The following is a 56,826-nucleotide window of genomic DNA, read 5'->3' as shown; positions in this document are numbered from 1 at the left end:
AAGGGGGGAACCTCAGGGCGAGACTGCGCATGCTGGTTCGCCTGCGAAGGTCCAGTGCCCGGCCGATGTGGGTCACGGCAACGGCCGTATGTTGACCGCTATGGCGCGACAGCTCCAGGTAACGGCCTCCAATGACACCGGCTAGCTCGGCCGCGTCGAAGTAGGTGATCCAGTCGGGATCGGGATCCCCTACGCAGATCGTGCCGAATGCGTCCTCGGCGGCGGTGGTTGTCCATCGGCGACTATGTTGCGACCTTGGTGGACAGAACTTCACGGAACTCGCCGACGGCCGGGCGGTCCTGCTGGTCGAGCGGGATGGCGCGCAGCAGCATTCGTCCGGTCTCGATGATGTGGTTGCTGCGGTAGGCGACAGGAAGAGGGTCTATCACCGTCGCTGCTCGGCGGACCCCCTCGTCGATCGCGCCCTGGACGACCGTGCAGAGCGCCTCGTGCAGAGCGACGTTGGCCTGGTACTGGTAGTCGCCGGTCAACCTGAGCACGTTCTCCCGGGCTGTGCCCGCTCTGGCCTCATCGCCCGCACCGGCATGGACCCAGCTCTGTGTGAAGTAGATCTGGTTCTCTTTCCAGAAGCCGAGCGAATCCCCGCGATCCCCCTTCTCCGTCAGCTCGACAACGGCGTCCAACGTCTCACGCGCCTCGGCATGTCTGCCGAGCAGCGAGAGGGCCTTCGCCCGGGTGGTCAGCAAGTCGACGGAGAGGCCGCCGGCGACCTGCTCCGCGTTGCCGACGAGGCGCATGACCGTCTCCGGGGCGCGCTGCCCATAGAGCCCGTGCCCGGCCTCCTCTGAGCGGACCAGGAGACGCACCTCCCGGTCCCCGGAGACATCGGCCGCGCTCCGTCCGGTACGCCACCAACGGACAGCGGCTCCATGGTCGCCCAGTCGGGTCAGCGCGTTGGCGTGAATGCTGGACAGCACGGCCAGGGTCCGCTGCAGCTCGGTCACCTCGGCGGGAGATGACACCTCCATCTGCCGCCGTACCGTGAGCAGGTCGATGATGAGATCGGCCGCCACCTGTGCGGGCGGCCTGGTGCGGAGCGCGTGCAGGTGGTCGGCGGCGGATATCTCCCACTCCTCGCCGCTTCGGAAACCATGGTCGAGGGACAGTTCGAGGAGTTGGCGAACCGGCTCACCGGAGACGCCAAATATCCCAATTCCGGCACTGGCCGCGGCAATCTGTAAAAGCCTTCGACGTTCCATGTCGTCTCCATCTGGTGCCTTCCGGATGAAAATACCCTCGGATGGCATCACCAATTCATCGGCATTCGGTGGATTTGCGAACAACTCCCTCTCGGGAACCTCGAAGATCTGAGCGAGCAGCGCAGGATAGGGCTCGTTCGGCCGATGCTTACCGGCTTCCCAGGCGCGGACCATGCGGGTCAATGATTCTTGAGTCGGCAGGTGTTCCCTGGTACGGCCGCCGGCGGCGTCGATCAACCGCCGAGCCATGTCCTTCAAGGACCATTCACGCGACTGCCGCTCTTCGCGCAATCGAACGGCCCACACAGGAAGATCGTTCATGTGCGCACCTCAAAGGCACAGGGGATGAGGGGGGGATATCCCCCCCTCATCCAAAGTATCCTCTGTTGCGGAGTGGTCACGGAGCGTTTTCATGGAGCCCCCATGAAAAGGCGGAGCCCGCCCATGGCATCGCGCTCCAGGACGGGCTCCTTGATCAGGAAATGAGTCCTGACCCGTGAACAACTTTAATGCTCCGGTTCTCGACCGGACTGCGGCGAACGACTGCCGCTGCTTCGCCGACGTGCCGCCGCTGCCGATGGGCTGCGCCGAGTGCGGACACGCCCCCTACGCCCACGGCTGCCCCGGCCGACCCAGCGATCACGAGTACGCGCAGCCGACCGGTGCGCTGATGGCGATGCGCCTGGAGGCGCGCCGCACCGGCACGCGCCCCTTCCCTCTCGTCGAGCGGCCCGTCACCACGGCGCCCGCCGAGGTCATCCCCCTGGTGCCCGCGCCCCGCCACTCCACCTCACCCGCCTCCATCCCGGACGTTCCCGCCGCGCCCGCGCCACCGCCCATTCGGACACCACACCCCACCCCTCGCCCAACCGCGCGGCCCGCTGCCGCACCACCCCGCCGCGACGACGCCCGTGTCGCCCGGCGTCCCGCACCCCGGCCGGTCGAGTCCGGACAGGACCGCGCGACCCGCCTCGCGCTCGCCCGCGACCCCCTCGCCCGCCGCCGAGCCCGCATCGCGGCCCGCGCCCACGAGCACAGCACTCCACCCCCGACCATGAGCCAACCGCCCACCCGGCCGCCGCTCACCCTGCTGCCGGCCCCTCCCGACCACCAACACCAAACCTCCTGGCCCAACCCCGCCCTCACTTCCGGCCAAGTCCGCTACTTCCCAAACGCCCCCGCACCCAGCCCTCACGAGCCCAGTTGTCACGAGCCCAGTTGTCACGAGCGCCGACAGCAGGTCGCGGCATGAACACCACCCCACGCGACCCCATGAGCAGGCGCGGTGGCGCGGCTCCTTCCCACATCCCCGCCGCCGCGCCACCACCCCACACCCAGGCCGTAGCACGAGCCCAAGACCTCGCCACCATCCTCAACGAGGTGCACGACGTCTCAGCCGACATCCACCACCTGCGCTCCGGCAACGCCATCGTCTCCGTCTTCCTCGGCCTGCTCGCCTACAGCGACGGCGAGAGATTCTGGTGGACCAGCCCCGTACTCGACCGATTCGGCGACCACCTGCTCAGCGCCGCCTCAGCCCCGGCCACAGCCGCCGAACGCCTCGCCGCGCACTACCGGATCCTGCGCGTCCGCCCCGCCGCCAGCCTCCTGGAGAGCGAACTACCACTACTCACCGACACGACCCCGGCAGAGCATGTTGTCCCGCGCTGACGCCGACGCCGCACGCGCCGCCCGGCAAGTACAGGATCACGCCCCCACCTGGTGCGTCATCTGGAGCCTGCGCTTTCGCCGGTTCGAAGCCTGGGAGTGCACCGACCCGGCCCAGTGCCGCACGGTCCACGCCACCAGCGCCGCCGAACTGTGGGACCGGATGCAACAGATAGACCTCGACCTGTGGCGTACCCGGCCCCGAGGTGACCGGACCGAGCCGACCACGGCTCCATGAACGGCGCGGCGGCACGGCGACCAGCCTCCCGTGCCGTCGCGCTCCCCACCTCCTGCGGGCGGTGGCGCACAACCAGGGGTCGCCCGCAGGGTCGGACACGACCAGGCGGCTCATCAGGGCGCGGATGGTCTTTCTCAACGAGGGGAGACGAGGGAAACGCGGGGAAGGGGAAAAGTGCTCAACCGCGAGGTGCGCGGGAGTCGAGGTCGGGGGCGGGGGTGGCGAGGTGGATCCAGGGGTCGGCGATGACCCGGTGGATGACCTGGCCCGCGGCGCCCAGGGTGGCGGCGTCGCCGCCGAGGCGGGAGACGGTCAGCTCGGGGACGGTGCGGCGCATCACGCCCAGTCGCGAGGTCATCGTCTCGTGCGTGGTGCCTCGGATCCATGGGAACAGGGGGGCGAACACCCCGCCCAGCACGATGGTCCCCGGGTCCATCAGGTGCACGGCGGAGGTGAGGGCGACGCCGAGCGCCTGGCCGGCGCGTTCGCAGGCCTCCAGCGAGGCGGGCTCGCCCGCTTGGAGGCGCCCCAGCAGGGTGGTCACCCCGTCGGGGACCCCGGCGAGTCCGGCGGCCCTCAGCAGCGCGTCCTGTCCGGCGTACTGCTCCAGGCATCCCCGGCCGCCGCAACGGCAGGCGGGGCCTTCGGGGGAGACGACCACGTGGCCCAGTTCCCCGGCGAGGCCGCTGGCGCCGCGGAACAGGGTCCCGCCGACCACCAGGCCCGCGCCGATGCCGATCTCCCCCGACACGTGCAGGAAGTCGCCGGGGACGGAGCCGAACCAGCGCTCGCCCAGGGCGGCGAGGTTGGCCTCGTTGTCCAGCGTGACGGGGAAGTTCAGCAGTTCGGAGACGCGGACGTCGTGCCAGCCGAGGTTGGGGGCCGTGTGGACGAGCCCGTCCTCCACAGGGCCGGGGACCGCGAGGGTCGATCCGGCGATGGTGAGGCCCTCCGCGCGAGCTTCGTCCACAGCCCTGTGGGCAAGTTGTTCCAGGTGGGACAGGGTTTCCACAGGCGAGACACTGCGGTTGTCCACAGCCTGTGTATATCTGAGCCGCACCGCGAGGGTGAGATCGACCACACAGGCGGACAGATAGTCGACGTTGATCTCCAGGCCGAGCGCGGCGACCCGCTGCCCGCTGAGCGCGACGGCCGTGCCGGGCCGTCCCCGCTCGCCGTCCCTGAGCGCGCCGGACTCGGCGACCATGCCCGCCTCGATCAGGTCGCCGACCATCTTCGACACCGTGGTCTTGGTCAGCCCGGTGATCTCGGCCAGTGCGGCCCGGCTGATCGGACCGCTCCTGCGTACCTCGCTGAGGACCACACCCAGGTTGCGGGCGCGCATCGAATTGTGGCGTACAGCCTGTGTCATGGAGCATCCACCTCTTGACGATCCCACCACCTCGATCCATATTAAGTCCATAAAGTGGATTAAATCGGAGGAACGCAGATGAGCGCCTACACCCCCAAGCCCGAAGACCGCTTCACTTTCGGGCTGTGGACCGTCGGCTGGCAGGCCCGCGACCCCTTCGGGGACGCGTCCAGGGCCCCGTTGGACCCGGTGGAGAGCGTCCACCGGCTCGCCGAGCTCGGCGCGTACGGCGTCACCTTCCACGACGACGACCTCCTCGCCGTCGAGCCCGACCGTGACAGGGCCATCGCGAACTTCAAGAAGGCGCTGGCCGAGACCGGGCTCAAGGTTCCGATGGCCACCACGAACCTGTTCACCCACCCCGTCTTCAAGGACGGCGGATTCACCAGCAACGACCGCGACGTCCGCCGCTACGCGCTGCGCAAGGTCATCCGCAACGTCGACCTCGCCGCCGAGCTCGGCGCGACCACCTACGTCTGCTGGGGCGGGCGCGAGGGCGCCGAGTCCGGGGCCGCCAAGGACATCAAGGCCGCGCTCAGCCGCTACAAGGAGGGCATGGACCTGCTCACCTCGTACGTGATCGAGCAGGGCTACGACATCAGGTTCGCCATCGAGCCCAAGCCGAACGAGCCCCGGGGCGACATCCTGCTCCCGACCATCGGCCACGCCCTCGCGTTCATCAACGAGCTTGAGCACTCCGAGCGCGTCGGCCTCAACCCCGAGGTGGGCCACGAGGAGATGGCCGGGCTCAACTTCGCGCACGGCATCGCGCAGGCGCTCTGGCACGGCAAGCTCTTCCACATCGACCTGAACGGCCAGCACGGTCCCCGCTACGACCAGGACCTGATCTTCGGCCACGGCGACGTGAAGAACGCCTTCTTCCTGGTCGACCTGCTGGAGAACGGCGGCTACGACGGCCCCAGGCACTTCGACTACAAGCCGCTGCGCACCGAGGACTCCGAGGACGTCTGGGTCTCCGCCGCGGCCAACATGCGCACGTACCTGATCCTGAAGGAGAAGGTGGCGGCGTTCCGCGCCGACCCCGAGGTCGCCGAGGCGCTCGCCGCGAGCAAGGTCGCCGAGCTCTCCGAGCCGACGCTCGCCCCCGGCGAGACGATCGCCGACCTGAACCGCGACGAGTTCGACCTCGACGCGGTGGCGGCGCGCGGCTTCCACTTCACGCGCCTCAACCAGCTCGCGATGGACTACCTCCTCGGAGTCCGCGGATGACACTGGTGGCCGGGGTCGACTCGTCGACCCAGAGCTGCAAGGTGGTGATCAGGGACGCCCGCACGGGCGCCCTGGTCCGCCAGGGACGCGCGACCCACCCCGAGGGCACCGAGGTCGACCCCGAGGCGTGGTGGCAGGCGCTCCAGGAGGCGCTGGCACAGGCGGGCGGGCTGGACGGCGTCGAGGCGATGAGCATCGGCGCGCAGCAGCACGGCATGGTCTGCCTGGACGAGTCCGGCGAGGTCGTCAGGAAGGCGCTGCTGTGGAACGACACCCGTTCCGCCGGAGCCGCCGCCGACCTGGTGAAGGAGCTGGGCGGCCCCGAGGTCTGGGCCGAGGCGGTCGGCAGCGTGCCGGTCGCGTCGTTCACGGTGACCAAGCTCCGCTGGCTGGCCGAGCACGAGCCGGAGTCCGCCCACCGTACGGCGAGGGTGTGCCTGCCGCACGACTGGCTCACCTGGCGGCTGGGCGGGGAGTTCGTCACCGACAGAGGTGACGCGTCGGGCACCGGCTACTGGTCGCCCGCGACCGGCGCCTACCGGACCGACCTCCTCCAGGGGGCCTTCGGCACCCTACCGGGCCTGCCCGAGGTGCTGGGTCCCCGCGACTCCGCGGGCGAGGTACGGCCCGCGGCCGGTGTCCCCGGTGCGAACGCGGTGCGGCTCGCGCCGGGTACGGGCGACAACATGGCGGCGGCCCTCGGGGTCGGCGCCCTGCCCGGGGACGTGGTGGTGTCGATCGGGACGTCCGGGACGGCCTTCGCGGTCGCCGAGAGCCCGATCGCCGACCCGACCGGTTCCGTGGCCGGGTTCGCCGACGCCACGGGGCGGTTCCTCCCGCTGGTGGCCACGCTCAACGCCGCCAGGGTGCTCGACGCCGCCGCGCGGGTGCTCGGAGTCGGTCTGGACGAGCTCGGCAGGCTGGCGCTCGAAGCGCCCTCGGGGGCCGGAGGACTTGTCCACGTCCCCTACCTGGAGGGCGAGCGCACCCCGAACCTGCCCACCGCCACGGGCTCGCTGCACGGGCTGACGCTGGCCACCTCCACCCCGGCGCACCTCGCCAGGGCGGCGGTGGAGGGCATGCTCTGCCATCTCGCCGACGCCTTCGACGCCCTCGGGCTCGACCCGGCCAGGGTGCTGCTCATCGGCGGAGGCGCGAAGTCCGAGGCCGTACGGCGGATCGCCCCCGCGGTCTTCGGGCGGCCGGTGGTCGTCCCCGAGCCGGGGGAGTACGTCGCCGACGGTGCGGCGAGGCAGGCCGCCTGGCTGCTCGGCGGCGACGAGCCGCCGGCCTGGGAGGCGGGCAAGGTCGAGCACTACGAGGCCGATCCCGCGCCCGAGGTCAGGGCACGCTACGCCGAGGTCCGCGGCCTCGGCTGAGACACGGACACGGCGACCACACGGTCGTGGCCCCCACCACACGACCGTGACTGCTCCCACCGCGCGGATCCGCGGTGGAGCAGCCGATACGGGTACGCGGTTCGCGCCGCGTACCGCGAGGATCCACGGCCGCGTAGCCGGACACGGGGCACGCGGCCGTGGTTCACACCGCGAGGATCCGCGAGGATCCGCGACAGTGCGGCCGGATGCGGGCGCACCGACGCGGTTCGCACGGGACGGTTCGCCGCCTCCGAACAGGAGGCGGCGAACCGCGTACCGGGACCGCGTACCGGGACCGCGTACCGGGACCGCGTACCGGGACCGCGTACCGGGACCGCGTACCGGGACCGTTTCGGGGCGAGGGCTCTCAGGGGCGCCTCAGGGTCGGATCAGGGATGCCGCCGGATGTCTGAAACATCCTCTGGCGGACAGTCTTAGCGCATGCTCGCGTCGAAGAGGCTCTACCCCCTGATCGCATGTGCCGCGATCGTCGTCGCCGTCGTGGCCGCCGTCACGGGACTGACCGAACCGGTCCTCTCCCCGAACCCGCTCGATCTGACGATCGGTGAGTACGCCGCCCTGGACCGCACCGGAGCCGCCGGGCTCGCGATGGCGGCGCTGGGGATCGCGGCCTTCGCGGTGGTCGCCGGGCTGCGGGCCGTGGGGGCGCCGGTGGACGCCTTGGCCGAGCGGCTGATGCTGGCCTGGGGTGCGGGGCTCGTCGTCCTCGCGGTGCTGCCCGCCGCGCTTCCCGCCACGGGGACGGACCTGATCGCCCAGACGTACCGCTACCTGTCGGTCGCCGTGCTGGCGGCGGTGCCCGCGGCGAGTGGCCTGACGGTGGCGCGGTTCGCCGAGGACGAGCGGTGGCGGCCGACGGCCAGGCCGGTGGAGTGGCTCACGCTGGCCGGGGGTTTCGGGCTGCTGGCGCTCGTCTACGTGATGCTTCCCGGGCAGGGGATGTTCGTCGGTCTCGTCGAGTGGTCGCTGCTCGGCGCCGAGGTCGCGCTGGTCGGAGTGCTCGCCGTCCGGCTCGCGCGGCTGACGTGGGCGCGGGGCGCCGCTCACGCCTCACGCGCCGCCCTCGGCTGACTCATTCACTTCTGGAAACTCTTTCATCACATGTCACGAATAGGCTACAAATAGGGGGAGCCGCCAGTGCTATTGTCGTCGGCGATCTAGAGATTGCCCGGTCTCCCCGGGCGCTCCGAGAGCAAGCCGTTGAGGTGACATGGCAGCGAGCAGGTCCATCCGGTTCAAGGTCTCGGTGCTGTTGGTCATCCCCCTCGTCTCACTGGTCGGGGTGTGGGGCTTCGCGGCGGCCGTGACGGTCGGCGACTCGATGAGCCTGCTCTCCCTCAGCACGCTGTACGACTCCGTGGGCAAGCCCGCCGGAGAGCTCGGCGCAGCGGTCCAGCGTGAGCACCTCCTGTCGGCCGACTACCTGGCCACCCGCTCCGCCGCGGACCGCGACACCCTCGCGAGCCAGCGCCTCGTCACCGACCAGGCCCGTGACCGCCTGCGCCGGCAGACGACCGTCGGGGTGGCGCAGACGGCGATGTCCGACGAGATGAAGGCGCGTCACGCCGAGCTGATGCGCCAGGTGGACGGGCTCGACGCGATCCGCGCCAGGATCGACACCGGGCGGATCGGCCCGGTGGGCCTCACCGAGGAGTTCGGCCGGGTGCCCGACGCCCTGCGCCGGCTCTTCAACACCCTGAGCCTCAGCAACGACCTCCCGCTCTACCGCCAGTCGCGGGGCATCACGATGATCAACCAGGCCGTGGACGTGCTCAACCGCGAGCGGGCGCTCGTCGCGGGCCCGCTCGTGCTCGGAACCCCGATGACGGCGAGCGAGACGAGGCTGTTCGCCAAGCTCGCCGGAAACCGGGCCTTCCTCATGGAGCAGGCGCTCCCCGACCTCTCCCCCGAGCTGCGCGCCCCCTTCTCCGAGCTGATCGCCTCCTCGGCGTACGCCCGCTTCACCGACCTGGAGAACCGCCTGCTCTCCGGCGTCTCCGAGGTGTCGTCCGCCGCCTGGCGCTCCGTCGGGGACGAGGTGGACGCCTCCTACCGGCGCTCCCTCGCGGCGGCCGTCCCCCTGCTGGTCGAGCAGGCCACGCCCGTGGCCGTCGGCGTCTTCGTCCGAGCCGGCGTCGTCGGGGTGCTCGGCCTCATCGCGGTCATCGCGTCGGTGCTGGTCTCGTACCGGATCGGCAGCGGGATCACCAGGGAGCTCGCCGACGTGCGGCGGGCCGCCGCCGACCTGGCGCAGGTGCGGCTCCCGAGGGTGATGGAGAAGCTGCGCCGCGGCGACAGGGTGGACGTGGAGGCGGAGGCGCCCGCGCTGAAGCCGTCGGGCAGCACGACGGAGGTCCACGACGTCGCCGCCGCCTTCAACAGCGTCCAGCGCAGCGCCCTGGACGCCGCGGTGGAGCAGGCCAGGCTGCGCGAGGGCGTCTCGCAGGCGTTCCGCAACCTCGCCCGCCGGAGCCAGTCGCTGCTGCAGCGCCAGCTCAAGCTGCTCGACGGCATGCAGAAGCAGGCCGAGGATCCCATCGCGCTGGACAACCTCTTCAGGCTCGACCACCTCACCACCCGCATGCGCCGCCACGCCGAGGGTCTGGTGATCCTGTCCGGCGGGGCGGCGGGCCGCAAGTGGCGCTCGGCGGTGCCGATGGAGGACGTGCTGCGCGGGGCGGCCGCCCAGGTCGAGGACTACACCCGGGTGCTGATCTACCCGACGGGCGGCACCACCCTGATCGGCAACGCCGCCGCGGACATGATGCACCTGTTCGCCGAGATCCTGGAGAACGCCACCGTCTTCTCCCCGCCGGCCAGCCCGGTCTCGGTACGGGGCGAGCTCGTCGCGCGAGGCTTCGCGGTCGAGATCGAGGACAGGGGACTCGGGCTGACCGACGAGAAGCTCGCCGCGATCAACGAGCGCCTGGCCAGCCCGCCGGAGTTCGACCCCGCCGACACCGACCGGCTGGGCTTCGCGGTGGTCGGCCTGCTGGCCGCCAGGTACGGGGTCGAGGTGACGCTGCGCGCCTCGCCGTACGGCGGCACGGGGGTGGTCGTCCTCATTCCCGAGAATCTGCTCGGCGACCCCGAGCCCGTCGAGGAGCCGCCGGTTCTCACCGTCATCGGCGCCCGGCCCGAGTCGGCGGAGCGGCGCTCGGAGATCGTCGTGGAGCGGGTGGACCGGACCGGTGACTCCGGCGAGGTCCCGATCCCCGCGGACCTGTGGCAGCCGGGGCGGCGCGGTGCCGACGGCCTGCCCCGCCGGGTGCGGCAGGCGAACATGCCGCCGCGCCAGGTGCGGGAGTCCCGCCCGTCGGAGAGCGCGCCCGGCTCGGCGTCCGGCTCGGAGGTCGAGGAACGGTCGCCCGAGGAGGCGAGGGCGCTGATGAGCGCCCTGCAGTCCGGCTGGCAGCGCGGACGCGCCGACGACGAGGACGGCGGTGCCGATCGATGAGGCGGGAGCGCGGGAGCGGAGCCGCGGGATCGGGTTCGCGGAGCCCCGCCCGGAGGTCTCGGGCGCGTCAGGGCGACGCCGGTGTGAGTGAAGTCGCGCCGGTTCGAATGCTTGGGAGTCACGCCGGTGTGAGCGAAGTCGCGCCGGTTCGGGTGCTTCGGAGTCACGCCGGTGGGAACGGATCGGCGGGAACGGATTTACCGAGCCGGTGGGGGCCGGCGGCAGGCGAGACCATCGCAGGGGAAGGGGTTTGACCACGTGCCGGGTGAGCTTCATTGGCTTCTGGATGACTTCGTCACGAGTGTGGCGGATGTCTCGCACGCACTGATCCTGTCCAACGACGGGTTGATGATGGCCTCGTCCCGAGCGTTGAGCAAGGAGGACGCCGAGCACCTGTCCGCGGTCGCCTCCGGCTTCCAGAGCCTCGCCAAGGGCACCAGCCTGCAGTTCGGCGGGGGCAGCGTGCGCCAGACGATGGTGGAGATGGACTCCGCGTTCCTGTTCGTCACCTCCGCGGGCCAGGGGAGCTGTCTCTCGGTCCTGACCACCGGTGCCGCGGACGTGGGTCTGGTCGCCTACGAGATGGCCCGCCTGGTCACCCGCGTCGGCCAACATCTGGCCACAAGCCCTCGGGTGGGGGGCCTGTGAAGGACGACGTCGAGTGGGTCGACGAGGAGGCGGGTCCCGTCGTCCGCCCCTACGCGATGACCGGCGGACGCACCCGGGCGTCGTCCTCCTCGCTCGACATGCTCGCGGTGGCGGTGGCGACGGGAGCGCCGGTCGCCTCGGGGGCGAACCTGGGCTCCGAGCACCGGCGGCTGCTCAACCTGGTCAAACGGGCACGCCCGATCGTGGAGATCGCCTCGGACGCGGGCCTGCCCATCGGCGTGATCAGGGTTCTCCTGGGCGACCTGCTGGACCAGGGCCTGATCCTGGTACGGTCGCCGCTTCCCGCCGCCTCCATGCCCCCGGAGAACCTCCTGAGGGAGCTGATCAGCGGCCTGCGCGCCCTGTGACGCCCTCCGCCCTCCGGCCCTGAGCGCCCGAGCCGGCGCCCGGCCCCGCCACGGGGGCCGGTTGCACCTCGTCCGGCTTTCTCAGCTCTGGCTGGCCGTCAGCACCCTCAGCGAGTGCTCCACGAGCGTCACGAGCACCGTCTTCGCCGAGACGCGGCGCCGCACGTCGCAGAGCAGCACCGGCACGTCCACGTCGAGGTCCAGGGCGACGCGCACCTCCTCCGCGTCGTGCCGCTCGGCGCCGTCGAAGCAGTTGACGGCCACGATGAACGGCGTGCCGCGCTGTTCGAAGTAGTCGATCGAGGGGAAGCAGTCGGTCAGCCGCCGGGTGTCGGCGAGCACCACGGCACCCAGCGCGCCGTAGGACAGCTCGTCCCACATGAACCAGAAACGCTCCTGGCCGGGGGTGCCGAACAGGTAGACGACCAGCCCCTCCCTGATCGTGATGCGGCCGAAGTCCATCGCGACCGTGGTGGTGGTCTTGCCCTCGACGCCGTCGACGTCGTCGATGCCGATACCGCGGTCGGAGAGGACCTCCTCGGTGCGGAGCGGCCGGATCTCGCTGATGGCGCCCACGAGCGTGGTCTTGCCAACTCCGAAGCCACCCGCGATGAGTATCTTGAGGGCGACGGGTTCGTCAGAGGGCCCGAAGTCCATTGATCACTTCCTTGAGAATGCGCTCGCTCGCGGAGGCGCGCCCGATCGAGATGAGCTTGTGGTCCTGCAGGTCGCCGAGCAGGACCCGCACCACGCCGAGCGGCAGGTTGAGGTCCGAGGCGACGTCGGCGACCGAGGTCGGAGTGGTGACCATGGCGAGGATGCGTTCCTGTTCGGGGCTTGGGACGAACCCCCCGGTAGGAGCGCCACGGGTCGAGGTGACCATCGCGACCAGGTCCAGCTTGTCACCGGAGGAACGGGTGCGACCCCCGATGAGGGCGTACGGCCGGACGATGGGCCCGGCGTCCTCGTCCATCCAGTGGGTCATCCAGGCCTCCGGTACCGGGCTCGGGGATCCAGCGGTCCGCTGAAGACGCGGCCGACCGCTCCCCCCCTCATGAGAGACCTTGGCGTGGGTTGGTGGAGATGTGCTGGCCGACCCGCTTGACCAGCATCGCCATCTCGTACGCGATGTGACCGACGTCGGCGTCGGAACTGCTCAGCACGGCCAGGCAGGTGCCCTGCCCGGCGGCGGTGACGAACAGGAACGCCGACTCCATCTCCACGATGGTCTGGCGCACATCGCCTCCGCCGAAGTGACGTCCCGCCCCGCGCGCCAGGCTCTGGAACCCGGCGGCGACCGCGGACAGATGCTCGGCGTCCTCGCGCAGGAGCCCCTTCGAGAATCCGACGGCGAGCCCGTCGGTGGAGAGGATCACCGCCTGGCGCACCGCACCCACCCTGGTGGTCAAGTCGTCGAGGAGCCAGTTCAGCTCGCCGGTGTTGGTCAATTTTCCGGTCACTTGTCCCCCTTATCGCCTGTCGTATGGTGCGCGAAGTCATTGTCCTGCTCCTCGCGACCGCGTCGAGACCCCGCCTGGAAGGCGGAGAACAACGCGCGGGCCTCCTCCGGCGAACGCTCCTCGTTCGGTTCCGCGCTCGGCTCGGGCTCGGCGGGCCCGGTGGACTCCGCCTCCTGGCGGAGCTGAGGCGCCAGGTTCGCCTGCCGGATCCTGCGGGGCAGGCCGCCCGGCCCCTTGGGGGCCTGTGTGGCCGTCTGGCGCGTCGGACGGCCGTTGTCGCCCTTTTCCCCGGCGGGGGCCTCCCGGGGCGTCTCGTGGGACTCACGGGGCTCCTGAGATGCCCCTCGGGGCGACGCCGTGGGAGGCGTCTCGCGTGAGGCTGTGTCCCATCCCGTGTCCCATCCCGTGTCCCAGCCCGTCTCCCATCCGGGCTCCGGGCCCGCGGGTGGGGACGGTGTGCGGTCGGGCAGGTCCGACACCACGCTGAGAGAGGGGGCCGCGGGCTGCTCGGGCTGGGGCGGCCTCGGGGAGGTCTGCCTGTTCCTGCGCGGGAGTCCGTTGCCGCCGGCCGGAGGTGTGAGCGCTCCCGGCTGGGCGGGGACGTACGGCTCCGCCTGGCGCCCGGTGCCGCGCTCGGCGGGGGACGTCCGCTCCGCGGTGAGGGCGAGCGGCGGGTCCTGCTGGGCGATCACCGAGCGGGGGATGAGGACGATGGCGGTGGTACCGCCGAACGGCGAGCCGCGCAGGATGACCTGGATGCCGTGCCGCGAGGCGAGCTGGCCCACCACGAACAGGCCGAGCCTGTCGCTGTCCGCCAGGTCGAACTCCGGCGGGTTGGCGAGCCGCTCGTTGATCGCCTCGTACTCCGCGATGCTCAGGCCCAGGCCACGGTCCTCGACCTCGACGGCGAATCCGTTGGCCACGACGTCGCCGCGCACGGTCACCGCGGTCTGCGGCGGCGAGAAGATCGTGGCGTTCTCGATCAGTTCGGCCACCAGGTGGGTGATGTCGGCGACCGCGGCCCCGTCGAGCGAGATGTCGGGCACCGGCGTCACGCTGACCCGGGTGTAGTCCTCGACCTCGGCGATCGCGGCCCGCAGTACGTCGATCACCGGTACCGGCTTGCGCCACGACCGGCCGGGGGCGGCGCCGGACAGGATGATCAGGCCCTCCGCGTGCCGCCGCATGCGGGTGGTGAGGTGGTCCAGCCGGAACAGGTCCTGAAGGCTGTCGGGGTCGGTCGCCCGGCGCTGCATGCTGTCGAGCAGGGTGAGCTGGCGGTGCAGCAGGCTCTGCTTGCGCCTGGCCAGGTTCACGAAGACCTGGCTGACACCGCGCCGCAGGTTGGCCTGGCCGACGGCGGCCTCCACGGCGGTGCGCTGCACCGAGCCGAACGCGTGGGCCACGTCGTGCACCTCGGTCGAGCCGCCCGCCTGGATCGGCGGCGCCTCGGCACGTACGTCGACCTCCTCGCCGCGCCGCAGGCGGTCCACGACGTGGGGGAGCCGTACCTCCGCCAGATCCAGGGCGGCCGAACGGAGCCCGGCCAGCTCGGCGGCGAGACGGCGGCCGAAGCGGACCGAGATGATGATCGACGCGACCACCGCGATCAGGCCGACGCCACCGGCGATCACGATCCGGGCCAGGACACCGGTGGCGACCCCCTGCGCCCGTTCCGCCAGGGCTTCGGCGGCGGCGAGGTTGACCTTGTCGAGCCAGGTCGTGAGCGCGTTCGTGGTCGCCTTCCACGCGCTCGCCTCCGGGGGAAGCCGGTCGCCGGCCGAGGAGATGATGACCTTCTCCAGGTCGGTGAACTTCTCGAAGGTGGCGGAGGCGAAGGTGTCGCGGTACTGCGTGCCCAGCTCGGGATCCAGCGCGGCCGCGCCCCGGTTGTGCAGGAAGCGCCGGGTGGCGACGTACTCGCCGAAGGCCCTGCGCTCCTCCTCCGACAGCCGCTTGTCGATCAGCGCCCCGCTGATCAGCGCGTTCTCCCTCGCGATCATCTCGTAGGCGTTGCCCATCCCCTGCATGGCCGAGGCCTGCTGGAAGATCGAGAGATCGGGCAGCGCGACCATCTGGTCGTACACCAGGAAGACCGAGTCGAGGATCTGGTTGTAGTTCGACAGCGCGCCCAGCCGCGTGTGCTGTCCGCTGTCGACGCCCGAGCGGATGCTGGGGAGCCTTTCGAGCCTGCGGACCAGCTCGCTCAGTGAGTTGTTCAGTTCCGGGTTGCCGGAATCCTCGGCCGCGGCCGCCTTGAACGCGCCGACCGCCTGGTCGGTGCGGGCGCGCTGCTCACCCATCCCGCTCGTGAGGACCCGGGAGCTGATCGCCACCGACGCCAGCGTCCGCTCGGCCTGGAGCTGCAGGCCCAGGTCCGTGGAGGTGACGCCCACCGTCTGGTACACGGTGTTCGACCTCAGCAGCGCGAGGCCGTCACCGACGGTGAGGTTGAGCACGAAGCCCCACAGCGCGCTCAACGACAACAGAGGCAGGAGCAGCAGCGAGAAAATCTTGAACCGAATCGAGCGGTTTCTAGAGCCCATGTCCACTCGTCCCAACCTCTGAGCGTGTGGAGGCCCGTGCCGCATTAGGGGTGATTACGCCTCCGGAAGATCGCACAGGAGACTAGCACCGAATAGGGTTTTTGCGCAGTGGAGGATCCGATGATTAGTGTGATTACCGGGGCTAGTGCCGGAATTGGTGCTGCTGCCGCGGTGGAGCTCGCGAGGCGCGGGCAGACCGTAGTTCTGGTCGGCCGTAATCCCGACAAGACGGCTCGGGTGGCAGAAAGGGTGCGGGAGGTCTCCGGGGTGCTCCCGGATACGTTTACCTGCGATTACACCCTTTTGGATGATGTGCGTAGTTTGGCAGCCGAACTGCTCTCCCGCTACGACCGGATTGACATCCTCGTCAACAACGCGGGGGTCATGACGACCGAGCGCACGTTCACGCGCGACGGCCACGAGACGATGATCCAGGTCAACCACCTCGCCCCCTTCCTGCTGACGAACCTGCTGCTCGAACGGGTCACCGGGCGGGTGATCACGACCAGTTCCCGCGCGGGCAAGACCGGGGGACTCGATCCCTCCGACCTCAACCGCGAACGGCGGCGCTGGAGCGGCTGGCTCCAGTACGGGGACACCAAACAGGCGGGAGCCCTGTTCACCGTGGAACTCGCCCGCCGCCTCCAGGACACCGAGGTGACCGCGACCTGCTTCCACCCCGGCGTGATCAAGACCGAGTTCGCCCCGTCGACGTTCATGATGTGGATGGTGAAGAACATCCCCGGCATGGGGCAGACCGTCGAGGAGGGGGCGAGCACCATGGTCCACCTCGCCACCCATCCGGACGGCGCCGCCCACCCCGGCCGCTACTTCGCCAAGAGCGCCCCCGCCGCCGTTCCGAAGAGGATGAGCGACCCCGCACTGGCCCGCGCCCTCTGGGACGCCAGCGCCGCCGCCGTCGCGTAACCGCCCACCCCCACGCGGCCCTCCCGACGGGCGGCCGCGCCACGCCCCACGACGTCGCGACCTGACCTCGCGACGGGCGTGCCCACGATGCGCTCTCGCGACCTGACCTCGCGACGGGCGTGCCCACGACGTACGTCCCCGCGACGGGCGCTTCACGCCCCAAGGTGTCGCGCGGGCGTGCCCACGACGTACGTCCTCGCGTGCACGGCGGGGATGTGGTCGAGGGAAGAACGGCAAGACGGTGGGCCGCACGTCCTCGCGTACGCGGCGGGGATTTCCCCGCGCGTCACCGGGCGTTCGCCGGGTGTTGGGCGGGTCCGGTTACGGTCCCGGGCTGTGAGCGTCGCAACCCCGCTGCGGGCCGCCCTCCCGCCCGCCACGGCGAGGGACCCGTTCTTCGACAACGCCAAGTTTCTCGCGATCACCCTGGTCGTGTCCGGCCACCTGATCGAGGACCTGCGGGACGTTCCGGTCGCGCATGCCGCCTACTTCTTCGTGTACACGTTCCACATGCCGCTGTTCATCGTGCTGAGCGGCTACCTGTCACGAAATTTCACCTTCTCGTCCGGCAAGGCGCGCAAGCTGATCAGCACCCTCGCCGTCCCGTACGTGATCTTCGAGCTGCTCTACTCACTGCCGCGCCTCTTCCTGTACGGCAAGCTCGACATCAGCCTCCTCGACCCGTACTACCTGACCTGGTTCCTGATGTCGCTGTTCCTGTGGCGGCTGTCCACACCGGTCTGGCAGCAACTGCGATGGCCGCTCGTGGTCGCGGTCGGGCTGTCGCTGCTGTCGGGGATGAGCAGGCTCCCCGACGAGCTGTCGATGAACCGCACCCTCGGCCTGCTCCCGTTCTACGTACTCGGGCTCATGCTGCGGCCCGAGCACTTCGAGTGGCTCAGGAGGCGGTGGGTCCGGGTCGCGGGCGCGGTCACCCTCGCCGCAGGCGCGGCGCTCGCGCTCGCCACGCACACCGTGGTGAAGACCGAGTGGATTCGCTGGCGGCACGCCAACGACGCGATCGGGGTGGACGACCTCACCGGCAGCCTGATCCGCCTGGGCATGCTGGCGGCGGGGGCGGTGCTCGTGGCGGCGTTCCTCGCGGTCACCCCCTCCGTGCGCACCTGGTACTCGGGGCTCGGCATGGCGACCATGTACGCCTACCTTCTCCACGGCCTGGTGGTGAAGGTCGCCGAACGGTTCTACGGCGACTGGGCGCAGACCATGCCCGGGGTGACGGCCGTGGCGCTCTTCGGGGTCGGGCTCGCCGCCCTGCTGTGTACGGCGCCGGTGCGGCGCGTCACTCACTGGGCGGTCGAGCCCAGCATGAGCTGGGCCTTCACCAAACTGAGAAAGCCGGGCTGAGCGGCCCTTCCGATCGAAACCGACCGAGCACGAACCGCGACCGACCACGACCATGACCGCGACCGACCGACCATGACCGCGACCGACCGACCATGACCGCGACCGATTGAGACCAACCACGACCGACCGACCCCCGAGGTCGGAGCGGGGACGCCGGAGTCAGGTCAGGAGCGGTCCGGAGGAAGGGCCGGAAGGGTGCGAAGGGCGCGAGGGCCCGTCCTGCAGCTCCGCGACCGCGCGGTAGGCGGCGGTGACGGCCGCGTCGGCGCGGGCGGCCGGAACGGAGTCGGAGTTGGCGATCGCGATCCGGCCGTGTGTCCTGCGGGCGACGGCCGCGGGAGGGGTTCCGTCGGGGTAGAAGTCGAGGTCCCACGGGGTGGCGTACTCCGGCGCGTAGCCGTGTCCCCACCGGTTGACCGTGATCGCCTCGATGTCACGGGCCGCGTCGAAGCCACCGGGCCCCAGCAACCGGGTGAGCTGGTCGCGGATGCTGTACTCCAGGTGCTCGTACGGCGTCTCGATCAGGGCGTACCGCCCGGCCACCGAGCCCTGCGCGGGGGACACACCGGGCGTGACGGGGGTGCCGACCAGGTGCGCGGTGATCGGCTCCTCGGGCCTCCTCGGACATCTGTAGGCGCCGACGTCCGCCGGGTCGTCGAGCTCGGCCACGCACCAGCGGGCGCCGGTGAACCGGGCGCGCCTGATCCCCATCCTCCGCCAGGCCCGCCAGTCGCGGAGCTGGACCGTCGCGTACAGCAGGGGCACCTTGACCGCCCGCCCCAGGGCCGTCCGCTGCTCGGGCGGGAGGTCGTCGACCAGGTAGGGGATCATCGAGTTCCAGCAGGCCATGATCACACCGCCCGCCCGTACGGTTCTCACCCGCTCGCCGTCGAAGTAGCCGACCGTGGCGCCGCCGGCCGTGTCGGCGGGGCCGTCGTTGGCGGCGGAGACGACCGGGCTGGACAACCGTACGCGGACCCGGTTGCCCGGCCGGTCGAGCACGCCGTAGTCGAAGCTCGCGGTGGTGATGTCCTTCACGCCGAAGGCCGTCGCGAAGCCGGGGATCATGCGGGCGACCATCATCCTGACGATCGCCTGGTTGCCCTCCGGGAAGCGCCAGGCGCGCGGTGCGCCCGCGTCCCACTCCTTGATCACGGTCGGGGAGTTGTACCTGGACGGCTTGGACCTGTCGAGCCCGAGCCCCTGGAACCCCGGGTACCGGTGCTCGTCGGCGCTGCCCCAGGCGTCGATCGCGCCGAAGGCGTCGGAGCCGTAGGCCCACTCGTCGCTCGGCATGGTCCTGACGAACGCCAGCACGTCCGGGTGGACGCCGCAGACGTCCCTGAGGAAGCCCGAGTAGGTCAGCCGGGCCAGCCGCGCCTGTTTCTCCTCGGCGGACAGGCCGGGAAACCAGTCGGGCGGATCGCCGTACAGCATGAGCAGGTCCCGTCTGGCCCGCTCGGCGACGGGCAGCTCGGCGATCCACTCGGGAGCGCTCCTGCCGGGCCCGAGCACGACGAGCCTCTCCGCGCCTCCGGCGGGGAACGCCTCCCGGTCGCAGAAGACGCCGTCGTGCATCCCCAGGCTCGCGTACGGCTCCCGGCCCGAGGGTTCCCCGAGCCCTTCCGGGTGGACGCCCAGTTTGGCGAGCAGGTCCTTGCCCTCGGGAGTCCACGCCGACGGGTGCTGCATCGACCGCGAGCCGCCGTACGCGACCAGCGGCCCCTTCCTGGCCGCCGGGCGGAACTCGTTGCGCAGGGCGTGCCCGCCGATGTCGTCGTGGTTGTCGAGGATGAGGATCCGCGCGCCGGGCTCGCGCTCCAGCCATCGGTGGGCCGCGCTGAGGCCGCTGATCCCCGCGCCGACCACGACCAGGTCGTAGTGCTCGCCGGTGGGTTCCGGGGTGCCGACGTACGGCCAGAAGCGCCGGTCGCGGAGGGCGTGGGGCACGCTCAGCGCCTCCGCGGTGTCGCCGCGCAACCCCGTGAGGGACGGCGGACAGGAGAGCTCCAGATCCTCCGGAAGCGCGGAGTGGGTCTCTTCCCGACCGGTCCCGGGCAGCGAGCACGCCGCCGCGACGCCGGTGGCCGTGATCACCCCATCGAAGAAGTCCCGGCGGGAGATGAGCCGGTCCATGCCGAGTTCCAGGGCCTTACGTGGATTGATCTCGTGAGGATCTGTCATGGGGCGATCATCACGATGTGAATGGATCGGTGGGGTCGCCTCGCTGCGTTTTCGGGAAGTTTTTACCCGGGCCATTAACGCGCTGTCGCGACATGTCCCACATGAGAGTCATGTCGTGGCGGCCGGGAATTAAGCGGGGAGATGGGGCCTTGGCCGATCCGATCCGGGAAAAGCCGCGAGTGACCCGGTACGCGCCCCACGCCGTCACCGCCGATCCCGCTCATTCTCGCTGCTCCGCGCCCTTCGAGGGTGCTCCGGACGCCCTCCCGACGACCCCGCGAGGCAGGGAAGGCATGCCATCCGGATTGTCGGATAATCCATAACCATATGGCCATTCGACTTGTTACTCGGATAAAGTGAAGCGAGGGATCCGGCGCCTCCATGTCGCCGGGTGGCGAGGCGCGGCACGCGGGGGCGGCCTCCGTGCCTTCATATTCGCTTTTCCCTTTGACCGATGTCGCGGGGGAGTATCACGTGGTCGGTAAGCACGGAAGAGTCACGGGACGGATCGGCCCCGGCCTGGTCGGGGAGGTGATGGTGGAGGTCCGCGGGGGCGTCGAGGCGTTCTACGCCCACCCGACGGTCCCGGACGAGGAGATCGCCCCGTCGTCGATCGTGGTGGTCGTCGAGTTCTTCCCGCCGCGCACGATCTACGTCGCCCGCGCGCTCCCCTGATCCGCCCCGCTCCCCGAATCTGATCTCCCCCACACCGCGGAGGCCGAGATGCCCACGGAGTACCTCGTCATAGGGGGCCTCGCCCTCGTCGCCCTTCTCGTCATCACCCTGCTCTTCAAATCCGTCTGGCGGGTGGCGGAGCCCAACGAGGCGCTGATCATCTCCGGCCTCGGCGCCCGGGGAAACTCCACGGTCGCCGACAGTCTCGGATTCAAGATCGTCACCGGCAAGGGCACCGCCGTGCTCCCCGGCTTCCAGACCGCGCGCCGCCTGCGCCTGGACAGCCGCGCCACCAACCTCCAGGTCTCCTGCGTCACCCAGCAGGGCATCCCGGTGGTCGTACGAGGCGTCGTCATCTACAAGGTCGGCGACGACCTGCACTCGATCGCCAACTCGGCCCGGCGCTTCCTGGACCAGCAGGATTCGATGAACGGTGCCATCCACGAGCTGTTCACCGGCCACCTGCGCTCGATCATCGGCAACCTCACGGTGGAGGACCTCATCCTCAACCGCGAACGGTTGACCGGCGAGACCCGCGCCTCGGCCGCCGACGAGATGATCAGGCTCGGTCTGATCGTCGACTCCCTGCAGATCCAGGAGATCGAGGACGGGACGGGCTACATCACCAACCTCGGCAAACCGCACGCCGCCAGCATCGCCGCCGCGGCCCGCATCGCCGAGGCGCAGCGCGACCAGGAGGCCACCCAGGCCGAGCAGATCGCCGCGGCCAACAAGGCCGCGGCCTGGCGAGACGCGAAGATCAAGCAGGCGGTCTACCAGGCCGAGATCGACGAGGCCCAGGCCAGGTCCCGCCAGGCGGGGCCGCTCTCCGAGGCGTCCGCCCGGCAGGAGGTCGTCGTCCAGGAGACCCGGGCGGCCGAGCTTGAGGCCGCACTGGCCGAGCAACGGCTCCAGGCCCAGATCCGCAAACCCGCGGACGCCAGGGCGTACGAGACCGTGACGGTCTCCCGGGCCGAGCGCGACGCCCGCATCGCCCAGGCCGAGGCCGAGGCGCGCGAGACCGAACTCCGCGCCGCCGCACAGGCGTCGCAGGTCAAGCAGGCTGCCGCGGCCGAGGCCGAGTCCGTGCGGCTGCGCGGTATCGCCACCGCGGAGGCGACGAAGGTCACCGGCTTCGGCGAGGCGGAGTCCGCGAGGGCCCGCGGCCTGGCCGCCGCCGACGCCTCCAAGGCGCAGGGGCTCGCGGAGGCCGAGGCCGCCAGGGCGAAAGGGCTGGCCGTCGCCGACGCGATCCGGGCCCGCGCCGAGGCGCTCGCCGAGAACCAGGAGGCGGTCATCGCCCAGCAGCTCGCCGAGAAGTGGCCCCAGATCGTCGAGGCGGGCGCGAAGGCCTTCGGCAACGTCGACCACATGGTCGTACTCAACGGCGCCCAGGGCGTCGAGGAGATGCTCGCCAAGGCCCTCACCCTCGGCGGCGCCGGCCTCGGCCTCGCCCGCTCCCTCCTGAGCACCGTCACCCCCACCGCCCCCCTCGAAGCCGCCCCTCCCTCCGCCACGGCCACTCCCACCGGAACCACCGGAACCACCGGAACCACCGAGGCCACAGAAACCGACGAAACCGATAGGGCCACGGCAACCGATGGGGCCACGGCAACCGGTAGGGCCACCGCAACCGATGGGGCCACGACGACCGATGGGGCCGCCCCCTCGGAAAGATCGGAAAGAGGAGCCACGCCCCCGGAAAAACCTGCCGCCCTCGCCCCCTGACTCTCGGCGTCACGGCTCTTCGATGCCGAAGACGAGCGTCCCCCGCACCATCGAAGAGCCGACTTCACCCTCTCTGAACCCCTCTCCGAACCCCTCGCTTCGCCCCCTCTCCCCGATTTCTTCGACGGATTTCCCCGGCCGATCCCCACGGATGACAGATTTTTTCCGGGGATCCCCGTAGAAGACGGATGGGGGCCGTGTGGCTTTCGTGGCAGGTGAAGCCGGGTCTCCTCCGGGCGAATCGGGGGGCACGACCTGCCTGAGACCTCCGCGCAACGGATTCGTGACCCGCGGCCATTAATTCGGGGCACCCCGTTATGTGTTGTTCCTTTTTCCTAGGGCATACGCCTGGCAGCTGAGCAGACAGGGAGAGTGGAACATGACAGTCACCGGCATCATCACCGCCATTGTTATCGGCGCCATCATCGGTGCCCTGGGTCGGCTCGTCGTGCCCGGCAAGCAGTCCATCCCGATCTGGCTGACCATCGTCATCGGTATCGTCGCGGCCCTCATCGGCACCGCGATCGCCGGCGCGCTCGGGGTCGCTGCCACCTCAGGTATCGACTGGATCGAGCTGATGATCCAGGTCGCCCTTGCCGCGGTCGGCGTCATCCTGACGGTAAGCCTCTACGGCAGGCGAGGCGTCCGGTAATCCGTGATCCGGGGCGGCCGGATCTCCACGGGGAGACCCCGAGGAGATCCGGAGACCACCACCCCGGACACCCCCGACGGCCCCGCCCCAGATCTTTCCGGGGCGGGGCCGTTGCTGTCCGCCCGAGCCCACCGATTCCTGGAATTCGCGACATCATGCTCATACGCTTCCAGCGCCGCCCGTACGGAGATCAAACCGCGGCCCGCGACCCCGGTTTCTCCCGCGCCCGTACACGGGAGGGCGACCGCGCGCGGCCAGGGGGGCAGCCGAAGGAGACCTGCCCCCGTACACGGGAGGCGACCGGGCGAGGGGCTCCGGTGAACGAGTACGAGGAGCCCGCGCTCGCACGCGGGAGGGCAACCGGTGAATAGGGAAAGGGGCCCGCGGGCAAGAAGCGAGGCCCGAGGAACCGAGGCGGATCCGAGCCCCGAAGAACCGAGCCCCGAAGAACCGAGCCCCGAAGAACCGAGCCCCGAAGAACCGAGCCCCGAAGAACCGAGCCCCGAAGAAGCGAGGCGGACCCGAGCCCTTCGACCCCCCGATATCCCGGAAAAATGAGGCTTCCTTGACAATATAATTTGTCGGGGATAGTCTGCGGACATGCAGGACATCGCCGTGATCGAGGACTCCGCCGCCGCCGAGGTCTCGCTGGACCCCATCCGGGCCCGGTTGCTGGCCGAGCTGAGCGAGCCAGGCTCCGCGACCATGCTGGCGGCCAAGGTCGGCCTGCCCCGGCAGAAGGTCAACTACCACCTGAAGACGCTTGAGGCGCACGGGCTCGTCGAGATGATCGAGGAGCGGCGCAAGGGCAACGTCAACGAGCGCATCATGCGGGCGACCGCGGCCTCGTACGTGATCTCCCCGACCGCGCTCTCATCCGTCGAGCCAGACCCGGCGCGCTCCCCCGACCAGCTCTCGGCGAGCTGGCTGCTGGCCGTCGCGGCCAGGCTGGTCCGCGACGTCGGGGCGCTCATCACCGGCGCCGCCAAAGCACGCAAGCGCGTCGCGACCTTCGCGATCGACGGCGAGGTGCGTTTCGCCTCGGCCGCCGACCGGGCCGAGTTCGCCAGGGAGCTCGCCGGGGCCGTCACGGCCCTGGTGTCCAAATATCACGACGAGTCCGCAGAGAAAGGCCGCGACCATCGGATCGTCGTCGCCCTTCACCCGAGCGTGAAGGAAACCCGTTGAGCCACCCCCTTCAAGGAGCGAATCCATGCGTGTCGTGATCGTCGAGTTCATGAGCCTGGACGGCGTCGTGCAGGCGCCGGGTGGCCCCGAGGAGGACACCGACGGCGGCTTCGCCCACGGTGGCTGGTCCCACCCGTTCTTCGACCCCGAGGTGGTCGGCGGTGCCTTCGACGGCGCGCTGAGCGGAGCCGAGGCGCTGCTGTTCGGGCGCCGGACGTGGCAGACCATGGCCGCGGCGTGGCCGGGGCGAGCCGGTGACCCGTTCGCCGACCGGATGAACGCCATCCCGAAGTACGTCGTGTCCCTGACACTGGGCGACGACCAGCTGACGTGGAACAACACCACCCGAATCCCCGGTGACGAGGCCGTCGCCCACATCAGGAAACTGCGCGAGACCGAGGGCGGCGACCTGGTGCTCATGGGAAGCCCCACCCTCGCCCGCACCCTCCTGAGCGAGGACCTGGTCGACGAGCTCCGGCTCATCGTCATGCCGGTGATCCTCGGCGGAGGTAAGACGATCTTCCCCGACGACGGCGGCCTGCACACGTTCGAGCTGGTCTCCACGGTCACCAGCAAGGCGGGCACGAACGTGTGCGTCTACCGCCCGGCCGGCTGAATCCCCGGGACATCCCGGCGACCGGAAGGTGACCGGTGTTCGTCAGTGAGGATCGGCGAGCGGGGGCCCGGGCATCTGTGCCCTTCCCCGTGGGCGACACGAACCCGTGGCCGACACGGGTTTCCGAGAGGGGAAACCCAGGGAGGCGGAAGCGCCGGGGCTCGGTCAGGTGGCCTCGTCCAACTGTTCGGCCAGTCGCTGCAGACCACCCTTGATGAGCTGCCCGTACTCGTCGTCACCGAGCGCGCCGATCGTGTCCCGCGCCTGCTGGAGGTGCTTGCGGGCGAGGTCGAGGTCGCCCAGCTTGCGATAACAGTCGCTCAGGTTGAGGTGCAACGACGGATACAGACCGGCCACGGAAATCGCCACCCCGGCCTGGGCCGCCTGCTCGTCGGTGACCAGGTCGGCGGCGGCGAGCGCTCGCAGATCCCACATCAGCTCCTCGCGCACGTCGTCCTGCACGTCGGCCATCGAGTGGGCGAGGACGCAGACATGCAGAGGTTCGCCTTTCTCGCCGCCGATGTCGTCCCAGATCTGCGCGAACAGCTCGCGAGCGGCGTCACGTTGACCTTTGTGGTGATGTAACTCCACCCCCTGGCCGATCCGGGTGAGCGTTGGGTCGGTGATCACGAGCGACTCCTTCACAGGCGAGCACAGGCGAGGCGGTGGAGTGCAAGCCTAATCGCCCGACACCGCCTGACGATCTTCGATTTTCCAACCCGTTCGGTACGTCAGCCGACGCAGGAGAACCTCGGCGGGTCCTCGCCTGCCGCGACGCTCCAGGCCGTAGGCCACGACCACGGTGATCAGCCAGACGCCGAGCGCGTAGCCGGCCACGGAGGCGCTGTGCAGGTGAGCCCCGACCCCGAGGCCCCATGCGGCCAGCACCGGGGCGCAGAGCAGCGACTGGGCGAGATAGGCCGAGAGCGACCGCCTGCCCAGCGCGACCACCGCCGTGGACGCGAGGCCGGGGCGTCGCCGACGTCCGAGCCGGTGCCCGACGAGCCCGAACGCCGCCGCGTAACCCAGCCCGGCGGGCAGGCCGGTAACCGTCTGGGACATCTCGAAAACGAACATCGACTCTTCCGGGACCCTCAGCACCCCCATGACCGCCGCCGCGTGCGGGAGCCCACCCAGCCATCCGATGGCGATGCCGACGGCGGCGACGCGGCCCAACAGTGGCAGGTGCTCGCCGGGCTGTTCCAGGATCCGCCGCCGGGCCGCCCAGAAACCGAGGACGATCGCGACGGGCACGACGAGTCCCAGCAGGCCCTGGCCGACCACGACCATCGGCCAGAAGGCGAGGCGTCCCGACGCCGCGGCGAGCGGATCGCTCTCGGCACTGCCCGCAGCTCCCAAAGACAGATAACCGAAGATCTCAGGGGACGACTCCAAGCAGGCCCCCACCACACTGAGCAGGGTCTCCAGTATGAGGATGCCCGTGCCGATCGCGGCCCAGACGAGCAGCGTGCGATCCCTCCTGCGCAGGAACAGCCAGGACAGGAGAAACCCGGTCAGGCCGTACGCGCCAAGGATGTCCCCCTGCCACAGCAACGCCGCGTGCACGAACCCGAACAGGAACAACCACAGGCTGCGGCGGCGCAGCAGTGCCGACACGGCCGACTCCGAGTGCCCGGCGGCCCGCTGGCGTGACAGGAGCTGCACCATGCCGTAGCCGAACAGGAACGCGAACATCGGATAGACCCGGAAGTCCACCCCGACGATGGCGACCACCTGGACGATCCGGTCCAGCGCCGAGCCTCCGGGCGGATGGATCGTGGTGGCCCGGATCTCTCGGCTCCACAGATACCAGGGAGTGTTCGCCACGGCGATGAGCAACAGCATGAAGCCACGGGCGAGATCGGGGGCGAGTGCGCGCTCGCCGTTCCGCACCGGACCGCGGATCGGGGCGCTCCTAGTCGCCATGAGGGAGCGGACCTCCCGCCGCGCCGCCGTGACCGAGCGGGAGCCGTTGCTCCCGCCGAGCCGGCAACCGTGCCGAACGGGCTGCTTCACCGGCAGCACGCACACATTCGACGAGCGAGCACCAGGATGTCTGCGATTCTGTGATCACACAAAGTTACGATACAGAGACAGACAGTAGGAAGAGGTGTGATTCGTGAGACTGGACGCCTCCTGAGCGGCCCTACCTCTGAACGACGGCCGACAAGCGTTCCGCCTGTCGACGACGATCGGTGATGCTGCCGGGGCCACCATGGCCGGTCCCCGGTCCGCTCTCGGAGAGCCGCCGCATCTTCGTGCCGACCGGCTGGAGGGCCGGTCTCCGACCCGCCCTCACGAAACCCTGCCCCTGGCCCGAAAGGCCGTGGTCTTGACGCGGTTCTGGCAGGCGGTGCCACAGAACCGGCGGGTGCCGTTGCGGGAGACGTCCACATAGACCCGGTCGCAGTGCGGTGCCGTACACACGCCGAGACGGTCGTGGTGCTCGCTCCCCAGCACGATCGCGAGCCCGGTGGCACAACTCGCCGCCCAGTCGCCGGTCATGGTGCCGCCGGGGCCGTGGAAGTGCAGGTGCCACGGCTCTCCGTCGTGTCGTTCGAGCATCGGCCGGGCCCTGGTCTTCTCAAGAAGATCGTTGACCCGCAGGGCAGCGGCGTCGACGTCTCCTTTCGCGACGGCGTCGAAGACCACGCGCAGCCGGGCGGCGATCTCGGCGAGCTCGCCGGCCTCCACCTCGGTGACCTCCCGATGGCCCGGGTAGCCGGCGCGCAGGCCCTCCGTGGCGGCGGGAGCGAGATCGCGCGGCGGCGAGAAGTCGCGGCCCCGCCTCTCTCCCGGCGTCAGTTCGTTGACCAACCCCACCGCCACGCGGACGATCGAATCGGTGTGACTGTTGAAATCCACTTGACCAGTCACATCCTCACGTTCTAGCTTGTAACTGTCATAAGCTTAGACGGCAGTCACAAGGAGACTATGGTGCTCACCCACGATGCCGCACTCGAGTGGATCGCACGCTGGGATCGTCAGCAGGAGGGCTACCTGCCCGACCGCGAAGAGCGCTTCACCGCGCTGATCGACGCCGTCGAGGCGGCGGGCCGTCCCGATCCGCTCGTCATCGACCTCGGATGTGGACCGGGCTCGCTCTCCGCCCGTCTCCTGGAGCGGCTGCCCCAGGCGACGGTGATCGCGGTCGACGCCGACCCCCTGCTGCTCGGCCTCGGCCGGGCCGCCTACCCGCACCTCACCTTCCTCTCCCTCGACCTGCGCACCCCCGGATGGACCGGATCCCTCGGCCTGGACAGGCCGGCCGACGTCGCGGTGAGCACCACCGCACTGCACTGGATCTCCGGGCCCGACCTCCAGAAGATGTACGCCGAACTGGCGACCGTGCTGCGCCCGGGCGGGCTCCTGCTCAACGGCGACCACATGGAGACCGACGACACCACCCCGGCCATCGCCCGTCTCGAACGCGCCGTACAGGACCGGGAGACCCGGCGCGTGTTCGCCGACGGCCACCCCGAGGACTGGCGCCAGTGGTGGGATGCGATCGCCGCCGACCCCGCCTTCGCCGAACTCCACACCGCACGCACCACCGCGGGAGCCGACCACCACGGCTCGGAGTCCTCCCTGCTCTCCGAGCACGTCGACGCCCTGCGCGATGCCGGATTCGCCGAGATCGGCACCCTCTGGCAGCGCGGCAACAACCGCCTCCTCTGCGCCGTCCGCCACTGACCCGACCCGACGCCCTCACGGCCGAGGGGGAAGAACGAGTGGCGAGCCAAGAGGACGAACCACGACGAGCCCGATGGACTCACGGCGAGCCCGCTGCGCTCCTTTCCGCGCCGGCGCTTCAGCTACGGCGACGGACCCCGTACGACCCCGTACGGATTGCTTCAGCGTCCCAGCGCACACCGGGCGGCCGGTAAGAAAGCGACTACGGCCCGCACCACCTACGGCGAGACGGGCCGTGTGCGGAGGTGGGCGGGTGTTCCGGGCGGCTTATAAAAATCCGCAACCAGCGCGCCCGCCAGGCCGGAGGCCTGACCCACCAGACGACCACCAACGACGGCCGCCCGGAGCACCCGCCCGCCGGAGCGCGCACCCACCTTGAACAGCGGCCGGACCCCCAGACCTGTCACCAACGACGGCCGCCCGCCGGAGCGCGCACCCACCTTGAACACTGGTCCACACCGGCTGGACACCCAGCCCCGTCACCAACGACGGCCGCCCACCGGAACACCCACCCACCGGAGCGCGCACCCACCTGACACGCCGGCCCCCGGTCGTCGTGCCCATGCCGCAGGAAAACCTTCGGGAACCGCCCCACCAACGCCGAAACCGAAGTCAGATCATGACGTGCGCTTCCGGATGCCCGGCGAAGGAGAACTGCGCGTTGCGGGTGAGCTTGATGTCGTCGGCCTGCCAGGTGTGCAGGGACTTGTCGCCACTGCGCCAGTAGACGAAGTTGAACCGGTCGGCGGAGTAGATCTTGACGCGGTCCTCCTTGAGCCGGCGGACCAGGCGGGTGTCCTCACCTCGGGTCACGTCCTCGAACCCGTAGTGCCGGAACATGTCGGCCTTGCCGAGGAAGGTGCCGCCCTGCACCAGGAAGGCGTACCGGTGCTCCAACCCCGGCAGCCGGAGCATCGTGGTGTTGCCGCCCTCGAAGTACGCGTAGTGCGCGCCCTTGCCGACGAGCTCGGCGTCGGAGTAGTCGAAGGCGCGGGCCAGGTCCGACAGGTAGTGCTCGCCGTAGAGGTTGTCGTCGTCCATTTTGGCGATCAACTCGCCCTCGGCGGCGGCGATGCCCATGTTGAGGCAGGCGCCCAGCGACAGTGACGAGTCGGCGGGCAGCACCACGACATCGGTGATCCCGGCCATCCGCGCCTTGTCCGCCACCACCACGGGGTCGATGGCGAGCCCGTGCAGGACCATGACGAGCTGAACCGGACGGTGGATCTGCTTGGCCACCGAGGAGATCGCGTGCTCGATCTGGGAGGCGCGGTTGGTGGGCAGGACCACCGAGATCGAGCGGGTCCGCGGCTGCACCGGCCGGCCGAGGATCCCCAGGATCTGGTCCACGCGGTGCGAGAAGAGGTGCTTGTCGAAGACTTCGCGCATGGCGAGGTGCCCCTGGCGGGCGCGCAGCTCGGGGCTGTTGATCAGGTGCAGGACCTGGTTGTACGACTCCAGCTCGTCGCGGGCGATCGGGATCAGCGACCCGAAGGTCTCCTCGATGGCCCGGGACCAGCCGGAGACCACCGACGTCGAGCAGGCCGAGAGCTCGAAGACGCGGCGGGCGCACATGGTCGGTGAGTCGAGCACCGAGTTCACGTTGAGGAAGACCTTGTACATCTTGTACGCGGCCAGCATCCGGTCGTACGGCAGCTCGCCCACGATGTGCGGGACGTACTCCTTCGGCCAGGCGTACTTCTCGTCAACGGTGCCGTTGCGGGCGAAGATGTGCAGCCCGAGCTCGCGGATCGGGGCGAGGACGGTTTCCATCTGCTCGCGGCGCTCGGGGTGCTTGTCCCTGAAGTACATGCCCGCGAAGACCACGTCGTTGACGCGCCCCTGCTTCTCCTGGATGGGATTGTGCACCCGGGGCTGCGCGGCGAACTGCAGGACGTCGACCCGGTCGTGACCCAGCACCTCGCGGTAGCGGGGGACCATGTCGCCGTCGCAGGTGAAGACGTAGTCGAACAGCTTGGCCGTGTCGATGAAGAAGTCGAAGTTCGGCGGGTCCTCCTTGTTCCAGAAGACCGTGGGGATCCCCTCGGCGCGGCACCAGTCGATCAAGGCGATCAGCTCAGGCTTGGGGGCCTTCGTCCCGGTCATCTGGTAGCGCCAGCGGCCCTGGTTGCCGTGCCAGGCAGACTCCACGAACAGCAGCTCGGGACGACGCTCGGCGAAGATCTCCGGCCAGTCGCGGAGCCCGAACTCGATCTGGTCCCACTCGTACTTGAACGCCATCCGGGAGAAGTCGTCCAGGATGACCGCGACCTTCATATCAGGGCGGACGATCGGACCGGCGGGCCACTTGACCTGCGGTACGTCGACCACGGGCCCCTGCCGGTCGAGTTCCTCGACCACCTCGGCCACCGGACGGGGCGGCTTGGGGCCCTTGCGTGCCTGCATCGCGGAGCGCAGCTTGCCCGGCAGCGCGGTGACCCCCGGCCCCTTGGCGGACGTCAGTGCCTCGGCCACCCGGTAGGGGCGCTGCACCTTGGTGGACTCCAGCTTCCACTGCGCGTAGTCGGCCCGCGCCTCGGCGATGGCGAGCCGCCGCTCCAGGTCGTGGACGCGCTCCTCAAGGCGTTCGACGACCTTGCGTTCCTCGGGCAGCCAGTTGATCGGTCCGAGACGCTGGAACTTCGGCTCTTCTGGGGTCTCATCGCTCATGGGGAATCGCCTTTGTCAGAGGTCGTGCCAGCGTACGACCAAAGTCGTAGCCAAATGGCCGTTTTAAAGGGATTTGGGCGATACGGATTGACCGGCCGGTGAGAGGTTGCCGCCGCGCAGCCAGCTCTCGATCACCCGGGCGATCCGGGGACCGGCCTTGCCGTCCCAGAGCGGGGGCAGCTCGCCCGACGGCGTTCCCGAGCCCTCGGCCAGTGCCCGGTCGGCGGCGGCGGGCAGCTGCGCGGGGGTGACTAGCCGGTTGGTGCCGTGCGTGATGGTGATCGGACGTTCGGTGTTGGGCCGCACCGTGAGGCAGGGCACACCCAGCATGGTCGTCTCCTCCTGCACGCCGCCGGAGTCGGTGACGACCAGCGTCGCGCCTCGCACCAGCGACAGGAAGTCCACGTAGCCCAGCGGGTCGACGATGAGGAGGTTGTCGCCGTTCACCAGTCCGGCCTCCGCCAGACGGGTCCGGCCGCGCGGGTGCAGTGGCACCACGACCGGCAGGCGCTCGCTCACCGAGAGCACGGCGTCGACGAGCTCCTTGGCCGAGGCCGGGTCGTCGACGTTGCCGGGACGGTGCAGGGTGGCGACCGCGTACCGCTCGGGAAGGCCGAGCCGGGAGCGGACCGGGGCGGGGTCGAGGTGGTCCAGCGCGGAGAACAGGCTGTCGATCATCGGGTTGCCGACGAGGTGCACCCTGGCCGGGTCGACGCCCTCGGCGGCGAGGTGGGAGAGCGCGTCCGGCGAGGTGGCGAAGAGGATGTCGGACAGGCCGTCGGTGACGACCCGGTTCACCTCCTCGGGCATCTCCCGGTCGAAGGAACGCAGGCCCGCCTCCACGTGCGCGGTCGGCACGTGGAGCTTGGCGCAGACGAGGATCGCGGCGAGCGTCGAGTTCACGTCGCCGTAGACGACGACCAGGGTGGGACGGTGTTCGAGCACCACGTCCTCCAGGCCGACGAGCAGGGCCGCCGTCTGACGGGCGTGCGAGCCGGAACCGACGCCGAGGTTGGCGATCGGCTCGGGAAGACCGAGGTCGGCGAAGAAGACGTCCGACATGAGCGCGTCATAGTGCTGACCGGTGTGAACGATGCCCTGTCGCACCCCGAGCTCGGTGAGGGCGCGCACCACGGGAGCGGCCTTCACGAAGTTCGGACGCGCGCCGAGCACGTGCAGGACGAGGGGATCATCGGGGCTCTGAGCAGCGCCCGGACGGGCAAAGTCCCTCATTGACCTCGCCTTTCATGCGGCAGTGGGGCAAACGTTGCCTATGGTACGGTCACGGCGTGGTATCCGATGCCAACAGGCCAGACTCCCCCTCGGTTCCAGCGAAGGTTTCGGCGAAGGATCCGGTGAAGTCCCCGGATCCGGTGACGCCCTCGGTTCCGGCGACCCCCTCTCCCTCGGTGACGCCCCCGGCCGTTGAGACCCCCGCAGTGGACACGCCCACGGAGCCGCCGCCCCCGCCGAGCGCGGAGACGCCCTCGCCCGTGGACGCGGCCCCGGTCTCCGACGTGGACGCGACGCGGAAACCCAACGCGAACCCGACGCGGAAACCCGACGCGGACGGCACCACGGAACCGGACAACAAGCCGACGGAGACAGCGGACACACCCCCGGATACGCCCTCCGCCCCGGACACCCCCTCCGTCCCGGACAAGCCTTCCGCCTCGGACAAGCCTTCCGCCTCGGACACGCCCCCCGTCTCCGACATGCCCACCGTCACGGCGAGGCCCTCGGACGAGGACGAGGAGAAGGTCCCCGCGTCGCTCCCCGCCTCCCCGGACTCCCCGACGCCCACCGGTTCCCCTGCCTCCCCGGACTCTCCCGTCTCCCCGGTCTCGGCGAAGTCGGCCAGGGCCGGGCTGCGTGGCCTCATCAAGGGCTTCGTCCAGCACCCGGTCATCGTCTCCCGCGTCGTCGCGACCAAGGTGAAGTCCGACCCGGTACGCGTGGCGCAGGCGGCGGCCGAGACGCTCCCGCCGAGTGTCCGTCCCGTGGTCGGCCGGTTCGCCTGGCCCGTCGCGCGCCGCGCCAAGATCGTCGTACGCAAGCTCGGCATGCGCCTGGTGAAGGGCCCGTGGAGCGAGGCGAAGGAGCACTTCGACTCCGGCCGGATGAGCGAGGCCGCCGCGGTGCTGCAGGGTCACACGCGCTACCCCTTCATCAAGCGCCGGCACGCCTACTACGCGGGAGAGCTGGCCGCGATCCAGCCGAACCCGATCCCGCCCAAGGCGAAGGTGATCGTTGGCGAGCGGTTCCCCGGCAGGGTGCTGCACTGCGTGACGAACGCGCTGCCGTACACGCAGGCCGGATACACCGTCCGCACGCACCGCATCGTCACCTCGCAGAAGGCCGCGGGGCTCGACCCGCACGTCGTGACCAGCTGGGGCTGGCCGATGATGCAGGGGCACGCCGACGCGACGCCGTACGAGGAGATCGACGGCATCCCCTACCACCGGCTGATCCCGAGCGGCGAGGTGCCGTTCGAGAGCCAGGGGCGGATGATCCGCGGCGCCGGAGAGGTGACCGAGCTGGTCAGGACCCTGCGACCGCAGGTGCTGCACGCCGCGACCGACCATCGCAACGGATCGGTGGCGCTCGCGGTGCGCGAGCGTACCGGCACGCCGATGGTCTACGAGGTGCGGGGCTTCCTCGAGGAGACCTGGGCCTCCCGCGACCCCAAGCGCATCGGCAGCCAGCGACACGTGCTCCAGCGCGACCGCGAGGCGTTCATCATGCGTTCCGCCGACGCCGTGGTCACCCTCGCGGAGACCATGGCCACCGAGATCGTCGAACGCGGGGTGCCGAGGGAGAGGATCTATCTCGCGCCGAACGCGGTGGACGACTCGCTGCTCAGCGCCGAGTACGACGGTGCGGGCTTCCGCGCCGCGTACGGCATCGAGCCCGGCGAGATCGTGATGGGCTCGGTGTCGAGCATCGTGGCCTACGAGGGTTTCGCCACCATGATCAACGCGGCCGCGCTGCTGCGGGACGAGGGCGCGCCGGTGAAGGTGCTGCTCGTCGGCGACGGCGTGGAGCGGGCGGCGCTGCTCGAACAGGTCGAGGAGCTGGGCCTGGGCGACATCGCGATCCTGCCGGGACGTGTCGGTCCCGACGAGGCCCTGCAGGCGCAGGCGGCGATCGACATCTTCGTCTGCCCTCGCGAGGACCTGCGCGTCTGCCGGCTCGTCACGCCGTTGAAGCCCGTCGAGGCGATGGCTCTCGGCAAGCCGGTCGTGCTGAGCGACCTGCCGGCGCTCTCCGAGCTCGTGGGTTCGGAGGGGGCGGGGCTTCTGGTGCCCCCGGGAGATCCCGAGGCGCTGGCCAAGGCGATCGCCGGGCTGCGTGACGATCCCGAGCGAAGGGCCGGGATGGGTGAGGCGGGACGGGCCGAGGTGGCGGCGAAGCGTACGTGGAGCCGTATCGCGGAGACTTACCGTGATATTTACCGATCGATTGCTGGATGATGGTCTCGTGTTGGTAACAGGGAGACCAGCCGTTTGCGATGCGTTCAATCGCATTAGGCGTAGCTCGTTCGGACTTGAGATAGCCTTTGCGACCATGAAGTGTTGTTTCCGGCGTTCCAAGGTCATCCAGTGACTGCCTACGACCTGGCCATCATCGGTCTGGGCTACGTCGGCATGCCCCTGGCCAAGGAGGCCACCGCGGCCGGTCTGCGGGTCGTCGGCTTCGAGGTGGACGCGGCGAAGGTCGAGGCCCTCAACGCGGGCACGTCCTACATCGACGACCTGACCGACGCCGACCTCGAGCACATGCTTGCGGGAGGCTTCACCGCCACGCTGGACGAATCCGTCCTGGCGGACAGCCGGACCGTCGTCATCTGCGTGCCGACCCCGCTGGACGAGGACCACCGCCCCGACCTGTCGTCGGTCGAGGGCGCCACCGCCACCGTCGCACGCAACCTGCGCGCCGGCACGCTGGTGGTCCTGGAGTCCACCACCTGGCCCGGCACCACCGACGAGGTCGCCCGCCCCATCCTGGAGAAGGGCTCGGGCCTCGCCGCGGGCACCGACTTCCACCTCGCCTTCTCGCCCGAGCGCATCGACCCGGGCAACCCCAAGTACGGCCTGCGCAACACCCCGAAGGTCGTCGGCGGTTACACCCCGGCCTGCAAGGACCGCGCGGTCGGGTTCTACGCCCAGTTCATCGAGCAGGTCGTGCCGGTGAGCGGCACCCGCGAGGCCGAGATGGCCAAGCTCCTGGAGAACACCTACCGCCACGTCAACATCGCCCTCGTCAACGAGATGGCGATCTTCTGCGACGAGCTCGGTGTCGACCTGTGGGAGTCGATCGAGGCCGCGGCGACCAAGCCGTTCGGGTTCCAGAAGTTCCTTCCAGGACCCGGCGTCGGCGGGCACTGCATCCCCGTCGACCCGTCCTACCTCTCCTACACGGTGCGCAAGCTGGGCTACCCGTTCCGCTTCGTCGAGCTGGCGCAGGAGATCAACGAGCGGATGCCGTCCTACGTGGTGGCCCGCGTGCAACGACTGCTCAACCGGCAGCGGAAGCCCGTCAACGGCTCCAGGGTGCTGCTGCTCGGTGTCACGTACAAGCCCGACATCGCCGACGAGCGCGAGACCCCGGCCCTGCCGGTCGCGCGGGCGCTGCTCGAGCTGGGGGCGGAGCTCGTCTTCGCCGATCCGTACGTCAAGGAGTGGCGGGTCGACGACGTCGACGTGCCACGTGAGGAAGACCTCGCCAAGGCGGTGGCCGAAGCCGACGTGACGCTGTTGCTCCAGCAGCACGCCGCCTTCGACCTGTCGACGGTCGAGGACCATGGCAAGCTCGTGCTCGACACCCGAGGCGTGCTCGCCGAGGGTGAACGCGTCGAGCGGCTCTAGCGACGGAGGGCTGCGCGAAGTGCACGTGCTCGTCATGACGGTGGTGCATCACCCCGAGGACGCCCGGATCCTGCACCGGCAGATCCGCGCGCTCGTGGACGCCGGTCATGAGGTCACGTACGCGGCCCCGTACACGGCGCGGGGCGTGATGGCCCGCTCCTGGGTGAACGGCGTCGACCTCCCCCGCGCCGCCGAGCGCAAGCGGTTCGCCGCGGTGCGCGCCGCGCGCAAGGTGTTCAAGCGCATGCGCGGCGAGGTCGACCTCGTGGTCATCCACGACCCCGAGCTGCTGCTCGCGGTGGCGGGGATGCGTAAGCGGCCCCCGGTGGTTTGGGACGTCCACGAGGACACTCCCGCGACGTTGTCGCTGAAGCCCTGGCTGCCCGCGTTCCTGCGTCCGCCGGTGCGGTTCCTGGCCCGCATGCTCGAAGGCACGGCCGAGCGGCACCTGCACCTGCTGCTGGCCGAGACCGCGTACGCGGGAAGGTTCCGCCAGGCGCACCTGGTGGTGCCGAACGAGACCTGGGTGCCCGACGAGGTGACGCCGCCGGGCGACGACCGCGTCGTCTACCTCGGCTGGCTGTCGGGAGCGCGCGGGGTGCACGAGGCGATCGAGGTGGCCCGGCTGCTGCAGCCCTACCGGGTGGCGGTCGAGCTGATCGGCTACGCCGACCCGCAGTCGCGGCCGACGCTGAACGAGGCGGTGGCGGAGGGCGTGCTGGAATGGCGCGACTTCATGCCGAACGACGAGGCGCTCAAGCGGCTCGACGGCGCGCTGGCCGGGCTCTCCCTGCTGCACGACGAGCCCAACTACCGGCACTCCATGCCCACGAAGATCGTGGAGTACATGGCGCACGGCATCCCGGTGATCACCACTCCCTCGCCCCGCGCGGTGGAGCTGGTCGAGCGCTACGACAGCGGCATGGTCGTGCCCTGGCAGGATCCCAAGGCGGTGGCCCAGGCCGTGCTCTTCCTGCGAGACGACGCCAGGGAACGGTATGCCAGGGGTGCGCGAGGGTATGCGGCGGCTCGTGCGAACCACCACTGGCCCAACTCGGCCCGCCGTTTCGTCGCTCAGCTGGAGGCGTGGGCGGGCGTCAAGAGCTGATCGTCGGTACGGCGAGGCCCGCGGTGTCCGTCCGGCTCCTTATGTCTGCCTGATCACGAGAACGGTAGTGTCCTGAACGTGCGCTGGCTCATCGCTTTCCTGGGCGTGGCGATCCTCGCGGGTGTGGCGACGTTCGTGGTGACCACGCCCACCGGGAACGGCTCCCCGACGGCGGGCGGCTCGTCGCTCACGGCCTCGCCCTCCACCCCCGCCTCCACCTCCGCCACCCCCTCGGTGCCGGTGCCGGAGGTGACCGAGTTCACCGACCCGTGCGGAACGTTCGACACGACGATGCGCTGGCCGTACGCGGTCACCGGCTACTGGCTGGTGCCGACCAGCGACCACTGCACCTGGCGCCGGCAGTTCGGCGCCATCCACGAGGTGGGCGGCGACACGGTGATCCGGATCGGCTGGGGCCTGCAGGCGCGCCGCCTCGACAACGACGGCCGGATCCTCGACGGCCAGGGGGACGTCGACGCCCGCTACGAGCCGTGCGAGGAGAACGGGGTCCCGTGCGCGCTGGCGGCGGAGAACGACCTCAAGGCCGCCAATCCAGGCAACCGGGTGAGCTGGACGTTCGTCTACCGCACCGACGAGGCGTTCGGCCCGGACCTGTTCCGCTGCCCCGAGTTCGAGCGGAAGATCGTCACCGACAAGACCGTCTTCTACCGGATCGTCGCCCCCGACGACGGCACCGACGACCCGAGCTGCGAGAACATCCGGTCCAAGGGACGCGGCTATCACGTGATCCTGGTCGCGGCCGCGCACGAGGACAGCCTCGCCGAGCTGCTCGACCTCGGTGACCGGTTCGGCGTGAAGGTCTACCCGGCGCTGCCGCTCGCTCCCCGTGATCCGGCGCAGAAGACCCAGGCCGCCAAGCAGGGCACGGACACGCTCACCACCCTCACCCGCCGGATCATGCAGGACTACGGGGCGCGCTTCCAGGATCGGGCCTCGCTGGGCGGTTTCTACCAGCCGTTCGAGCTGCAGATGCGCGAGATGAAGTACGTCGGCGACTCCGACTCCGACCACCCGACGCTCAGGGTCTACGCCTCGCAGCACGAGATCGTCGAGCAGGAGATGCCCGGCAGGCCCGTGCTCGTCAGCCCCTACCTCGACGCCCGCAAGGAACGGCCGTTCAGCGCCACTCCCAAGCAGGTCGCCAAGGGCTTCGAGGCCCTCGTCAGGACCGGTGTCGGGATCATCGCCCCGCAGGACAGCCGGGGTACCGGCAAGGTCGGGCTGTTCTGGGCCGACCAGCGCGAGGAGAAGATCGACGAGCGGCTGAGCCCGGTCGTCAAGAAGAAGACCAACGGCGAGGCGTACCACGGCTCGACCCGCGACTACTACCGCGAGATGTCCCTCGCCAGGACCAGGATGATCGAGCAGGGCTTCAACGTGCAGCTCTGGGCCAACGTCGAGGCCTTCGAGCCCTCGGGTGAGGAGCCGTGCGCCGCGGGGTCCGACCGGGGACGCACCGACAAGGAGCGGCTCGACACGGCCGTGGCGCAGGTCGGACGCTACGTCTCCAAGGTCGTCTCCTACATGTGGAGCGACTTCTACACCTGCGGCTCCCCGTCCCTCGCCGAGGAGATCGCCCGCGACTACAACCGGCCCATCGCCGCCGACGCGGTCCGCATGCAGCGCGACATCCAGGACGGCATGGAGATCCGCGGCTACAACATCCCGATGGGCTCCAAGGTGACGATCACCTGGGAAGGCCAGGAGGAGCCCCGCGTCGTCGACGTGGCCGGGGTGAACCTGACCGAGCCGCCGCCGGACCTGCCGGTACGGATGGAAACGGCGTGGATCCCGTTCGACTGGACCCGGGTGCCCGAGGACACCTGGGTCAGGGTCTCGGTCGCGGCGGCCGACGGACGCGCCGCCACCGAGACGTTGCACGTCCGCGTGCGGGTCTGACCGGTGTAACGTGCCTGCCATGGTGCCGCGCATTCCCGTCAGCGTGGACCTTGTCGTCCTCACGGTGCGCCGCCAGGTGCTGAGCGCGCTCGTCTGGCGGCGCGACAAGCCGCCGTACGAGGGACGCTGGGCCCTGTCAGGCGGTTTCATCCAGCTCGACGAGGACCTGCCCGCGGCCGCCGCCCGCGTCCTCGCGGAACGGGCGGGCCTGCCGGGCGCCCCCGTGCACCTGGAACAGCTGCAGACCTACGGCTACCCCGACCGCGACCCGCGCCAGCGCGTGCTGAGCGTGGCCTATCTCGGCCTCGCCCCGCACCTGCCGACCTCCACCGAGGCGCACATGAGCTGGCAGCCGGTCTCTTCGCTGCTGCGCGAGATGGCCTTCGACCACCGGCGCATCATGATCGACGGGATCGAGCGGGCCCGCGCCAAGCTCGAATACACCCCGCTGGGCGCGGCCTTCTGCCCGCCGGAGTTCACCGTCGCCGAGCTGCGCCGGGTCTACGAGATCGTCTGGGGCCGGACCCTCGACCCGCGCAACTTCCACCGCAAGGTCACCAAGGCCGAGGGCTTCCTGGTGCCCACCGGCGGCACCACCACCCGCGACGGCGGACGCCCCGCCAAGCTGTATCGCCGCGGCCCCGCCGTGGCGCTGCATCCCCCGATGCTCCGCTCCCTCAAGGAATAGCCGGGGCACCCGATGGCGGGGGCGGTCGCGCCGTGCTCGCATCGTGTTCGGGAACACCGGCTCTGTCATCGCTCAGGGTCTTCACCGGCACATGGCCAACGCGGTCAACCGCGTCGGCTATCGACCGCGAGGGTTGCCGATATCCGTCAGATCGATGTCGATGTCATAGGGGAGGCTGAGCTTCAGCCGATTCTGATGGACACCGGTGAGCGCGTATGCCCTTGTCACCGGGTTCAGTTCGTAGACGTAGACGCTGGGGCGGCCCTCGATGTTCTCGACACGCCAGAAGTGAGGGATGCCGGCCTCGGCGTACATCTGAGGCTTGCGGTTGCGATCGCGCTCCTCGGACTCCTCGGAGACGACCTCGACGGCGAGCAGCACGTCCGCCGCCTCGTAGAAGGTCCGCGTCAGCTCGGAGGGCGCGTGTGCGTGGAGGAGGACCAGGTCGGGCTCCGGTCGTTGACGTCGCCCCAGCTTCACCGTCATCTCCTGCTCCACCCGGAGATGGGCGGGTGCCGTCCGATCAAGCTCTTTGTGCAGCAGGAACAGCACAAGAGCATGAAAACGGGTCCGGGGGCTCACGAAGACGAGAGTGCCATCGATGAGTTCCGTGTGAGGAGGGATCCCCGGAAGCCGATCGAGGTCATCGGCGGTGAAGCCCTCTACAGGGGGAATTGCCCAGTCGGGAATGGGCTCAACGTCGGCTGGCGGTGCGATGCTCATGTCGTCCTCCCGGTCGGGCACGCCTCTCACCTCCAGTGTTACAGGATGCCCCATCCGCCCGCTGCTCATAAGGTAAGGCCATGCCTCGTTTCCGCGCGATCCTGGACACGATGCCCGCCTACCGGGCGGGCAAGGCCGTGGTGTCCGCCGACGGCCGGTCCTACAAGCTCTCCTCGAACGAATCCCCCTACGAGCCGCTGCCCTCGGTCGTCGAGGCGGTCGCCAGGGCGGCGACCCAGATGCACCGCTATCCCGATCCGGCGGCCACCGAGCTGACCGCGGCGATCGCCGAGAAGTACGGCGTCCCGGCCGAGCACATCGCGCTCGGCGCCGGCTCGGTGACGGTGGCCCAGCAGCTCTTCGAGACGGTGAGCGAGCCGGGTGCCGAAGTGATCTACGCGTGGCGGTCCTTCGAGGCGTACCCGCTGCTGGCCGACCTGGCGGGGGCGACCTCGGTGCGGGTCCCGCTGCTGGGCGAGACGCACCATCTGGAGGCGATGGCCGACGCGATCACCCCGCACACCCGCATGATCTTCGTCTGCAACCCGAACAACCCCACGGGCACCGTCGTCCACGCGGCCGAGCTCGCGGCGTTCCTCGACCGGGTGCCGGAGAACGTGCTCGTCGTGCTCGACGAGGCCTACCGCGAGTACGTCAGGGACACCGGGGTCACCGACGGGCTCACCGTCTACGGCGACCGGCCGAACATCGCCGTCCTGCGCACCTTCTCCAAGGCATACGGCCTGGCCGGACTCCGGGTGGGCTACCTGATCGCGAACGAGCCGGTGGCGTCCACCGTCCGCAAGACGATCGTGCCGTTCGCGGTGAACCACCTCGCCCAGGCGGCGGCGATCGCCTCGCTCGCCGCCGAGGACGAGCTGATGGAGCGGGTCGACGTGGTGGTCAAGGAGCGCGACCGGGTCCGTGAGGCGCTGATCGGCCAGGGCTGGGAGGTGCCGGTGAGCGAGGCCAACTTCGTCTGGCTGCGGCTGGGGGAGCGCACGCTCGAATTCGCCGGGGCGTGCGCGACCGAGGGTGTCGCGGTACGGCCCTTCGCCGGGGAGGGCGCCCGCGTCTCCATCGGCGATTCCGAGGCCAACGACACCTTCCTCGCCGCCGCGGCCGCCTTCAGAGGCGCCTGACCCGCCCGTCTTCGAAAGTGCCTGATCCGCCCGACTGGCCCGGTCCACTCGGCCCGACCCGCTTCGTCAGCTCCGCATGCCTCATGACCTGCGGGTCCGCGTGACCACCCTGACCTGTCGAATCCACGTGGCCCGCGTGACCGGCTCGACGTACCGATTCCGGCCGATCCCGCGCCGGGCGCCCGCGGCCTACACGGCCGCGGGCTCCGGCTCCGGCCTCGGCTCCGCGGGCTCCGGCTTCTTCCGCCGTTCCGTGGAGACCACCAGGGCCACGCCGACGACGATCACCACGCCGGCCGCGACCATCGAGCCGGTGACCGGCTCGCTCAGCACGAGTGCGCCCAGCACGACCGCCACGACCGGGTTGACGTAGGCGTAGGTGGAGACCAGCGAGATCGGGGCGTTGCCCAGCAGCCACACGTACGCCGTGAAGCCGACCAGCGACCCGACCATGATCAGATAGATCAGCGCGGCCCACGACCGTGTGGAGACGGCGGCGACGTCGAGGCGCTCGCCCATCGCGGCGGCGGTGAGGGCGAGCCCGACACTGCCCGCCGCCATCTCGACGACGCTCGCGGCGAAGGGGTTCGCGGGCATCGGGATGCGGGAGGCGAGGAACGAGCCGACCGCCCACGACAGCGACGCGAGCAGGATGACCACGACTCCGACGCCGTCGGCCACGTTGCTCCCGCCGCTCAGTGACAGCACCGCCACGCCGCCGAACCCGATGAGCACCCCCACGAGCGTCAGCGCCCGCGGCCGGTCCCTGAACATGATCCTGAAGATGACGAGCCAGAGCGGGGTCGAGGCCACCAGCAGCGCGGCCAGGCCGCTGGAGATGTGCTGCTCGGCCACGGCGACCATGCCGTTGCCGCCGTTCAGCAGCAGCAGGCCGACCAGCGTCGCCCCGCCCGCCTCCCTCCAGGTCATCCGGAAGGCGTCGCGCCCCTTCACCAGGAGCACCACGAGGCCCAGCACGAGCGCGGCCGTGACGAACCGGACGGCTCCGCTGAGCAGCGGCGGGATCGTCTCGATCGTGATCATGATCGCCAGGTACGTGGAACCCCACACCACGTACACGATCGCCAGCGCTCCCCAGACGAGGAGCGTCTTACGGCTGTAAGCACCGTCTTTGCTCATAGCTCATGACAATAGTGGTTGACACCGACAATCCGCTCGCGAGTTTCGGACCTTGAGACGCGCTTCCGCGGGGCGTGATCCGAAGGGCTTTCCTTGACGCCGCGCCGACGGATCCGCGCCGGGGGGATCGCGGCACCGGGGCCCTCGCCGTGTCCTCGGCGTGCCGGGGGGACCGTAATTCCCGGGCCGTAATGAACGCCGTAATGAACAGGATGCTGTGAACAGGCAAAAACAAACAGGCCGGAATGAACAAGTCGCAGTGAACACGTCCCGGTGAACGAGCCGCGGTGAACAAGATTTAGTGAACACACGGCGACGGGTCGATGACGCTACGTCACACCGTGCCACGTCGGACGGTCCGGGCCCGCCAGGTCACGCCACGCCGGGATCGACGTGCCGTGACCTGGGAGGTTCCGCCGCCCGGGCGCGGCGGAAACCCTCCGTGCCGATGGAGGCGCAGGGCTCAGCGGGCGCCGAGCTTCTCCACGATCAGCCGGTACAGCTGACGGGGACGCCCCGGCTGGGGTGTTCGGTTCGGCGGAAGCGGCCACGCGAGTCCCTCGTCTACCAGCGTGCGCAACAACCGCCGTGCCGTACGCGGGGTGACGCCGAGCATCTTGCCCGCGCCCTCCGCGTCCACCACCGTGTCCCCACCCTCCAGTTTGGCCGCGAGCCGGGCCAGGACCTCCACGCCCTTCGGCTTCAGCGCTCCCGCGCCCTGAGGAGGCATCCTGGGGGCCGGGATGAGCGCCCTGCCCTCACGGTCCACCGCGAAGCCCTGGGCCTGCTTGCCCGCCTGTGTGCGCGCGAGCGCGGCCCTGGCGTGCGACTCGGCGTCGTGGGTGGTGCGGCCCATGCCGACCCCCACCTCGACCGCGAGGCCCAGCTCGTCGCGGACCCGCGCGGCGAACGGCAGCACCCGGAAGCCCTCGGTGGCCGCGGCCACCGAACCGCGGGTCGCGGTGACCATGTAGCTGTGGTCGTCGACCGCGGTGACCGACGCGTTGATCCGGTTGGCCTCCTGCACCAGCAACCGGTGCAGGGACAGCCGGAGCTCGTCGCGCCAGTAGCGTGGCGCGGCACGGCGAACCGGCTCGCGCAGCGTGGGCACCTCCACCAGGACCACGGTGAGCTGCGACTCCTCCAGCCTGTGGTGCGCTCCCAGCAGGGCCGCCGTGTGCAGCGCCGTGCGCACCGCGGCGGAGGTGGGGCGGATCCTGACCACGGGCACCCCGGCCGTCTGAAGGCGGTCGGCGACCGCGGGCAGGCAGGTGAGCGCCCCGCTCGTGCTGCCCTGGCGGGCGAGGCGTTCATGGAAGGCCGCGATCGTACCGGTGGCGCCCGGTTCGTCGCGGCTGTGCACATCCACTGCGGGAAGGCTCAAATCGTGGTACGCCTCCTCGACCTCCGCCCTGCTCAGCACGTCGACGCTGACCCTGCGCGGGTCTATCCGTTCGTCCAGCGCGGCCCTCGCCAGCGCGGCGATCAGTGCGGCGCCTCCGAGCTGGACATACGTCGCGGGCATCGTCAGCACCCCCGATCGCCGTGCCAGCTCGTAGGGGACCGGGCTGGCGAACAGGCACGCGTCCACCCCTGCTCCCAGGCGGGTGACCTTGTCGGCGGCCTCCTGCTCGTCGCGGTATGCCGCCGCCACCAGGCGGCAGGGTAACGGGGCGGCCGCATGTCCCATCAACATAACCCGTTCAACGAGGTCATGGGGGCCCACCACACCGATAGTGAGGTCTGGTGTCATGGCACCCGGGCGTGACACTCGTGGCGCTTCTTCGGCCCGCTCGACCAATGTTCGTCCCATCATGCCGTCCGTTTGTTTTCGGCTCTCTTTTGGAACGATCGCTTGCGAGGGCCGTAATGTCACGCCCGATTTGCGGCCAATTCCGGAAGCCACTTCCGGGTTAAAGCCATGACTGGCATCGTTTACACAGGTCAGAGCGGTTTTTGAGCGTCTCAAACCCGCTCATTATGAAGCTGAAATCTCTCGCCGCACGTCGGCCCCCAGGGACTGCATGCGCTCGGCCAGATAAGAGTGCCCGCGGTCGATGAGATAACCCGATCCGATGACGGTCTCCCCCTCGGCGGCGAGGCCGGCGAGCACGAGCGCGATTCCCGAGCGCAGATCGTGAGCGGTTACCTCTGTTCCGGTGAGCGGAGTGGCGCCGCGAACGACAGCACTGTTCTCTTTCACTTCAATGTCGGCGCCCATCTTGTTCAGTTCTGAGGCGAGAGCGAAACGCCCATCGAAGATGCGTTCATGAATGTAACTCGCGCCGTCGGCGAGGCACGCGACCGTCATGATCGGCGACTGCAGGTCCGTGGCGAAGCCGGGGTAGGTGTCGGTGATCACGTTGATCGGGCGCAGCGGGCGGTCCCTGCGCACGTGGAGCACCGCGCCGTGGTCGGCGAACTCCACCCCCATCTGCTCCAGCTTGTAGCGGACCACGCCGAGGTGGTCGAGGTCGGCGCCGACCAGGTTGACCTCGCCGCCGGTGACGGCGGCGGCCATGGCGAACACACCCGCGTCGAGGCGGTCCGGCATCACGGTGTGCTCGACGGCCTGGAGCTCCTCCACGCCCTCCACGGTGATGAACCCCGTGCCGCCGCCGCTGATCTTCGCGCCCATCCGGGTCAGCATCTCGATCACGTCGAGAACCTCGGGCTCCAGCGCCGCGTTCTCGATCACGGTGGTGCCGCGCCCGAGGGCGGCGGCCATGATCAGGTTTTCGGTGCCGGTGTGCGAGGGGGTGTCCAGGTACAGGGTGGCGCCGGTGAGCCCCGACGACTTGACGTGGATGACCGAGTCGCCCTCGTCCACGATCGCGCCCAGGCGCTTGTAGCCCAGGTAGTGGAAGTCGAGGTTGCGGCTGCCCAGGTTGCAGCCCCCCACACCCTCGATCACCGCCTCACCGAGCCGGTGCAGCAGCGCGGGAACGAACAGCACGGAACCGCGGAAGCGGCGGGCGATCTCGGCGGGCAGGACCGGGCTGCTGAGCGTCGAGGCGTCGATCACCAGCGTGCGCTCCGCCTCGTGGAGCTCGACCGTGGCGCCGACCCTCTCCGCCAGCTCGACCGCGCGGCGGACGTCCTCGATGATGGGCACGTTGCGCAGGACCGTCCGGCCTCGGGACGCCAGCAGCGCGGCACCGATCATGGGCAGCACGGCGTTCTTGGCACCCTGGATGAAGGCGGTTCCACGAAGTGGGTTGCCACCGCGCACGCGGTAACGGACCATGCGTCATGCTCCTTGAAGTGATGTGGGTGATTCGTGTGGCGCGGGGCGGCAGCCGAGGTTTATCCGGCCAACAGTAGTCGTTGGATGCCCCTGAACCGGCCACTTCGCGGGGGAACTACCCCTCGAATGCCCGATAATCCTTGGTCTCCCGCCGCGTCCGCGCCACCCGTCGGCCCGTTACCTGCCCTTCGGGCCGCCCGCGGTGGTGAGGGGGGAGGCGGCCGAGAGGAGGTTGTCGGCCCGCTGGTCGACGAAGCGGGTGACGACCTGCTGGCCGTACCCGAACGCCATCGCCCAGACCAGGATCGCGGGCTGCGAGCCGAGCCCGGCGAAACCCGGCACGAAGCCCGAGTTCAGGATCAGCAGACCGAGCACCGAGGTGGCCACCCCCGCCGGGGCCTTGAGAAGGTTCTGCACGACCGCGAGCGAGTATCGGGTGGACAGCTCCGAGCGGGTCGAGAGCGAGGCCGCGGTGGCCAGCGCCGCGCCCAGCATGCCGATCAGGGCGACGAGAGGGACGTCGCCGTGCCCCGGCCGCAGACCGCCCGTCGGGCAGATCTGGGCGGGCATCAGCCCCTGGGTACGGATCACCGACTGGTCGCCGCACATCGGGATGACGTTCGGCCAGATCGCGCCGATGACCACCACGCTCAGCACGATCAGGGACAGCATGACCACCCCGCCGAGCAGCAGGTTGCGGAAGCTGCGCACCCGCCCGGTCTCCATCGCCTGCGCCGTGTACGCGGCCCGCAGCACCGACTGCATCAGCGGCCTGTCGTTCTCCGACAGGTCCCCCGCCGCGAGCCTGGCCTGCAGGTGGACGAGCCGGGGGTCGTCGCCGGGCAGGTAGGCCCGGCCGATCGCCACCACCTCCGGGGCCCGGCCGCACAGCTCCGCCGCCGGCAGCACGCCGTACAGCATCACGGTGGCGCTGTTCACGTTGGACCAGGCGCCCTCGATGGCCTGGCCGGTCAGCCAGCGCCGTACGCCGTGCGTGCTGCGCGCGTACGTCTCCGCCCGCGCCAGGTGCGTGCCGATGCCCTCGCCCACCGAGGCGAGCTGCCCCGCCTCGTCGCGCATCGTGAGGGCCCGCTCGGTGTCGGCCCTGATCTCCTCGCTCCGGGTGGCGACGTACACCCGCCAGGTGCCGGGCCAGCGCAACACGCCGGTGTCGCCGATCCGCTCGGGGGGCATCGCGGGATCGAGCGACATCGTTCCTCCGGGGGGAGCGGCCTGGGACGGGCACCGACTGCCCCAGGCTTATCGCGACATGCCGATCAGGCGCTACACATCCCGCCGAAAACCAGGGCTCGGGCATGCCGGCCAGGCGTGCTGTGCCCCTTTGGAGAAGTCAGGGCTCGGGCATGCCGATCAGCGCGCTGTGCGCCTTTGGGAAAACCGGGACCCGGACGTGCCGGTCAGGTCCCGCGCACCCCCGGCGAACCGGGGCTCAGAGGTCGCCGCGGCTCGCGATGTCGGTGCGGTGGTGCGCGCCGCGCATCCGGATGCGCTCCACGGCCTCGTAGGCCGCCGCCCGCGCCGCGGGGACGTCGGGCCCCGTGCCGACCACGCTGAGCACCCGGCCCCCGTTGGAGACGATCCGGTCGCCGTCGAGGGCGGTGCCGGAATGCAGCACGTAGGCGTCCTCGACCGGGTCGGACAGTCCTTCGATCACGTCGCCCTTCACCGGCTCCGCGGGGTAGTTCTCCGCGGCGATCACCACGGTCACCGCGGCGCCTTCGCGGTAGGAGAGCGGCCCGAACCGGTCGAGCGTCCCGGTCGCGCAGGCGAGCAGCAGGCCCGCGAGGGGCGTCTCCAGCCGGTCCAGCACGACCTGGGTCTCCGGGTCGCCGAACCTCGCGTTGAACTCGATCACCTTCGGACCCTTGGACGTGAGGGCGAGCCCCACGTACAGCACCCCCGTGTACGGCGTGCCGCGTTTGGCCAGCTCGGTCACGGTCGGCATGACGGTCTCGGCCATCACCTGCTCGGAGAGGTCGTCGGGCGCCCACGGCAGCGGCGTGTAGGCGCCCATCCCGCCGGTGTTGGGGCCCTGGTCGCCGTCGTAGGCGCGCTTGTGGTCCTGGGCGGGCTGGAGCGGTACGGCGGTGGAGCCGTCGCAGAGCGCGAACAGCGACACCTCGGGGCCGTCGAGGAACTCCTCGATCACGACCCGCCCGCAGGCGGCGGCGTGCCGGAGCGCCTCGTCGCGGTCGTCGGTCACCACCACGCCCTTGCCCGCGGCCAGGCCGTCGTCCTTGACCACGTACGGCGTGCCGAACTCGTCGAGCGCGGCGGCGACCTCCTCGGGCGTGACGCAGGTGTGCGACCGGCCGGTGGGAACGCCCGCCGCGACCATGACGTCCTTGGCGAAGGCCTTGGAACCCTCGATCAGCGCCGCCTGCCGCGAGGGCCCGAAGCAGGGGATCCCCGCCTGTCTGACGGCGTCGGCGACCCCGGCGACCAGGGGCGCCTCGGGGCCGATCACGACCAGGTCGGCTTCGAGGCTCCCGGCCAGCTCGGTGACCGAGGCCGGGTCGGTCGGCGTCACCGGGTGCAGGGTCGCGACCTGCGCGATACCCGCGTTTCCGGGAGCACAGTGGACCTCGGTGACCTGGGGGTCGGCCGCCAGCGACCGGCACAGGGCATGCTCACGCCCGCCGGATCCAATCACAAGAACGCGCACTCGTCAGAGCCTATCGTCCCTGCGGGGGCGCCCTCGGGCCCGTGCCCCCGGGAGGGGGTCTGCTCCCGGGGGTCCTGTGGGCCGGGAGTCTCGCGTTCCGGGCGGTTCACGCTTCGGGAGGTCCTCGCTTCGGGCGGTTCACGCTCTGGAAGGCCCCATCTCCGGGACGTCGGCGCTTCCGGTGGACCCGTGCCCGTGGCGGATTCGAGGACTTGTCCACAGCCTGTGGACAAGTCGGAGCGCGCTCGGGTGGGAGAGGTGCCGTAAAGGGCGTGTGAATTTTGTCTGGTTACGCATGATCGACAGTTGAACCTGGGAGTAAGCTGAAAGTCGTCCCCCCAATCGTGTTACTTTTGGGTGGCTTTGCGTGTCTATTGCTGATTGGAGGTGGTTCGGGATGTCCTCTGGCGATCCCAGCAGTACGTGCCCGCGCACGCCTGCTGTGCGCACCCTCGACCACCCCATCTCGGTGCCCGACCGGCACCACACGCATCACCCTCCTCACCAGGGGTGACATCGCATCGCGTGTGGATCCCGCCAGGTTGGGCGGGAAAGGCTCGCCATGCGCTCCTCGCTTCTCTTTCCTCGCATCAAGCACACCCGGACGATCCGTGCCGCGCACACGCCCGCCGTCTCGATCCGTGAGCGGATGACCGGCGTCTGCGTACCGCCGAGCGACTCGCTCGTCGAGTACGCCGCGTACATCGGCGGCAAGAAGATCGACGCCCTGGGCATCCCCGACGCCCTGGAGCTCGTCCGTGCCCACAACGCGGCCCACAACCAGGGCTCCGAAGCGGCCTCCGACGGAGGTACCGGCAAGGGGAACGCCTTCGTCTGGGTCGGCCTGCACGAGCCCGACGCCCCCGAGGTCGAGTGGCTCGCGGAGGTCTTCGCCCTGCACCCGCTCGCCGTCGAGGACGCCGTCAAGGCTCACCAGCGGCCCAAGGTCGAACGCTACGGCGACTCGGTGTTCGTGGTCCTGAAGACCGTCGCCTACATCGACCACGAGGTGCTCACCGCCACCAGCGAGATCATCGGCACCGGCGAGCTCATGATTTTCGTCGGCCCCGACTTCGTGGTGACCGTGCGCCACGGCAGCCACTGCCCCCTCTCGGAGGTGCGCGCACGCCTTGAGGACAAGCCCAAGCTCCTCAACCGCGGACCCACCGGCGTGCTGCACGCGATCGCCGACCACGTGGTCGACAAGTACCTCAACGTGGCCGACCGCATGCAGGCCGAGCTGGAGGACGTCGAGGCCATGGTCTTCGCCGACGTCAGCGCCCGCGACATCGGCCGGATCTACAACCTCAAGCGCGAGATGATCGAGATGAAGCGGTCCGTGATGCCGCTCCAGTCGCCGATGTCCACGCTGGCCCAGCGCCGGATGATCCCCTCGGAGATGCGCGAGTACTTCCGCGACGTCGTCGACCACCTGGCCCGTGTCTGCGAGCAGGTCGAGTCGTCCAACGAACTCTGCAACTCCATACTGCAGGCGGCGCTCGCCCGCTCCAACGCGCTCGCCAACGAGGACATGCGGAAGATCTCCTCGTGGGTCGCGATCATGGCCGTCCCCACGATGATCGCCGGCATCTACGGCATGAACTTCGAGCACATGCCGGAGCTCGACTCCGTCTTCGGCTACCCGGTGGTGATCGGCGTGATGGTCATCGCCTGCACGCTGCTCTACCGGGGCTTCCGCCGCAACGGCTGGATGTGACCGGGGTTCTCCTGTCGGCCTCGCTCCACCGTGGCTCTCTCGTCGGCTTCGCTCCACCGCGGTTTTCGATGCGACGTCTGGATATGACCCGATCTCTCCCGTCGGCCCTCAGGCGCTCAGCGGGCGCGCGGGGGTGACCGGCCGGGGGACGGGCATGCCCCGCTCGGTCCACAGGGCGATCATCCGGTCGGGATAGTCGGTGACGATCGCGGCCACCCCGAGATCGAGCAGCTCACCGGCCCGGCCGGGCTCGTTCACGGTCCACACGGCCATCGGCAGGTCGGCCTTCTCGGCCCGCCGGGCGAACTCCCGGTCGACCATCACGTGCTCGGGGGAGAGCGTGCTGCCCCCCGCCTCGACGGCGGCGGCCGGGACGTCGCCGCCGAAGTCCTCCAGACGGAGGCCGTCGAGCCACGCGCTGTCCATGGTGGCGCGCTCGATCAGGGCGTACCTCGGGGTCGCGGGGGTGAGCGAACGGGCGATCCGCAGGACGCGCCAGTCGAAACTGAGGATCGCCGCCCTGTCCAGCCTGCGGTGCCGGTCGAGCTCGGCGACGACCATCTCGGTGAACTCGGCGGGGTCGGCGCTCAGCTCCGGCCTGGTCGGATCGGACTTCAGCTCCACGTGCACCCGCACCCCGTCGGCGCCGTACGCGTCCATCAGGCCCAGCACGGAGGCCAGGGTCGGCATCCGGGTGTTCGGCACCGGCACCTGCGTCGCGGCGAAACGGTCCTCGGGGTGGCGCGGCACCCGTATCCCGCACTCCAGCGTGCGCAGCTGCGCCAGCGTGAGCGCTCCGATGGGGCGGCCCACGTACGGGAAGGCGGGGTCGCCGTGGAAGGCGGGACGGACGTCGGCGCTGGTCACCGGGGAGACGGTGAGATCGTGCGTGAGCACCAGCCGCCGGTCGGCCGTGAGCGCGACGTCGAGTTCGAGCGCGTCGACACCCAGTTCGAGGGCGTGGGCGAAACCGGGCAGGGTGTTCTCTGGACGGAGCCCGCGAGCGCCGCGGTGACCGTGAATCTCGGCATGCACACAGGGACCTTATCCACCTCGCGCGCCGATCGTCCGGTACGGCTCGCGTCTCGGTGACGCCGTTCGCGAGCCGTACCGGTCCGAACTAGATCAACGAGTGGATCTGGAGCGTTTCGGTACGGCCGGGGCCGACCCCGACGGCCGAGATCCTGGAGCCGCTCATCTCCTCAAGGGCCTTCACGTACGCCCGCGCGTTGGGGGGCAGATCCTCGAAGCTCCTCGCACCGGTGATGTCCTCCTTCCAGCCGGGGAACTCCTCGTACACCGGCTTGGCGTGGTGGAAGTCGGTCTGGGTCATCGGGATCTCGTCGTGGCGGACACCGTCGATCTCGTAGGCGACGCAGACGGGGATCGTGTCCAGGCCGGAGAGCACGTCCAGCTTGGTGAGGAAGTAGTCGGTGACGCCGTTGATCCGGGTCGAGTAGCGGGCGATCACCGCGTCGAACCAGCCGCAGCGGCGGTTGCGGCCGGTGGTCACCCCGTACTCGCCGCCGGTGGTGCGCAGCCACTCGCCCATCTCGTTGTCGAGCTCGGTCGGGAACGGGCCGGCGCCGACGCGGGTGGTGTACGCCTTCAGGATGCCGATCACGCCGGTGAGCCGGGTCGGCGGGATGCCGGAACCCGAGCAGGCGCCGCCGCTCGTCGGGGAGGAGGAGGTGACGAAGGGGTAGGTGCCGTGGTCGATGTCGAGCAGGTTGCCCTGCCCGCCCTCGAGCAGCACGACCTTGTTCTCGTCCAGCGCCCTGTTGAGGACGAGCGAGGTGTCGGCGATGTGCGGCGTGAGGCGCTCGGCGTAGCCGAGATACTCCTCCAGGACCTTGCCCGCGTCGATCGCCCGGCGGTTGTAGATCTTGGTGAGGATCTGGTTCTTCTCGCCCAGCGCGACCTCGATCTTCTTCTGCAGGATGCCCGGGTCCAGCAGGTCCTGGACCCGCACGCCCATCCGGTAGATCTTGTCGCCGTACGCGGGGCCGATGCCCCGTCCGGTCGTGCCGATCTTGGCCTTGCCGAGGTAGCGCTCGGTGACCTTGTCCAGGGCCTTGTGGTGGGGCATGATCAGGTGCGCGTTCGCGGAGATCAGCAGCCGCTCCGCGGAGACTCCCCGGGCCTGAAGCCCGTCGATCTCGCTCAGCAGCACCCCCGGGTCGATGACGACGCCGTTGCCGATCACGGGGACGACGTTCGGGGAGAGCACTCCCGTGGGAAGCAGGTGCAGCGCGTACTTCTGGTCGCCGATGACGACCGTGTGGCCCGCGTTGTTGCCTCCCTGGTATCTGACGACGTAGTCGACCTGGTCTCCAAGCAGGTCGGTCGCCTTACCCTTGCCCTCATCGCCCCACTGGGCACCAACGAGAACGACAGCCGGCATCGTGAATCTCCCACCACAAAAACGAAAACCCCTGGCGCAATCGCGACAGGGGCTCTTGCGTGGAGAGAATACCCGACCGCGCCCGAAATGGGGATCTCCCACCTTGGGAAAGAGGGTTCGGCGGGAGATCCCAGGGACGAATCGGAAGCTGACCCGCGGCTCAGCGGGACAGATCAGCGGCGGAGTCGAGGGTCGAATACCCGCAGGTCAGCGGCTGTTCAGCTCCTCGGACGCCTCGGCGCTCGAATCCTTCAGAAACTGGAAGCACCGCTCGGCCTCCTCCTTCTCCCCGATGCTCTGGGCGGCGCGGGCGAGCGCGTGCAGGCACCGCAGGAACCCCTGGTTGGGAAGGTGCCCCCACGGGATCGGGCCGTGCCCCTTCCAGCCCGCCCTGCGGAGCTGGTCCAGGCCCCGGTGGTAACCGGTGCGGGCGAAGGCGTACGACGTCACGGCGTGTCCCGCCGCGAAGGACTCGTCCGCGAGTACGGCCCAGACGGCCGGGTACGCGGGGAAACGCGCGGCGACATCGGATGCTTTGGCGCCGGTTTCCAGTGCCTCCCTGGCCTCCGGTAGGTCCGGTAGCAGGGTGGGCGGCGGGCCGGCGAGGAGGTTCTCGTGCGATTCCATGACGACAGTCCTACCCGGTGGACCCGCGTCAGGCCAAGATCGGCCCCCGGAGTCTTTCCGGAAGCCGATCTCGTTGTCTCTGCTGTGACCCTTTTCTGGGCTTAGGAGAGCTTGGTGCCCGCGGACTTCAGGTGCTGGGCGGCCTCGACGATACGCGCCGCCATCGAGGCCTCGGCGGCCTTGCCGTACGAGCGGGGGTCGTACGCCTTCTTGTTGCCGACGTCGCCGTCGACCTTGAGAACGCCGTCGTAGTTCTTGAACATGTGGTCGACGATCGGACGCGTGAAGGCGTACTGCGTGTCGGTGTCGATGTTCATCTTCACCACGCCGTAGGCGATGGACTCGTGGATCTCCTCGAGCAGCGAGCCGGAGCCACCGTGGAAGACCAGGTCGAACGGCTTCTCCGCGCCGTACTTGGCGCCGACCGCGTCCTGGATCTCCTTGAGCACGCTCGGGCGGAGCTTGACGTGGCCCGGCTTGTAGACGCCGTGCACGTTGCCGAAGGTCGCGGCGAGCATGTAGCGGCCACGGTCGCCCAGGCCCAGGGCCTCGGCGGTCGCGAGGGCGTCCTCGGTGGTGGTGTAGAGCTTCTCGTTCATCTCGCCGACGACGCCGTCCTCCTCGCCGCCGACGACGCCGATCTCCACCTCAAGGACGATCTTCGCGCGGGCCGTCTTCTCGATGAGCTCCCGCGCGATGTCCAGGTTCTCCTCCAGCGGCACGGCGGAGCCGTCCCACATGTGCGACTGGAAGAGGGGGTCCTCGCCCCTCGCCACCCGCTCAAGGGAGATGTCGAGCAGCGGGCGTACGAAACCGTCCAGCTTGTCCTTGGGGCAGTGGTCGGTGTGCAGGGCGACCGTGACGGGGTAGTTCGCCGCGACGACGCGGGCGTACTCCGCCAGCGCCACCGAGCCGGTCACCATGTTCTTGACCGTGGTGCCGGAGAGGAAGTCGGCGCCGCCGGTCGACACCTGGATGATGCCGTCGCTCTCCGCCTCGGCGAACCCCCTGAGCGCCGCGTTGAGGGTCTGTGATGAGGTCACGTTGATGGCCGGGTAGGCGAAACCGCCTGCTTTTGCCCGGTCGAGCATCTCGGCGTAGACCTCTGGAGTAGCGATAGGCATCGTGTCATCTCCCTGGAGACGGCTATGAACAGCTGGCGCGGCTATGAAGACATAGCCCGCAGGCCAGTATTCCGGAGTTTCTTCCCGGCCGGATAGCTCGGGTACCACTTCGGCGCGTACCGAGGTGTCTCCGACCGTCTCCCCAACGGTATCCCCGGCCCCGTTCCCGCCGGATGGCCGGGACCCGCGGCCCCCCTCGCCCCCCTTCCCACCAGGCAATCCCCGGCGCGGCGCTTTTCTGCCCCTTCCCCCGCGGGGGACTCGGCGGCCGTGGCACGACCCGGACGAGGCGCGGATGGTCTGCCGGAACACACCCTCCCTGACGGATCCGACCAGGTGGGTCGTGAAATCTCCTCACGAACCGCTAACCTCCACAGTGTGGGACGCCACAGGTCTGACCCCATGGGCATCGCGCGCCTGGTCCTCGTCGGGCTCGCGGTGTCGGCGGTCGTCGTCCTGATCGTGCTGGGGGTCCTCTCGCTGGCGGGAAGCCTGGGCTCCGGCGCGCCGACGGCGTCGCCCGCCCCCTCGGACGCCGTCTCGTCCGCCGTCGCCTCCCCGCCGCCGTCCGCCACCCCCGAGCGCGTCCCGACGGTTCTCGTCGAGTGCCTGCGGGAACGGTGCCCCACGGTCTTCGTGAAGATCACCGGAGGTGACGTGCTCCTCGACAGGGAGATGGAGCTCGGGGAGCAGTTCCGGTCCTTCGACCCCAAGGTCGATGTCGTCCTCGCCGACTCCGCCGCCGTCCGCGTCGAGGTGAACGGTGCCGTCCGCTCCCCGGGGAAGGCGGGCGAACGCCAGGAGTTCACGGCCTCCCGCTAGCCCCGCCTCCCGCATCGTCGCAGGCGGCAAGCCGTACCGACCCGGGGCGGTCGGGAGGGCGTGCGGAGCGCGGGGCCACCCCGTTTCCCACCAAGGCAGAGCGCGGGGCCACCCCGTTTCCCACCAAGGCAGAGCGCGGGGCTGCCTCGTTTCCCGCCAAGGTGGAGCGCGGGGCTGCCTCGTTTCCGCTGAGGCGGAGCGCGGGGTTGGCCCGTTTCCCGCTAGGCGAGGCCGAGGTCGGCCAGGGTGTAGGCGGTCAGGTACGGCAGTCCGGCCTCGGCGATCGCCGAGGCGGCCCCCCGGTCCACGATCGTGGCGACCGCCACGACCTCGGCGCCCGCCTCGCGCAGCGCCTCCACCGCCGTCAGCGGGGATCCGCCGGTCGTGGAGGTGTCCTCCACCACCAGCACCCGACGCCCCGACACGTCCGGACCCTCGATCCTGCGCTGCATGCCGTGGGTCTTCTGCGCCTTGCGGACCACGAACGTGTCGAGCCTCCCGCCTCGCGCGGCCGCCGCGTGCGTCATGGCGGCCGCCACCGGGTCGGCGCCCAGCGTGAGACCGCCGACCGCCTCGTAGTCCAGATCCTTGGTGATGTCCAGCATGACCCGCCCCACCAGCGGCGCAGCCTGCCCGTCGAGAGTCACCCTGCGCATGTCCACGTAGAAGTCGGCCTCCATGCCCGAGGACAGCACGACCTTGCCGTGCACCACGGCCTTGCCCTTGATCTCCGCCAGCAGGCTCTCGCGATCGCTCATGGCACAAGGTTAGGACGACCGGGGAGCCCGCCCGATCGGGGCCCCGCCTACGAGCAGGCCGGCCGTAACGTCGATTTCGGCCCGTGATGGCAAAAGTGCGATCCGGGTTTACTCGCGGCGCGGACTGCGGGATTATCCGGCAGGCAACTCCGGGTAATGGTGAGGTCACAATGGGTGCGGAAACATCTCAAGGCGACGCCGAGCTCCTGGCTGCCACCAGGAACGGCGACGTGGCCGCCTACCGGCTGCTCCATCGGCGACACGCCCCCGCGACGCGTGCCCTCGCCCGCCTGCTCCTGCCGGGGGAGAGCGAGGCCGAGGACCTCGTAGGGAAGGCGTTCGCCGAGATCCACCACGTGATCGCCCAGGGACACGGCCCGGAACAGGCGTTCCGCGTCCAGCTGTTCACCGTCCTCCGCCGTATCGCCGGCGACCGTTCCGGTACGGCCGGAGGCACACCGGCCGTACCGGAACGTAGCACGGGGGAACCCGCAAAAGGGGCGACCGCGCGGGAAAAGCCCGGGTGGGGGTGGGGGGGGGGGGGGAC

Annotated in this window: 50 protein-coding genes; 26 read left to right on the top strand and 24 right to left on the bottom strand. The window is 70.0% G+C overall.

Annotated elements, in window-relative coordinates; genetic code table 11:
- Positions 1–242: 242 nt before the first annotated feature.
- Positions 243–1,541 (bottom strand): helix-turn-helix transcriptional regulator, encoded by a 1,299-nt coding sequence (locus ACFY3V_RS07705; RefSeq protein WP_389771010.1) that lies wholly within the window; start codon positions 1,539–1,541, stop codon positions 243–245.
- Positions 1,542–1,716: 175 nt separating this feature from the next.
- Here ACFY3V_RS07705 and ACFY3V_RS07700 point away from each other — a divergent pair, with 175 nt between their 5' ends.
- Genes ACFY3V_RS07700 through ACFY3V_RS07690 form a run of 3 tightly spaced genes read left to right on the top strand, consistent with a single transcriptional unit; the run spans position 1,717 to position 3,126 of the window.
- Entirely contained in the window at positions 1,717–2,472 is a 756-nt protein-coding gene (locus ACFY3V_RS07700) for a hypothetical protein (protein WP_389771007.1), read from the top strand.
- Positions 2,469–2,891 carry a hypothetical protein gene (locus tag ACFY3V_RS07695; protein WP_389771004.1) on the top strand — a complete coding sequence of 141 codons (423 nt, stop codon included), beginning with the start codon at positions 2,469–2,471 and terminating at the stop codon, positions 2,889–2,891. The genes ACFY3V_RS07700 and ACFY3V_RS07695 overlap by 4 nt, the downstream gene beginning before the upstream one ends.
- A complete protein-coding gene (locus ACFY3V_RS07690) occupies positions 2,875–3,126 on the top strand; it encodes a hypothetical protein (protein ID WP_350942354.1) in 252 nt (83 codons plus the stop codon). Before ACFY3V_RS07695 ends, ACFY3V_RS07690 begins: the two co-directional genes overlap by 17 nt.
- A gap of 178 nt (positions 3,127–3,304) precedes the next feature.
- Here the strand turns inward: ACFY3V_RS07690 and ACFY3V_RS07685 are convergent, their stop codons facing one another.
- Entirely contained in the window at positions 3,305–4,498 is a 1,194-nt protein-coding gene (locus ACFY3V_RS07685) for an ROK family protein (protein WP_389770999.1), read from the bottom strand.
- A 78-nt stretch (positions 4,499–4,576) separates the two neighbouring features.
- Here ACFY3V_RS07685 and xylA point away from each other — a divergent pair, with 78 nt between their 5' ends.
- The 6 genes from xylA (at position 4,577) to ACFY3V_RS07655 (ending at position 11,601) form a co-directional block, all read left to right on the top strand.
- Positions 4,577–5,728: a xylose isomerase gene (xylA, locus tag ACFY3V_RS07680; RefSeq protein ID WP_362903901.1), complete on the top strand. Its 1,152-nt coding sequence runs from the start codon at positions 4,577–4,579 to the stop codon at positions 5,726–5,728.
- Entirely contained in the window at positions 5,725–7,107 is a 1,383-nt protein-coding gene (xylB, locus tag ACFY3V_RS07675; RefSeq protein ID WP_362903899.1) for a xylulokinase, read from the top strand. The genes xylA and xylB overlap by 4 nt, the downstream gene beginning before the upstream one ends.
- A 441-nt stretch (positions 7,108–7,548) precedes the next feature.
- On the top strand, positions 7,549–8,199 hold the full coding sequence (locus ACFY3V_RS07670; RefSeq protein ID WP_389770995.1) for a DUF998 domain-containing protein: 651 nt from the start codon (positions 7,549–7,551) through the stop codon (positions 8,197–8,199).
- 139 nt (positions 8,200–8,338) lie between these two features.
- On the top strand, positions 8,339–10,585 hold the full coding sequence (locus ACFY3V_RS07665) for an ATP-binding protein (RefSeq protein WP_362903895.1): 2,247 nt from the start codon (positions 8,339–8,341) through the stop codon (positions 10,583–10,585).
- 258 nt (positions 10,586–10,843) lie between these two features.
- Entirely contained in the window at positions 10,844–11,233 is a 390-nt protein-coding gene (locus tag ACFY3V_RS07660) for a roadblock/LC7 domain-containing protein (RefSeq protein WP_350942366.1), read from the top strand.
- The gene (locus tag ACFY3V_RS07655; protein WP_362518451.1) at positions 11,230–11,601 is read left to right on the top strand and encodes a DUF742 domain-containing protein; all 372 of its coding nucleotides are present in this window, start codon (positions 11,230–11,232) and stop codon (positions 11,599–11,601) included. Before ACFY3V_RS07660 ends, ACFY3V_RS07655 begins: the two co-directional genes overlap by 4 nt.
- An 81-nt stretch (positions 11,602–11,682) precedes the next feature.
- Here the strand turns inward: ACFY3V_RS07655 and ACFY3V_RS07650 are convergent, their stop codons facing one another.
- The 4 genes from ACFY3V_RS07650 to ACFY3V_RS07635 all read right to left on the bottom strand — a co-directional run bounded on the left by ACFY3V_RS07650 (position 11,683) and on the right by ACFY3V_RS07635 (position 15,607).
- Entirely contained in the window at positions 11,683–12,258 is a 576-nt protein-coding gene (locus ACFY3V_RS07650) for an ATP/GTP-binding protein (protein WP_350942370.1), read from the bottom strand.
- A complete protein-coding gene (locus ACFY3V_RS07645; RefSeq protein ID WP_350942372.1) occupies positions 12,239–12,586 on the bottom strand; it encodes a DUF742 domain-containing protein in 348 nt (115 codons plus the stop codon). Before ACFY3V_RS07645 ends, ACFY3V_RS07650 begins: the two co-directional genes overlap by 20 nt.
- Positions 12,587–12,653: 67 nt before the next feature.
- Positions 12,654–13,061: a roadblock/LC7 domain-containing protein gene (locus tag ACFY3V_RS07640; RefSeq protein WP_344914882.1), complete on the bottom strand. Its 408-nt coding sequence runs from the start codon at positions 13,059–13,061 to the stop codon at positions 12,654–12,656.
- A complete protein-coding gene (locus tag ACFY3V_RS07635) occupies positions 13,058–15,607 on the bottom strand; it encodes a nitrate- and nitrite sensing domain-containing protein (RefSeq protein ID WP_389770988.1) in 2,550 nt (849 codons plus the stop codon). The genes ACFY3V_RS07640 and ACFY3V_RS07635 overlap by 4 nt, the downstream gene beginning before the upstream one ends.
- A gap of 120 nt (positions 15,608–15,727) precedes the next feature.
- Here ACFY3V_RS07635 and ACFY3V_RS07630 point away from each other — a divergent pair, with 120 nt between their 5' ends.
- Both ACFY3V_RS07630 and ACFY3V_RS07625 read left to right on the top strand, forming a co-directional pair.
- Entirely contained in the window at positions 15,728–16,534 is an 807-nt protein-coding gene (locus ACFY3V_RS07630; RefSeq protein ID WP_350942376.1) for an SDR family NAD(P)-dependent oxidoreductase, read from the top strand.
- A gap of 336 nt (positions 16,535–16,870) precedes the next feature.
- On the top strand, positions 16,871–17,899 hold the full coding sequence (locus tag ACFY3V_RS07625) for an acyltransferase family protein (protein ID WP_389770985.1): 1,029 nt from the start codon (positions 16,871–16,873) through the stop codon (positions 17,897–17,899).
- A 159-nt stretch (positions 17,900–18,058) separates the two neighbouring features.
- On the opposite strand, the gene ACFY3V_RS07620 is transcribed toward ACFY3V_RS07625, so the two are convergent.
- The gene (locus ACFY3V_RS07620) at positions 18,059–20,083 is read right to left on the bottom strand and encodes an NAD(P)-binding protein (RefSeq protein WP_389770982.1); all 2,025 of its coding nucleotides are present in this window, start codon (positions 20,081–20,083) and stop codon (positions 18,059–18,061) included.
- Positions 20,084–20,530: 447 nt separating this feature from the next.
- On the opposite strand from ACFY3V_RS07620, the gene ACFY3V_RS07615 reads away from it, so the two are divergent.
- From ACFY3V_RS07615 to ACFY3V_RS07605, 3 genes are all read left to right on the top strand, one after another.
- Positions 20,531–20,758: a hypothetical protein gene (locus tag ACFY3V_RS07615; protein WP_362903885.1), complete on the top strand. Its 228-nt coding sequence runs from the start codon at positions 20,531–20,533 to the stop codon at positions 20,756–20,758.
- A 48-nt stretch (positions 20,759–20,806) separates the two neighbouring features.
- On the top strand, positions 20,807–22,486 hold the full coding sequence (locus ACFY3V_RS07610) for an SPFH domain-containing protein (RefSeq protein WP_389770977.1): 1,680 nt from the start codon (positions 20,807–20,809) through the stop codon (positions 22,484–22,486).
- Between the two features lie 379 nt (positions 22,487–22,865).
- Positions 22,866–23,138 carry a GlsB/YeaQ/YmgE family stress response membrane protein gene (locus ACFY3V_RS07605; protein ID WP_350942387.1) on the top strand — a complete coding sequence of 91 codons (273 nt, stop codon included), beginning with the start codon at positions 22,866–22,868 and terminating at the stop codon, positions 23,136–23,138.
- A 190-nt stretch (positions 23,139–23,328) separates the two neighbouring features.
- On the opposite strand, the gene ACFY3V_RS07600 is transcribed toward ACFY3V_RS07605, so the two are convergent.
- Entirely contained in the window at positions 23,329–23,694 is a 366-nt protein-coding gene (locus ACFY3V_RS07600) for a pentapeptide repeat-containing protein (protein WP_389771283.1), read from the bottom strand.
- 44 nt (positions 23,695–23,738) lie between these two features.
- Between ACFY3V_RS07600 and ACFY3V_RS07595 the strand changes: the two genes are divergently transcribed.
- Positions 23,739–24,326 (top strand): helix-turn-helix domain-containing protein, encoded by a 588-nt coding sequence (locus ACFY3V_RS07595; protein WP_362903880.1) that lies wholly within the window; start codon positions 23,739–23,741, stop codon positions 24,324–24,326.
- 25 nt (positions 24,327–24,351) lie between these two features.
- Entirely contained in the window at positions 24,352–24,942 is a 591-nt protein-coding gene (locus ACFY3V_RS07590) for a dihydrofolate reductase family protein (RefSeq protein WP_389770973.1), read from the top strand.
- A gap of 165 nt (positions 24,943–25,107) precedes the next feature.
- Here ACFY3V_RS07590 and ACFY3V_RS07585 read toward each other — a convergent pair whose 3' ends face one another.
- The 3 genes from ACFY3V_RS07585 to ACFY3V_RS07575 all read right to left on the bottom strand — a co-directional run bounded on the left by ACFY3V_RS07585 (position 25,108) and on the right by ACFY3V_RS07575 (position 27,807).
- The gene (locus ACFY3V_RS07585) at positions 25,108–25,572 is read right to left on the bottom strand and encodes a hypothetical protein (RefSeq protein WP_362903876.1); all 465 of its coding nucleotides are present in this window, start codon (positions 25,570–25,572) and stop codon (positions 25,108–25,110) included.
- Between the two features lie 48 nt (positions 25,573–25,620).
- Positions 25,621–26,868 (bottom strand): DUF418 domain-containing protein, encoded by a 1,248-nt coding sequence (locus ACFY3V_RS07580; protein WP_389770969.1) that lies wholly within the window; start codon positions 26,866–26,868, stop codon positions 25,621–25,623.
- A 369-nt stretch (positions 26,869–27,237) separates the two neighbouring features.
- The gene (locus ACFY3V_RS07575) at positions 27,238–27,807 is read right to left on the bottom strand and encodes a CGNR zinc finger domain-containing protein (RefSeq protein WP_389770966.1); all 570 of its coding nucleotides are present in this window, start codon (positions 27,805–27,807) and stop codon (positions 27,238–27,240) included.
- Between the two features lie 72 nt (positions 27,808–27,879).
- Between ACFY3V_RS07575 and ACFY3V_RS07570 the strand changes: the two genes are divergently transcribed.
- Positions 27,880–28,635 (top strand): class I SAM-dependent methyltransferase, encoded by a 756-nt coding sequence (locus ACFY3V_RS07570; RefSeq protein ID WP_389770964.1) that lies wholly within the window; start codon positions 27,880–27,882, stop codon positions 28,633–28,635.
- 612 nt (positions 28,636–29,247) lie between these two features.
- Here the strand turns inward: ACFY3V_RS07570 and ACFY3V_RS07565 are convergent.
- Positions 29,248–31,305, bottom strand: a complete 2,058-nt coding sequence (locus tag ACFY3V_RS07565) for a glycosyltransferase (RefSeq protein ID WP_389770961.1) — start codon at positions 31,303–31,305, stop codon at positions 29,248–29,250.
- A 63-nt stretch (positions 31,306–31,368) separates the two neighbouring features.
- Positions 31,369–32,538, bottom strand: coding sequence for a non-hydrolyzing UDP-N-acetylglucosamine 2-epimerase (wecB, locus tag ACFY3V_RS07560; protein ID WP_350942396.1), 1,170 nt, complete (start codon positions 32,536–32,538; stop codon positions 31,369–31,371).
- A gap of 206 nt (positions 32,539–32,744) precedes the next feature.
- Between wecB and ACFY3V_RS07555 the strand changes: the two genes are divergently transcribed.
- The 5 genes from ACFY3V_RS07555 (at position 32,745) to ACFY3V_RS07535 (ending at position 39,889) form a co-directional block, all read left to right on the top strand.
- Entirely contained in the window at positions 32,745–34,778 is a 2,034-nt protein-coding gene (locus ACFY3V_RS07555; RefSeq protein ID WP_389770956.1) for a glycosyltransferase, read from the top strand.
- A 129-nt stretch (positions 34,779–34,907) separates the two neighbouring features.
- The gene (locus ACFY3V_RS07550) at positions 34,908–36,173 is read left to right on the top strand and encodes a nucleotide sugar dehydrogenase (protein WP_362903863.1); all 1,266 of its coding nucleotides are present in this window, start codon (positions 34,908–34,910) and stop codon (positions 36,171–36,173) included.
- Positions 36,174–36,192: 19 nt separating this feature from the next.
- Positions 36,193–37,281 carry a glycosyltransferase gene (locus ACFY3V_RS07545; RefSeq protein ID WP_389770953.1) on the top strand — a complete coding sequence of 363 codons (1,089 nt, stop codon included), beginning with the start codon at positions 36,193–36,195 and terminating at the stop codon, positions 37,279–37,281.
- A 78-nt stretch (positions 37,282–37,359) separates the two neighbouring features.
- Complete coding sequence (locus ACFY3V_RS07540) at positions 37,360–39,201, top strand: DUF4434 domain-containing protein (protein ID WP_389770950.1); 1,842 nt, start codon at positions 37,360–37,362, stop codon at positions 39,199–39,201.
- 19 nt (positions 39,202–39,220) lie between these two features.
- Complete coding sequence (locus ACFY3V_RS07535; protein ID WP_362518382.1) at positions 39,221–39,889, top strand: NUDIX domain-containing protein; 669 nt, start codon at positions 39,221–39,223, stop codon at positions 39,887–39,889.
- 117 nt (positions 39,890–40,006) lie between these two features.
- On the opposite strand, the gene ACFY3V_RS07530 is transcribed toward ACFY3V_RS07535, so the two are convergent.
- Positions 40,007–40,612 (bottom strand): Uma2 family endonuclease, encoded by a 606-nt coding sequence (locus ACFY3V_RS07530; RefSeq protein ID WP_389771280.1) that lies wholly within the window; start codon positions 40,610–40,612, stop codon positions 40,007–40,009.
- An 80-nt stretch (positions 40,613–40,692) separates the two neighbouring features.
- On the opposite strand from ACFY3V_RS07530, the gene hisC reads away from it, so the two are divergent.
- Positions 40,693–41,754 carry a histidinol-phosphate transaminase gene (gene hisC, locus ACFY3V_RS07525; protein WP_389770947.1) on the top strand — a complete coding sequence of 354 codons (1,062 nt, stop codon included), beginning with the start codon at positions 40,693–40,695 and terminating at the stop codon, positions 41,752–41,754.
- A 189-nt stretch (positions 41,755–41,943) separates the two neighbouring features.
- Here hisC and ACFY3V_RS07520 read toward each other — a convergent pair whose 3' ends face one another.
- From ACFY3V_RS07520 to purD, 5 genes are all read right to left on the bottom strand, one after another.
- Positions 41,944–42,894, bottom strand: coding sequence for an EamA family transporter (locus ACFY3V_RS07520; RefSeq protein WP_362926346.1), 951 nt, complete (start codon positions 42,892–42,894; stop codon positions 41,944–41,946).
- 463 nt (positions 42,895–43,357) lie between these two features.
- Positions 43,358–44,647: a GTP cyclohydrolase IIa gene (locus ACFY3V_RS07515; protein ID WP_362903849.1), complete on the bottom strand. Its 1,290-nt coding sequence runs from the start codon at positions 44,645–44,647 to the stop codon at positions 43,358–43,360.
- A 225-nt stretch (positions 44,648–44,872) separates the two neighbouring features.
- Positions 44,873–46,141: a UDP-N-acetylglucosamine 1-carboxyvinyltransferase gene (murA, locus tag ACFY3V_RS07510; protein ID WP_350942413.1), complete on the bottom strand. Its 1,269-nt coding sequence runs from the start codon at positions 46,139–46,141 to the stop codon at positions 44,873–44,875.
- A 177-nt stretch (positions 46,142–46,318) separates the two neighbouring features.
- Complete coding sequence (locus tag ACFY3V_RS07505) at positions 46,319–47,353, bottom strand: hypothetical protein (protein ID WP_350942415.1); 1,035 nt, start codon at positions 47,351–47,353, stop codon at positions 46,319–46,321.
- Between the two features lie 238 nt (positions 47,354–47,591).
- A complete protein-coding gene (gene purD, locus ACFY3V_RS07500) occupies positions 47,592–48,827 on the bottom strand; it encodes a phosphoribosylamine--glycine ligase (protein WP_362903846.1) in 1,236 nt (411 codons plus the stop codon).
- A gap of 562 nt (positions 48,828–49,389) precedes the next feature.
- Here purD and corA point away from each other — a divergent pair.
- Positions 49,390–50,544: a magnesium/cobalt transporter CorA gene (gene corA, locus ACFY3V_RS07495; protein WP_362903844.1), complete on the top strand. Its 1,155-nt coding sequence runs from the start codon at positions 49,390–49,392 to the stop codon at positions 50,542–50,544.
- A 108-nt stretch (positions 50,545–50,652) separates the two neighbouring features.
- On the opposite strand, the gene ACFY3V_RS07490 is transcribed toward corA, so the two are convergent.
- From ACFY3V_RS07490 to fbaA, 4 genes are all read right to left on the bottom strand, one after another.
- Positions 50,653–51,579 (bottom strand): glycerophosphodiester phosphodiesterase family protein, encoded by a 927-nt coding sequence (locus ACFY3V_RS07490; RefSeq protein ID WP_362903842.1) that lies wholly within the window; start codon positions 51,577–51,579, stop codon positions 50,653–50,655.
- 85 nt (positions 51,580–51,664) lie between these two features.
- Positions 51,665–52,948: an adenylosuccinate synthase gene (locus ACFY3V_RS07485; RefSeq protein WP_389770937.1), complete on the bottom strand. Its 1,284-nt coding sequence runs from the start codon at positions 52,946–52,948 to the stop codon at positions 51,665–51,667.
- Between the two features lie 207 nt (positions 52,949–53,155).
- Positions 53,156–53,575 carry a DUF3151 domain-containing protein gene (locus tag ACFY3V_RS07480; RefSeq protein WP_362903839.1) on the bottom strand — a complete coding sequence of 140 codons (420 nt, stop codon included), beginning with the start codon at positions 53,573–53,575 and terminating at the stop codon, positions 53,156–53,158.
- 101 nt (positions 53,576–53,676) lie between these two features.
- Entirely contained in the window at positions 53,677–54,699 is a 1,023-nt protein-coding gene (gene fbaA / locus ACFY3V_RS07475) for a class II fructose-bisphosphate aldolase (RefSeq protein WP_350942425.1), read from the bottom strand.
- A gap of 402 nt (positions 54,700–55,101) precedes the next feature.
- Here fbaA and ACFY3V_RS07470 point away from each other — a divergent pair, with 402 nt between their 5' ends.
- The gene (locus tag ACFY3V_RS07470; protein WP_362903836.1) at positions 55,102–55,521 is read left to right on the top strand and encodes a hypothetical protein; all 420 of its coding nucleotides are present in this window, start codon (positions 55,102–55,104) and stop codon (positions 55,519–55,521) included.
- 221 nt (positions 55,522–55,742) lie between these two features.
- Here ACFY3V_RS07470 and pyrE read toward each other — a convergent pair whose 3' ends face one another.
- A complete protein-coding gene (gene pyrE / locus ACFY3V_RS07465; RefSeq protein ID WP_350942429.1) occupies positions 55,743–56,279 on the bottom strand; it encodes an orotate phosphoribosyltransferase in 537 nt (178 codons plus the stop codon).
- Positions 56,280–56,449: 170 nt separating this feature from the next.
- On the opposite strand from pyrE, the gene ACFY3V_RS07460 reads away from it, so the two are divergent.
- Positions 56,450–56,826: RNA polymerase sigma factor (locus tag ACFY3V_RS07460; RefSeq protein WP_389770930.1), on the top strand; the 377-nt coding region annotated here is incomplete at its 3' end.

It is taken from the genome of Streptosporangium sp. NPDC000095, from assembly GCF_042899335.1.
Taxonomy (GTDB): Bacteria; Actinomycetota; Actinomycetes; order Streptosporangiales; family Streptosporangiaceae; genus Streptosporangium.
Note: the sequence above shows the minus strand (reverse complement) of the source record. Positions and strands in the feature narration are given on the sequence as shown.

What these genes read in the sequence shown, in the direction of transcription:
- ACFY3V_RS07705 (WP_389771010.1), bottom strand. Translation starts at nt 1,541, where the DNA reads ATGAACGATCTTCCTGTGTGGGCCGTTCGATTGCGCGAAGAGCGGCAG.
- ACFY3V_RS07695 (WP_389771004.1), top strand. Translation starts at nt 2,469, where the DNA reads ATGAACACCACCCCACGCGACCCCATGAGCAGGCGCGGTGGCGCGGCT.
- ACFY3V_RS07690 (WP_350942354.1), top strand. Translation starts at nt 2,875, where the DNA reads ATGTTGTCCCGCGCTGACGCCGACGCCGCACGCGCCGCCCGGCAAGTA.
- ACFY3V_RS07685 (WP_389770999.1), bottom strand. Translation starts at nt 4,498, where the DNA reads ATGACACAGGCTGTACGCCACAATTCGATGCGCGCCCGCAACCTGGGT.
- xylA (WP_362903901.1), top strand. Translation starts at nt 4,577, where the DNA reads ATGAGCGCCTACACCCCCAAGCCCGAAGACCGCTTCACTTTCGGGCTG.
- xylB (WP_362903899.1), top strand. Translation starts at nt 5,725, where the DNA reads ATGACACTGGTGGCCGGGGTCGACTCGTCGACCCAGAGCTGCAAGGTG.
- ACFY3V_RS07670 (WP_389770995.1), top strand. Translation starts at nt 7,549, where the DNA reads ATGCTCGCGTCGAAGAGGCTCTACCCCCTGATCGCATGTGCCGCGATC.
- ACFY3V_RS07665 (WP_362903895.1), top strand. Translation starts at nt 8,339, where the DNA reads ATGGCAGCGAGCAGGTCCATCCGGTTCAAGGTCTCGGTGCTGTTGGTC.
- ACFY3V_RS07650 (WP_350942370.1), bottom strand. Translation starts at nt 12,258, where the DNA reads ATGGACTTCGGGCCCTCTGACGAACCCGTCGCCCTCAAGATACTCATC.
- ACFY3V_RS07645 (WP_350942372.1), bottom strand. Translation starts at nt 12,586, where the DNA reads ATGACCCACTGGATGGACGAGGACGCCGGGCCCATCGTCCGGCCGTAC.
- ACFY3V_RS07635 (WP_389770988.1), bottom strand. Translation starts at nt 15,607, where the DNA reads ATGGGCTCTAGAAACCGCTCGATTCGGTTCAAGATTTTCTCGCTGCTG.
- ACFY3V_RS07630 (WP_350942376.1), top strand. Translation starts at nt 15,728, where the DNA reads ATGATTAGTGTGATTACCGGGGCTAGTGCCGGAATTGGTGCTGCTGCC.
- ACFY3V_RS07620 (WP_389770982.1), bottom strand. Translation starts at nt 20,083, where the DNA reads ATGACAGATCCTCACGAGATCAATCCACGTAAGGCCCTGGAACTCGGC.
- ACFY3V_RS07610 (WP_389770977.1), top strand. Translation starts at nt 20,807, where the DNA reads ATGCCCACGGAGTACCTCGTCATAGGGGGCCTCGCCCTCGTCGCCCTT.
- ACFY3V_RS07605 (WP_350942387.1), top strand. Translation starts at nt 22,866, where the DNA reads ATGACAGTCACCGGCATCATCACCGCCATTGTTATCGGCGCCATCATC.
- ACFY3V_RS07595 (WP_362903880.1), top strand. Translation starts at nt 23,739, where the DNA reads ATGCAGGACATCGCCGTGATCGAGGACTCCGCCGCCGCCGAGGTCTCG.
- ACFY3V_RS07590 (WP_389770973.1), top strand. Translation starts at nt 24,352, where the DNA reads ATGCGTGTCGTGATCGTCGAGTTCATGAGCCTGGACGGCGTCGTGCAG.
- ACFY3V_RS07580 (WP_389770969.1), bottom strand. Translation starts at nt 26,868, where the DNA reads ATGGCGACTAGGAGCGCCCCGATCCGCGGTCCGGTGCGGAACGGCGAG.
- ACFY3V_RS07565 (WP_389770961.1), bottom strand. Translation starts at nt 31,305, where the DNA reads ATGAGCGATGAGACCCCAGAAGAGCCGAAGTTCCAGCGTCTCGGACCG.
- wecB (WP_350942396.1), bottom strand. Translation starts at nt 32,538, where the DNA reads ATGAGGGACTTTGCCCGTCCGGGCGCTGCTCAGAGCCCCGATGATCCC.
- ACFY3V_RS07535 (WP_362518382.1), top strand. Translation starts at nt 39,221, where the DNA reads ATGGTGCCGCGCATTCCCGTCAGCGTGGACCTTGTCGTCCTCACGGTG.
- ACFY3V_RS07530 (WP_389771280.1), bottom strand. Translation starts at nt 40,612, where the DNA reads ATGAGCATCGCACCGCCAGCCGACGTTGAGCCCATTCCCGACTGGGCA.
- hisC (WP_389770947.1), top strand. Translation starts at nt 40,693, where the DNA reads ATGCCTCGTTTCCGCGCGATCCTGGACACGATGCCCGCCTACCGGGCG.
- ACFY3V_RS07520 (WP_362926346.1), bottom strand. Translation starts at nt 42,894, where the DNA reads ATGAGCAAAGACGGTGCTTACAGCCGTAAGACGCTCCTCGTCTGGGGA.
- ACFY3V_RS07515 (WP_362903849.1), bottom strand. Translation starts at nt 44,647, where the DNA reads ATGACACCAGACCTCACTATCGGTGTGGTGGGCCCCCATGACCTCGTT.
- murA (WP_350942413.1), bottom strand. Translation starts at nt 46,141, where the DNA reads ATGGTCCGTTACCGCGTGCGCGGTGGCAACCCACTTCGTGGAACCGCC.
- ACFY3V_RS07505 (WP_350942415.1), bottom strand. Translation starts at nt 47,353, where the DNA reads ATGTCGCTCGATCCCGCGATGCCCCCCGAGCGGATCGGCGACACCGGC.
- corA (WP_362903844.1), top strand. Translation starts at nt 49,390, where the DNA reads ATGCGCTCCTCGCTTCTCTTTCCTCGCATCAAGCACACCCGGACGATC.
- ACFY3V_RS07485 (WP_389770937.1), bottom strand. Translation starts at nt 52,948, where the DNA reads ATGCCGGCTGTCGTTCTCGTTGGTGCCCAGTGGGGCGATGAGGGCAAG.
- ACFY3V_RS07480 (WP_362903839.1), bottom strand. Translation starts at nt 53,575, where the DNA reads ATGGAATCGCACGAGAACCTCCTCGCCGGCCCGCCGCCCACCCTGCTA.
- fbaA (WP_350942425.1), bottom strand. Translation starts at nt 54,699, where the DNA reads ATGCCTATCGCTACTCCAGAGGTCTACGCCGAGATGCTCGACCGGGCA.
- ACFY3V_RS07470 (WP_362903836.1), top strand. Translation starts at nt 55,102, where the DNA reads ATGGGCATCGCGCGCCTGGTCCTCGTCGGGCTCGCGGTGTCGGCGGTC.
- pyrE (WP_350942429.1), bottom strand. Translation starts at nt 56,279, where the DNA reads ATGAGCGATCGCGAGAGCCTGCTGGCGGAGATCAAGGGCAAGGCCGTG.